The following is a 56,157-nucleotide window of genomic DNA, read 5'->3' as shown; positions in this document are numbered from 1 at the left end:
CCACCCAGGTTGAACACGTGGCCCGCAACCTCGGCCCGGTCAGCCTGCTCGGCCGCCATCAGGAAGGCGCGGGTCACGTCATCCACGAAGGCGAGATCGCGCAGCTGCTCCCCACCCCAGACCTCGAAGGGATCCGCTTCCAGCAGGCGGCGGATCCAGATGCCGAGGAAGGTCTGCCGTGCATCGGCGATGCGCAGGCGCGGGCCGTAGCAATTGGTCAGCCGCAACGAGACGACGGGGCGGTGCAGGACGCGGTTTTCCAGCATCCAGTATTGCTCGCCCGCCCATTTAGAGACGCCATTGGCGTCGGGCGGGTTCACCGGATGCAATTCATTCACCGGCAGGCTGATGGGGCGGCCGTAGAACTGGCGGGTGGAGGCATGGATCACGCTGGCCTTGGGGGCGGCCAGGCGCATCACCTGGATCAGCCGCACCTGCGCCACGGCATTGATGGCGATATCGGCCACCGGGTCCCGCTGGCCGCCCATATGGCTGGTTTGCGCTGCCATGTTGAACAGCACATCCACACCCTGGCACAGCGAGGCGAGTTCCGTATCGCGCAGATCCCCGCGGACCAGCATCACGCCGGCCCCTTCCAGATTGGCGGGGTTGGCGCCGCCATCGGGCAGCATGGCATCGAGCGCCGTGACGCGTGCGCCAAGCCCTGCCAGGGCGTGGCAAAGATTGCTGCCCAGGAAGCCCGCCCCACCCGTCACCAGAACCCGCTTCCGGCGCCAAAAGCCCGGATCACCCAGCATCGCACTCACGTTGGTCACCTGTTTTCTACCTCCCGCACCATGGCCCGCATTGCGGCGGAATCACGCCGGAGAGATGGTTTCATTTATCCGTCTCACGCGTGCCGCCGCCATGGCTGCGCATGATCTCGGCGAAGCCGAACAGCAGCAGAAGCTGCCCCATGATCATCTGGATGGCGGCCAGCAGCCGGATTCCGTCATCTGCCGGCTGGATATCCCCGTAGCCGACCGTGGAAAGCGTGACGATGCTGAAATGCAGCGCATCCGAAAAGGAGAGCCGGCCCGGCTCGCCCATCAGCAGGAAGATCGGGCTGCGCGAAAGCCCGTCGGCGATGCGGTAGAAACAGGCGAACCCCACAGAAAGCAGCGCAAAGAGGCTGATATAGGTCGCCACCGGCACCGCCAGATGCCGCAGCCGCATCCCCACCCGCCGCAGGATGGCCGAGACATCCACCAGCAGCCGTACGATATGCCCCACCGCCGTCACGCCGATCACGGCGATGCCGGCCATGGCCAGGATGAGCGCCAGCGTCTGCCATTCAGCCGATGCGCGGTTGATCGGCGTGGAGAGGGAGATGATGCCGATCAGCCCGGTCGGCAGCAGCCAGCGCACGAAGCGCGGGAAATGCCGCAGGTCGGCGCCGCCCTCGGCCGAGGCAGGCCCGGCAAGCTCGTCTCGCCGTGCCCAGCAGGCCAGCACGAAGGCCAGGACCGGCAGCAGGAAGGCGACCGAGCGCGACCAATCCGCGGCATCGGGGAAGGAAGCCCGGCCGATCACCACAAAGAGGCTGACGTAGATCGCAAGGCCGTTGGCCGCCCCCAGCGCAAAGAGCAGCCCATGCGGAAAGATCAGATGCAGCCCGCCCAGCGCCAGGCTCGCGATCAGCAGGGCCAGAGCGGCAAAGGTCCAGCCCTGATCCGCCACCCCCATCGCCACCAGCAGCATGAAGCCGAGCGTCAGCCCTGTGGAGAGCAGCGCCTGGCGGCGGCGCGCGGGCATGAGCATCAGGGCAACGCCGCGATCCCGGTGATCTCCACCCGCCAGAGCGGATCCACCAGCGGCGCCTGGATGGTCATGCGCGCGGGCTTGTTGGCCGGGTCCAGCCAGGCGTCCCAGGCGCGGTTCATGGCCGGTGCGTCGGCGATATCGCGCAGGATGATCTGCACACTCAGCAGATGCGCCTTGCTGGTGCCCGCCTCCGCCAGCAGCGCGTCGATTTGCGCCAGGATGTCCGCCGTCTGGCCCTCGGTGTCGAGGGAAGCATCATCGGCCACTTGCCCGGCCAGATAGACCAGCCCCCCATGCACCACGGCGCCCGAAAGCCGCCCTTCCTCCGCCAGACGCCTGATCATCAACTCACCCCTTTTCCTGTGCCCCGGTTTGCCCCACATGGGCCGCCATGGACAAGCTTCTCGACCGCATGATGATCGCCAGCCGCTATATCCTGGCGGTGTTCTACCTGGGCCTTGCCGCGGCGCTTGCCGCCTATGCGGTGAAATTCGGCTTCAAGGTGTGGAAATTCGCCTCCACCATCCTGATCGAGCAGGATGACAACCAGATCCTGCTGGGCATGCTGTATCTCGTGGACAGCGCGCTGGTGGCCTCCCTCGTGGCGATGGTGGCGATCTCCTCCTATGACAGCTTGGTGTCCAAGCTGACGGATGAGACCAGCAGCAAGGAAATCTCCTGGGTCACCAATCTCGATCCTGGCAACCTGAAGCTGAAGGTGGCGCTGGCCATCATCGCCATCAGCTCCATTCATCTGCTGCAGAAATTCATGAATGTGGACAGCCTGGATGACCGCACGCTGATGTGGGGCGTCATCATCCACATGTGCTTCGTCGTGGGCGCATTGGTGCTGGGCTACCTGGACCGGATGCAGGCGCAGACCAAGCTCATCGCGAAGGGCGGCAAGGCCGGCTAAACCTCCTCCACGCTGGCGACACCCGCCACCAGCTTCATCGCCTGCATCATCCGCGGCGAGACATTCCAGCCGCCGGGCAGCGTCAATTCCACCTCCTGCCCGGGGGCAAGTCGCGGTACCAGACTGACGCGGCCTTTGCCGCGCCCGTCGCGCTCCAGGATGTTGCGGATGTCGGGCACCGCGCTCGCGGCCTCGATGAAGATGCGCATCCCCTGCCCCACGCCGGCGGCCGCCTTGTCCAGCCGCTCGACATCCTGCGCGGTGAGGCGCAGCGCCTCGCCTTCCAGCTTCGCATCCGTGGTGATCAGCAGCGCCGTGCCCTCCTCCAGCATGTCGCGGGAGCGGTTCAGCACTTCGCTGAAGAAGGTCACCTCGAAGCTGCCGGCCTGGTCGGTCAGGCTGATCCAGGCCATGCGGCTGCCGGTGCGGGTGTTGCGCTCCTTTTTGGCGGTGACCGTGCCCGCCAGTTTCAGCCGGGTGGAACCGGCCCGCACCCGATCCGCGATCACGGCGGAAGGCGTGGCACCCAGGCGCCGCAGCGCGCCCTTGTATTCATCCAGCGGGTGGGCCGAGAGATGGAAACCCACGGCCTCCGCCTCGAAGCCCAGCTTGTCGAGCTGCGGCCAGTCGGGGATGTCGGGCAGGCGCAGCAAGGGCGGCCCCTGCTCCACCTCGCCAAACAGGCCGATCTGGTTGCTCGCGCGGTCCTCGGCCGTGGCTTGCGCGCGGCGCAGGACCGTCTCCGCACCGGCGACCAGGCGGGCGCGGTTGCCCTCCAGGCTGTCAAAGGCACCCGCCTTGGCGAGGTTTTCCAGCTGCATCTTGTTCAGCAGCTTGGGGTCCACCCGCGCCGCGAAATCAGCGAGGCTGGCAAAGGGCGCATCGCGCGCCGCGACCAGTTCACGCATCGCCTGCAGGCCGACGCGCTTCACGGCGGCCAGGGCAAAGCGGATGGCGGGGCCCGCCGCGGCGCGATCCTCGCGGGCCGCCTCGCCGGGGGCGTTCATTGCCGGCGCAGGTGGCAGCTCCTCGATCGTGAATTCCGCGCCGCTGCGATTGATATCCGGCGGCAGCACCTTGATGCCGACACGCGACGCCTCCTGCATGTGGGAGGCGAGCTTCTCCGTCTTGTCGAGATCGAGCGACATGGAGGCCGCCAGGAAGGCCACGGGATGGTTCGCCTTCAGCCAGGCCGTGTGATAGGCGACCAGCGCATAGGCTGCCGCGTGCGACTTGTTGAAGCCGTAATTGGCGAATTTCTCCATGAGGTCAAAGACTTCGCCCGCCTTCTCGGCCGGTACGCCGTTCTTCTCGGCACCTTCGCAGAAGATGGCGCGCTGCTTGGCCATGGCGGCTGCGTCCTTCTTGCCCATGGCGCGGCGCAGCAGGTCGGCACCGCCGAGCGAATAGCCCGCCATGACCTGCGCGATCTGCATCACCTGCTCCTGATAGACCATGATGCCATAGGTCTCGCCCAGGATGTCCTGGATGGAGGGGTGCGGCGCCGCCCAGGGCTCGCCATGCTTGCGGGCGCAATAGGCCGGGATGTTTTCCATCGGGCCCGGCCGGTAGAGCGAGACGGCGGCGATCAGATCCTCGAAGCGGTCGGGGCGCATGGAGCGCAGGCAGTCCCGCATGCCCTGGCCTTCGAACTGGAAGACGCCGGCCGCATCGCCCTTGGCCAGCATGGCATAGGTGCGTTCGTCATCCAGCGGCAGTTTGTCGAGGTCCACCTCGATGCCGCGCGCCTTCAGGAGTTGCACCGCGCGTTGCAGCACCGTCAGCGTCTTGAGGCCCAGGAAGTCGAACTTCACCAGGCTCGCCTGCTCGACATACTTCATCGAGTATTGCGTAATGAGTGAGGGCGAGCGCGGATCGCGATAGATCGGCGTGATTTCCACCAGCGGCTTGCGGCCGATGACCACGCCGGCCGCATGGGTGGAGGCGTTGCGGTACAGCCCTTCCACCTGGAGCGCCGTGTCCAGCAGCTTGGCCACGGCCTCGTCGTTTTCCTGCATGTCCTGGAGCTTCGGCTCGCCCTTGATGGCATCGCCCAGGCTGACGGGATTGGCGGGATTGTTCGGGATCAGGCTGGCGATCTTGTCCACCTGGCCATAGGGCATGCCCAGCACGCGTCCCACATCGCGCACCGCCGCTTTCGCCTGCAATTTGCCGAAGGTGATGATCTGCGCCACGCGATCCGCGCCATATTCCCGGCGGACATAGTCGATCACCTCATCCCGCCGGTCCTGGCAGAAATCAATGTCGAAGTCGGGCATGGAAACGCGTTCGGGGTTGAGGAAACGCTCGAACAGCAGCCCGAAGCGCAGCGGATCGAGATCGGTGATGGAGAGCGCCCAGGCGGCGACGGAACCCGCCCCCGAGCCACGTCCGGGCCCGACCGGAATGCCCTGTTCCTTCGCCCATTGGATGAAGTCGGCCACGATCAGGAAATAGCCGGAGAAGCCCATCTGCTCGATCACGCCGAGCTCATATTCCAGCCGCTCCGCGTGGACAGGCGGAACCCCCTCGGGGAAGCGGCGCGCCAGGCCCGCACGCGCCATATTGGCGACGGTCTCGGCCTCCGTCTTGCCGGGCAGCACCTTGGGGCAGATCGGCAGCTCGGGCTTTTTCGATTCCGCCATGACGGCGCACATGCGCGCGATGGCCAGCGTGTTATCGCAGGCCTCGGGCAGGTCGGCGAAGAGGGCGCGCATCTCGCTGGCCGGCTTGAACCAGTGATGCGGCGTGACGCGGCGGCGGTTCTGCTCGGCCACCAGGCGCCCCTCGGCGATGCAGAGCAGCGCGTCATGCGCGATATGGGTTTTCGCTTCGGCGAAATAGACATCATTGGTGGCGACGATGGGCAGGCCCGCCTCATCGGCCAGGCGCAGCAGGCCAGGCTCGATCGCCTGCTGGCGCTCCGTATGGTGGCGCATGAGTTCCACGACGAGGCGGCCATCGAAGGCCTCGCCCAGCGCGCGGAGCAGGCGCTCCGCCGCATCCCGCCGGCCCTCCGCCAGCAGGCGTGACAGCGGGCCATGATCCCCACCGGTCAGCAGCATCAGTCCGGGCGCGTGGGTCAGCAGCTGATCCAGGGCCAGGGCCGGCTTGCCCGAAGCATCCTCACCCAGCCAGCCGAGCGAGGAGAGGCGCTGGAGATTGTCCAGCCCGGTCGCGTTCATCGCCAGCGCGACGATCACATCCGCACCCGCGCGCAGCGCCTCGGGCCGCTCCTCACCCGTGGCGGCGCGCGAGAGCCAGAGCTGGCAGCCCATGATGGGCTGAATGCCCTTGCCCGAGGCGTATTGCGCGAATTCCAGCGCGCCAAAGAGATTCGCCGTATCGGTCAGCGCCACGGCGGGCATATTGGCGGCGAGCGCCAGGCCCGGCAGCTTCTCCACCTTGATGGCGCCTTCGCTCAGCGAATAGGCGGAATGGGTGTGCAGGTGGATGAAGGAATCGGACATGGCCCAAGCTTAGCAGGCCAGGCCTGCGACCGTAGCCTTCAGAAATTGCAAACCTGATGGCGCACATGGCGCTCGCGGATGCGGCCCCATGCGTCGCGGTAGCGCACGCGCCGGGTTTCCCACCAGCAGCGGCGGCGGCGGCCATGGCCGCGGCCCTGCACCTCCTCTACCGGCGACGCATCGGGCACTGTAAGCCTGGGCGGTGCGGCCAGCGCGCCCCCCGTCGCGGCCAGGGTGAAAATCCCGGCGAGGATGCCCCGTCTCGTCATGCAGTGTTCCTCCGTTCGATCCGGACAGCACAACGCGCGAAAGCGGCGAGGGTTAGGCGCCCATGGCAAGACATTGCGGCAGTCAGCGCCGCGCCCGCACCATGTCGAGCACGGCGATGAAAAACGCCCCGGTGGCCAGTTGCAGCCCCAGCAGCATGGTCGTCACCGAGGCGATGGCAAGCCGCATGGTGCCCGAACCGCCCAGATCGCCAAACCGCCCGGCCCCCCAGATGACGAGGCTGGCCACGCCCAGCAACAGCCCCAGCAGGAACAGCCCCAGGGCCGTCAGCAGCGCGGGCTCCAGCCCGAAGCGCGCGAGCATGCGGGTCAGCATGGGTTGCTCCGGCACCAGCCCCTCCCGCGCGCCATGCACCCGCGCGAACACCCAGAACATGATGAGCTGGAAGCCCATCGTGGTGGCGGCGGAGGCATAAAGCAGCGTGTGCACATCGAAGGTGACGCCGCCCAGCCGCCGCGCGCCCGGCAGCAGCGCCGCCATGGCACCCAGCCCGCCGATGAAGAGCAGCAGCCCCGGGTAGAAGAACAGCCAGCGCGGGCAGAACACCAGCAGGAATCGCAAATGCCGCCAGCCATCGCGCCAGGAGCGCAGATGCGGCGGGCGGGAGCGGCCATCGGGCGAGAGCGTCGTCGGCACCTCGGTGATGCGCAGCTTTTGCAGCGTTGCCTTCACCACCATCTCGCTGGCGAATTCCATGCCGGGGGCGCGCAGATCGAGCTTGAGGATGGCGTCCCGGTCAAAACCGCGCAGGCCGCAATGGAAATCGCCGCAGGGGCTGCCGAAAAACACCCGCCCGATCGTCGTCAGCACCGGATTGCCGAGGTAGCGGTGCAAGGGTGGCATGGCGCCAGGCTTGATGCCGCCCTGGAAGCGGTTGCCCATGACCAGGGCATAGCCCTCACGCAGCTTGGCCACGAAAGGGTCGAGGTTTTCGAAATCATAGCTGTCATCGCTATCGGCCATGATGACGTAGCGGCCACGCGCGCCGGTGATGCCGGCAATGAGCGCCGCGCCATAGCCGCGCTCGGCCACCGGCAGGACCCGCGCGCCCAGGCTGGTCGCGATCTGCTGGCTGCCATCGGTGCTGCCATTATCGGCGATCAGCACCTCGCCCCGCACGCCGCTGCGCTCGAGGTAGCCCATGGCCTTGCGGATGCAGGTGGCCAGCGTCTCCGCCTCATTGAGGCAGGGCATCAGGATGGTCAGTTCCAGGGGAGGCGCGGCCCTGCCCGGCGGGGCGGCCTCGGCCAACATCACCGAATCATGCTCCATGGCGACCAGCTTCTCCAGAAAACGCGCCATGCAGTCGGGCGCGCGCAGGAGGGGTTGAAGCCGCCCAAGCCGGCCATTTCAAGGCGGCATGCGCGCGCCCTGGCCATAATCGGCCAGGGCGCGCCCTTCATCAGAGGCCGGCCTGGCTCACGAACTTCGTGTTCAGATAGGCCTCGATCGCTTCCGAGCCACCTTCCGTGCCGTAGCCGCTATCCTTGACGCCGCCGAAGGGCACCTCAGGCAGGGCGAGGCCCAGATGGTTGATCGTCATCATGCCGACCTCGACGCCCGCGGCCAGGGCCTGCGCCGTCTTGGCGCTGCTGGTGAAGGCATAGCTGGCCAGGCCGAAGGGCAGGCGATTGGCCTCGGTCACGACATCGTCGAAGCTCTTGAAGGGGCGCATCAGCGCCACTGGGCCGAAGGGCTCCTCATTCATCGCGCGCATGTCGAGCGTCGCGCCCGCCACGACGGTCGGTTCGAAGAAATAGCCCTTGTTGCCGATGCGGCTGCCGCCCGTGGTGATTTCGGCCCCCTTGGCGCGGGCATCGGCGATCAGGACCTCCATCTGGGGCACACGACGCTCATTGGCCATGGGGCCCATATTGGTGGCGGCATCAAGCCCGTTGCCCACCTTCAGCGCCTTGGCGTGGCTGGTGAAGCTGGCGACGAACTGGTCATAGACGCGCTCCTGCACCAGGAAGCGCGTCGGCGAGACGCAGACTTGGCCGGCATTGCGGAACTTGGCGAAAGCGAGCGTCTTGGCCGCGTGCTCCACATCGGCATCGTCGAACACCATGGCCGGCGCGTGGCCGCCCAGCTCCATCGTCACGCGCTTCATGTGCTGGCCGGCCATGCCTGCCAGCATCTTGCCGACCGGGGTGGAGCCGGTGAAGGTCACCTTGCGGATGATGGGGCTGGCGATGAGGTAGGAGCTGATCTCGCTCGGCACGCCGTAGACGAGGCCAATCACATCGCCCGGCACGCCGGCATCGAGGAAGCACTTGATCAGCGCGGCCGGGCTGGCCGGCGTTTCCTCCGGCGCCTTGACGATGATGGAGCAGCCAGTGGCCAGCGCCGCCGAAAGCTTGCGCACGATCTGGTTGATCGGGAAATTCCATGGCGTGAAGGCGGCGACGGGGCCGACCGGCTCCTTGATGGTCAACTGATAGACGCCCGCGGCGCGCGCCGGGATCACATGGCCGTAGCTGCGGCGGGCTTCCTCGGCGAACCAGTCGATCGTGTCCGCACCGCCCATGATCTCGACCTTGGCCTCGGCCAGCGGCTTGCCCTGCTCCAGCGTCATCAGCTCGGCGATCTCATCGGCGCGGCTGCGCAGCAGATCGGCGGCCTTGCGCATGGTCTTGGAGCGCTCGAAGGCCCCCACCTTGCGCCAGAGCGCGAAGCCGCGCTCGGCGGCGGCCAGGGCGGCATCGAGGTCGCTGATGGAGGCGTGGGCGACAGTGCCGATCACCTCCTCATTGGCGGGGTTGAGCACTTCGATGCGTCGGCCATTTTCGCCGTCGCGCCAGGTGCCTGCGATGTGGAGCTGGGTGTTGGGGTAGGCGGCCATGCGGGTCTCTCCGGTTGCTTTGGTGGGAAGGTGGGGCGGCTTTGGTCCGCGCACAACCCATTACAGCTTCAGATCAGCCGCCACCTGCACCACATGCCCCTCGGGCTCCAGCAACGCGGCCAGCGCCTTGAGGCCCGCGACGCCGCAGGCGATATCCTGCTCGCCATTGCCGCCCGAGAGGCCGATGCCACCCACCACTTGGCCATCCAGGATGATCGGGAAGCCGCCGACAAAGACGGCAAAGCGCCCCTCGAAGCTCCATTGGATGCCGAAGGCCTCGTTACCCGGCAGCGCCGGCCCATTCGGCGGCGTGTTGAACAGATGCGTCGAGCGCTTGTGCCCGGCGGCCGTGAATGCCTTGTTCCAGGCGATTTGCGGGCCGGTGATGCGGGCACCGTCCATCCGCTCCAGCAGGATGGGATAACCGCCATCATCCACGATGCAGACGCTTTGCCGCACGCCCATCGCCTCGGCCTGGGCCGTTGCGGCAGCGATCATCACGCGGGCTTCGCGGGTTTCGAGCTTGAGGGTGGCCTTCATGCCGCGGTCACCGGTGCGGGTGCGGGCTTGGGCGGCGGGGGCGGCCAGGAGATGCTGGCATCGCCATTCACGAAGGTCTGGCAGGCCATGCGCCAGCCGGCGGCGAATTGATCTTCCGTCAAATGCTTGCGCTCCTTGGCGGTGATGGCGGAGGCGTGTTCCCGCCCGGCCTCGAAGCGGCACTTGCAGGTGCCGCACAACCCGCCGCCGCATTTGAAGGGAATGCCGCCCTTCTCGCGGATGGAGATGCGCAGCAGGCTGCCGCCCGCATCCGCCTCGACCTGCTTGCCTTCATTGCTCACGAAGGTCACGCGGATGCGTGGCACCGCCGCTTCGCTCATTGCCGGATCAGGCTGGACTGGACGCCGCGAAACCGCGTCAGATGCTCAAGCTCCGCCCGTGCGGCTTCCACATTGGCGAAGCGCGGCAGGAATTTGCTGGGCACCAGGTTCAGGATGGGGGCCGCCGCCACATCCACGACGCGCAGCCGCGTCTCATGCTGCAATTCCGCGATGACGAATTGCGCGCGCAGCTTGCCCTGCGAGACGTAGTCATAGGCCTCGACCGGAACCAGCCCCGGCGACAATTCCGTGCGGAACTGGCCGGGCTTGCTGGTGAGGATCACGTAGTCGGACATCAGGCGGGCACCTCTTCATCCTGCGCCAGGGTAATGTCGTGATGCAGCCAATGCTGGCACATCAGGCGATAGCCCTGGCTGATCCGCTCGCCCAATTGCTTGGTTTCCTTCCAATTGGGCTCGGGCAGATGCTCGGCCCCGGCCAGGACGCGGCACGCGCATTTCCCGCATTTTCCCATGCCGCAGCCGTAGCGCAGATGCGGCCAGGGGTACTTCCTGATGCCGGCGCGGACGACGAGATTGCCGTTATCCGGCACCTCATCCTCATGCACCTGCCCGGCCTTGTGGAAGGTGACCTTTGGCATCAGCGGGGCGACATCAGGCCGCGACGTCGAGGCGCCGCTCGACATAGTCGTGATACAGCGCGGTCGTGTAGAGCAGCCGCATCTGCGCGCCGATGCCGCAGATCTTCAGGCAGGCCTGCTGGAGCTCGACCGTATTCGCGTGTTCCAGGACGATCTGGTAGCCGCGCTCGCCATGGATTTCATCGGAGACGATGTGCAGGTCGAAGAACTCGACCTCCTCATCCGTGAAGCCATACTTCTCGCGCAGGGTTGGCGTCTGCTTGCGGTAGATGCTGGGCACCTGGGATTCGAGGCCGACCACCAGGGCGGCCACGGCCACCACCGGGTCCTCGCGCATCGCGACCGCATAGCACCAGCTTTGCAGGCCGCGCGTGGTGGGGGACATGTTGTCGGGGTTCTTCACCCGCTCGGCCGTCGTGCCGCAGGCTTCGGCGAAGCGGATCAGCAGGTCGGTGTGGCGATCCCCGCCGATTTCCTCCTCATACATGTTGGCCAGGAGGAAATCCTTGGCTTCCGTCATATGGGCCGGCATGCGGGCATAGAGGTAGCCGAGGTAATCCGCGAAGGGGCCGACATAGTGGTAGTGATTCTCCGCCCAGCGGCAGAGATGCTCACGCGTCAGCGTGCCATTCGCCCAGGCGATGCTGAAGGGCGAGGCGTTGGCGCTCTTGCCCTTGATGGCGTTTTCGAGGGCGGTGCGGAATTCGTCATGGGTCATCAGGGCGGTCACGGGAAACTCCTCGGGCGGGGGGCGGGGTTGCGTTTCGGGAAGGCCGGTCAGGTCACGGCAAAGGGACGGCGAGGCTGGCCTTGTGCGATGTGCGGCATGCGCTCTCCAGCCCTGGCTGATATGGTGTGGCGGGTCCTAATCTGACCAGATGTTCGTATACGGAGATACGTGAGTCAATCAAAATCGATATGCGAAACTGCCATTCAGGCCGTTTTATCGGACCGATAGCCATCAAATCAGCAGGCAATCAGCACTTCGCAACACAACACGATCGTTATCGTATACAGTCAGTCACCTGCCCTTCCACGCGCGAGCCCCATGACCAGCACCTCAGCCACCCCCCAGCATGCCGCCCCGCGCCGCGAACCACTCAGCCGCCAGGCCCTGACGCGGCTGCGCGGCGCGATCCTGTCCGGCGAACTCAAGCCGGGTGAAAGACTGGTGGAGGAGCGTCTCTCGGCCGAACTCGGCATGTCACGCGTGCCCATCCGCGAGGCGATCAAGCAATTGATCGCCGAGGGCCTGGCCGTGCCGGCCGAGGCCGCGCCCGGCGGCCGCGGCGCCCAGGTGGCCGAGATGACCGAGGGCTTCGCGCGTGACCTGATCGAAGTGCGGGCCGTGCTGGAGGGGCTGACCGCCCGCCTCGCCGCGCGGCATTGCAAGGCCGCAATCCGCGTCGAAATCCTGGAATTGCTGGAACGCGGCACCAGGCTCGCCGCCCTGCTGCGAGACGAGGCGGGCGGTGAAGCCACGGCGAGCGACCTTGCCGCGCTGAACATCGCCTTTCACGACCTGCTCGCCCTGGCCGGCACCAACCAGGCCCTGCGCGAAGTGATGCGGCCGCTGCGGGAGCGGACGGAGCTCGTCTTTCGCCGCAACAGCACCGAACGTGCCGTGCGGGACTGGCAGGAGCACGCGATGATCCTGGAGGCCGTCTCGGAAGGCGATGAGGAGCTGGCGGCCCTGCTCGCCGCGCGCCATGTGCGCCGCGCGGCCCGCCTCCAGGAAGGCTAGTCCCGCCCCAGGACCTCCCGGTTATGCTGACCGAGCCGGGGCGAATCGCTGCGCGCGCGCGGCCGCCGGCGGTTGAAGGAGAGCGGCAGCCCAACGACGCTCGGCCCGCCATCCGGCAAGGGCCGGATCAGGTCCACCGCGGCCATTTGCGGGCTGGCGGTGACCTCGGCGATGTCATTCACCGGCCCGCTCGGCACGCCGACGGCATCCAGCTCCGCCAGCCATGCATCGCGTGGCCGGGTGCGCAGCACGTCAACAATGAGCGGGATCAGCGCCGCCTTGTTGCGCACGCGCTGGCTCCCCGTCGCGAAGCGCGGATCAGCCGCCCATTCGGCATGCCCCATCACTTTCGCCGCGCGGGCGAAAAGCCGGTCATTGCCGGCGGCGAGGCAGAGCGGCCGGTCGGCCGTCTCAAACACCTGGTAGGGCACGATCACCGCCGCACCCGTGCCGTGCCGTTGCGGGATATCGCCGGTGGCCAGGTGGTTGTTGATCTGCCCTTCCACCCAGAAGGCCGCCGTCTCGAAGAGCGAGCCATCCACCAGGCAGCCCTTCCCCGTCCGGTCCCGCCAGCGCAGCGCGGCCAGCGCGCCGATGGTGATGAACAATCCCGTCGCCTTGTCATTGATCGAGGCGCCGCAAAAGGTGGGCGGGCCATCGGGCTGGCCGGTGATGCTCATCATGCCGCCATAGGCCTGGAGCAGCGGGTCAAAGCCCGGCTTCATCTTCATCGGCCCCTCGAAACCAAAGGCCCAGATCGAGCAGTAGATGAGCCGCGGATGCCGCGCCAGCATCGCCTCCGGCCCGATGCCGATCTCCTCCACCACGCCGGGGCGCAGGTTCTGGATCAGGATATCGGCGGTTTCGCAAAGCCGGTGCAGGGCGGCCACATCCTCGGGCTTTTTCAGGTCCAGCGTGATGGACCGCTTGGAGCGGTTCTGCCCGTGGAAATACAGCGAGGTGACGCCATCCGGCCCGAAGGGAGGGCCCCAAAGCCGGGCATCATCACCGCCATCGGGCTTTTCCACCTTGATCACATCGGCGCCCATATCGGCGAGCACGACGCCAGCCAGCGGCCCGGCCAGCGCCTGGCCCACCTCGATCACTGTGACGCCGTCGAGTGGCAGATCCATTCGTATTCCTCCCGTTTCGCTGAGCATAGGCGCAGGCGGCGCATGCTTGACAGGGGCAGCCGCATGCCGGCCCGATGGGACATGAAGCGATGGATCCCTGCCTTGCTGCTGCTGGCCGCCTGCGAGCAGCCCAACGAATACGCCTACGACCCGATCGGCCCACGCCAGGTTTTGACGGGCGAGCAGGCCCAGGCCGTATGCGAGCGGCGCGGCCTGGAGGCGCAGGCCGCCTGGAACGCCGCACCCGCGGGCAACAGGCTGCCGGGCTACAATGCCGTCTATGATCCCTGCATGGCGGAGATGGGTTGGCGCCGGCGGCTCCTTCGCAGCTACAGACCCCACTGAGGCGCTGGCCGGGGAGCGGAGGGACGCCACGCGGGGCGATGATTGTCATAGCCCCATTCGCGCACGCTCTCCGCAGGCCGCGCCCGTCGAAAACATCGCCCAGCCTCTCGGCGTGGAATCTCGTGGCCGGACAGGCCGCTGACAAAAGCCAGGCGGCGAGAGGGCTTTGCCACCAAGACACGCAACCCTCGGGCCTTAGAAGCGACAACCGCACCACATCCCCGGATGAAGGTGCAGGAAACTGTGAAAACCACGCAGGTTTTCACCCTGCCGGGGAGCTCGAGGGGCTGGCCCCTCGACCCCACCGCGGGAAGATTTCATCAGCCCGTCAGGCCGGCACGATCAGCCCATCCCGCAGCGTCACCACCCGGTCCATCCGGGCCGCCAGTGCCGGGTTATGGGTGGCGATCAGGCAGGCGAGTCCCCTGCCCCGGGCCTCGCGCAGCAATTCTTCAAACACCAGGTTGGCTGTCGCGGTATCGAGGTTTCCCGTGGGCTCATCGGCCAGGACCACACGCGGCGCATTGGCCAGGGCACGCGCGATGGCGACGCGCTGCTGCTCGCCGCCCGAGAGCTTGCCCGGCCGGTGCTGGAGGCGCGCCGCAAGCCCGAATTGCCCGAGCAGCTCGGCCGCCCGCGCCTTGGCCGCGGCACGGGGGATGCCGGCCGCGAGCTGCGGCAGCATCACATTCTCCTCGGCGGTGAATTCCGAGAGCAGGTGATGGAATTGATAGACGAAGCCGATGGTGTTGCGCCGGATCGCCGTCCGCGCATCATCGGAGAGCGTGCCGGCCGCCGCCCCCTCCACAAACACCTCTCCGCCATCGGGCCGCTCCAGCAGGCCGGTGACGTGCAGCAACGTGGATTTTCCGGTTCCCGAAGGGGCCACCAACGCCACGATCTCACCCTCATGCAAGGTGAGGTCGGTGCCGCGCAGCACATCCAGCGTGCCGGCCTCGGTCTTGTAGCGCCGCTCGACCGCGCGCAGCTCCAGAGGCTTGTTCATGGCGTGCGGCCGACGCCACGGGGCAGGGCCGCTTGATCAGCATCATTCATTGCGCAGCATTTCCACAGGGTCGGTCTTCGCCGCGCGCCAGCTCGGGTAGATCGTGGCCAGCAAAGCGAGGGACAGGGCCAGCGCCACCACCTGGCCAACTTCGGTCCAGTTCAGCACGGCGGGCAATTGCGTCAGGAAGTAGATTTCGGCGCTGAACAACTCCGTGCCGGAGAGCATCTGGATGAATTGCCGGATGCTTTCGATGTTCAGGCAGAACACCACGCCGACCAGGAATCCGGCCATGGTTCCCACCACACCGATCCAGGCGCCGCACATCAGAAAAATCCGCAGGATGGCGCCGCGCGTGGCCCCCATGGTGCGCAGCACCGCGATGTCCCGCCCCTTGTCCTTCACCAGCATGATGAGGCTGGAGATGATGTTGAAGGCCGCCACGATGATGATGAGCGTGAGGATCAGGAACATGACATTGCGTTCCACCTGCACGGCGGCGAAGAAGCTGGAATTCGCGTCCTGCCAATCCAGAATGCGCACCGGCTGGCTCAGTGCGGCGCGGATGTCGCGGTTGACCGCCCGCACCCGGGTCGGGTCCGCCACGAAGACCTCGACCTGGGAGGCAGCCTCGGGCCCGGTCTGGAAATAGATCTGCGCGGCCGGCAGCGGCATGAAGACATAGGTGCTGTCATACTCGTTCATGCCGACTTCGAAGATGGCGGCGATGGTGTAGGCGCGCAGCCGGGGGATGGTGCCGATCACGGTGGCGCGACCCTGCGGGCTGACCAGCGTGATCTTGTCTCCCACGCTCAGGCCCAGCCGGAACGCGAGACGCGTGCCGATGGCCACCGCATCCTCGCCCTCGAAGGCGGCCAGCGAACCGGCGCGGATATTGCCCGCGATGATCGGCCGCGCGCGCAGATCCTCGGGCCGGATGCCGCGGGCGAGGCCCCCCGTCGCGGTGCTGCCAGCGCCGGTCAGCAGCACCTGGCCCTCCACGATGGGGGTGGCGGAAACCACGCCCGGCACGCGGCGGATGCTGGCGGCGATGGCGTCGAAATCCCGCAGATTGCCGCGATCCGCGGCATAGACGCCCAGATGCCCGTTCAGCCCGAGGATGCGACCCAGCAATTCCTGCCGGAACCCGCCCATCACGGACATGACGATGATGAGCGTCGCCACCCCCAGCATGATCCCGACCAGGGAAAAACCGGCAATGACCGAGGTGAAGCGGTCGCTCTTGCGTGACATCAGGTAGCGCGCGGCGACGGCGCGCTCAAAGGCGTTGAACATCAGGCGCGCAAACGCGCCAGAGCGTCTTCGAAGGAGAGTTCCTCGCGCTCGCCCGTCATGCGGCGCTTCAGTTCCACCCGGCCATTGGCGGCGCCGCGCGGGCCGATGATGGCCTGCCAGGGGAAGCCCATGAGATCGGCATCATTGAACTTCACCCCCGCGCGCTCGGGCCGGTCATCATAGACGGCCTGGTCGGGCAGGGCCGCGTAGAGCTGCTCGCAAAGCGCATCACAGCCGGCATCGCCGGGCTTGAGGTTCAGGATGGCGCACTTCCAGGGGGCCACCGCATCGGGCCACTTGATGCCGGCTTCGTCGTGATTGGCCTCGATCAACGCGGCCACCAGGCGCGAGACACCGATGCCGTAGCTGCCCATCTCGGGCACCACGGTCGTGCCATCGGGGGCGGCGACGGCCAGCCCCATGGTCGCCGAGTATTTCTTGCCGAAATAGAAGATGTGGCCGACCTCGATGCCCTTGCCCTCGCGGCGGCGCGCTTCGGGCACGGATTCCCAGGCCTTGGGGTCGTGCATCTCCTCGGTCGCCGCGTACATGGCGGTCACCTGGTCAAAGAAGCCGGACAGCGCCGCCTGATCGTCATAGCCGACCGGGGCATCCGCCCAGTCGCGCTGTTCGAATTCGCTGTCGTAGAAGACGGTGCTCTCGCCGGTCTCGGCCAGGATGATGAATTCATGGCTCAGATCACCGCCGATCGGCCCGGTATCGGCGCGCATCGGCACGGCCTTGAGGCCCATGCGCTGGAATGTGCGCAGATAGGCGAGCAGCATCTGGCGATAGGAATGCCGGGCTCCCTCGGCCGTCAGGTCGAAGGAATAGGCGTCCTTCATCAGGAATTCGCGGCCGCGCATCACGCCGAAGCGCGGGCGCACCTCGTCGCGGAATTTCCACTGGATGTGATAGAGGTTGCGCGGCAAATCCCGGTAGCTCGTGGCATAGCCCCGGAAGATGTCGGTGATCATCTCCTCATTGGTGGGGCCAAAGAGCATCTCGCGGTCATGCCGGTCACGGATGCGCAGCATTTCCTTGCCGTAATCCTCATAGCGCCCCGAGCGCTGCCACAGCTCCGCCGATTGGATCGTCGGCATGAGAACCTCCTGTGCGCCGGCGCGGTCCTGTTCCTCCCGAACGATCTGCTCGACGCGGCGCAGGACGCGCAAACCCGCCGGCAGCCAGGCATAGATGCCGGCCGAAGTCTGGCGGATCAGCCCCGCGCGCAGCATCAACCGATGCGAAACGATCTGCGCGTCGGCAGGAGTTTCCTTGAGGGTGGGCAGAAAGGCGCGGGTGAGACGCAAGGCGGAGATTCCTTACCGGGCTGGGATGCGGCGGAACCTAACCGAGATCGGGGTGGGCCGAAACAGCCTGACCGTCCGCGCAATATTGCTGCGCCGCACCATACGATCATGCGTCGAAAATGTCTTGATATCGATGAACGAAATGGCTTAAACAAAAGAAAGGGCCGCCCCCGCAAGGGAGCGGCCCAAGTTTAGGGAGGAAACGCCAGTCACACGGCAGAAAGAGGAAAGCCCTCTCTCTGAAGTGAAGATTGCCGCAAAGGACCGGGATGGCTCAACGTCAATCGGTTCCGTAGACGGCGAAAAAGCGAGCGTCCGGCCAACGGGTGCTCAAAATCGAGGCGGCTGTTCGGGGAACCCCAGACAGTCGCCTTTTCTTTGTGCAGATCACCTGTCTGGAATGGCCAGCCAAGGGTCGCGAAAGCTGATCCAGTCGCTTTCGATCAACGCATAGACGCCGAGCCAGAGAATCGCGGCCAGGATGGTGGTCCCGAGCAGCTTGCGCCCCAGATGCAGTTGCGAGGGCGTGCCGCGCCAGCCACCCGCCTCCAGGTCACCCTTTGCATCGGGCCGCACGCCGATGGGCAGCACGGCAAAGAGCGCCGTCCACCAGATCAGCGCATAGACAACGAAACCCAGAAACCAGCCCATTTCGAATCCCTCACCCTCTAGAGCTTGTTCCGTTCGCAAGAGCTCACCAAACAAACTCTAGCCCATTGATTTTCGAGCATCTTTATCCGTGAAAACGCTCCCGTTTGCACCCTTGATGCTCCAAAGGCCGTGCCCCTCGGCAAGGCGCTCCGGAACACCCGTGAAAACAGCAGGCCGGCGCGGTTCGCTCGAATCCAGCGGACATGGCGATCCAGATCATGCATCCATGCGGCCCGGGCCATCGCGCGGCAACGGCGCTGGCTCCTTCGGCGGATCGGCCGGGCTGGCGTCTTTTGCCAGACATACCGGCAGCGCCCGGCCGACAGGGCAAGCCTGATCCGCAACGGCCCAACCCACCATCAAAACGCCGCGCTGTCCCGGGCGGCCTGAGCTGCCCGGGGTTTACGTTCGGGCCGTCAAACCCGAAGGAGGTGCACTTCGACATTGGGGCGCTTCTTCAACCGCCGCCCAACGGCCTTGCGCAGCACCGCGCGGGCGGCTTCGGTCAAGGCATCATCCTCGCGCCGCAGCCCTTTCGGCAATTCGCCCACGCCGCGCGCCAATTCATCCTCGAGCTGCGCGGATTCCGGGCCCTCGGTGTCGAACAGCCCAGGTGCCGAGACGCGCGGCCGGCCGATGACCCGCCCTGCTTCATCCACCGCCAGGCTCGCCACGACGACGCCGTTGAACAGCATGCGCTTGCGCGCGCCGATCACGGTGCCCTCCATGGGCAGCAGGCGATTGCCATCCACCACCAGGCGGCCGACGGGCACGCTCTCGGCCAGCTTGGGCTTGCCGGGGCCGAGGCGCACGACGTCCCCATCCTCGATCAGGATGGGCTCGGCGCCGCATTCGCGCGCCAGCTCCGCGTGGTGCGAAAGGTGGCGCCACTCGCCATGGACGGGGATGGAAATCCGCGGCTTCACCAGCGCGTAGAGCTTCTTCAGCTCATCGCGCGCCGGGTGGCCGGAGACATGCACCGCATGGTCATCCGCCGTCATCACCCGGCAGCCGGCCCGCGTCAGTTCATCCTGCACATGCAGGATGCCGCGCTCATTGCCCGGGATCATGCGCGAGGAGAAAATCACCGTATCCCCCTCACCCATCGAGATATTCGGGTGGGTATCGGCCGCGATCTTGGCGAGGGCGCTGCGCTCCTCGCCCTGGCTGCCGGTGCAGATGATCAGCAGGTCATCATCCGGCAGGCGGTCCGCCTCCTCCTCGCTGATGAAATCCCGGACGCTGTTGAGGTAGCCGCATTCGCGTGCCGAATTCACCGCATTGCGCAGGGAACGGCCGAACAGCGCCACATCCCGCCCCGCCGCCTGGCCGGCGAGGGCGATGGATTCGATCCGCGCCAGATTGGTGGAAAAGCAGGTGACAGCCACGCGGCCACGCAAGCCCGCGATCAACGCCTTCAGGTTGCGCCGCACCTCGGCCTCGCTGCCCGAATGGCCCTCCACCATGGCGTTCGTGCTGTCGCACACCATGGCCAGAACGCCCTCGGCACCCAGGCGCGCGAAGGCCGCCTCATCCGTGGGCGGGCCGATCAGGGGCGAAGGGTCGAGCTTCCAATCGCCGGTATGGAGCACGAGGCCGTGCCGCGTGCGGATGGCCAGCGCGCTGGCCTCCGGCACGGAATGCGTGACCTGGATGAATTCCAGCCCGAAAGGGCCGATCTCATGCGTACCCGGCAGGCTGTTGGTGATGATCTTTACATCATGCGCCAGCCCGGCCTCGGCCAGCTTTCGGCGCAGCACGGAGCTGGCAAAGGGCCCCGCGATCACCGGGCAGCGCAGGCTGGGCCAGAGATGCGCCACGGCGCCGATATGGTCCTCATGCGCATGGGTGATCACTAGCGCCAGCAGATCCGCGCGCCGTTCAGACAGCCAGCCGGGATCGGGCACCATGATCTCGACCGCCGGGTTCTCCGAGCCGCCAAAGCCAATGCCGCAATCCACCGCGAGGTATTTGCCATCGCAGCGATACACGTTGAGGTTCATGCCAATCTCGCCGGTACCACCGAGCGGGATGAAGGCGAAGTCGTCCATGGGTTCTTTTGATTTCACAACAGGTCTTTTTGAGAGATGGGGCTGGCATTGCGTTCCGCCAACAGGCGGAGGCCTTCCAGCGTGATATCGGGGTCAATGCGTTCGATCAGGGTGGTGCCTTCGGCCAGCAGCGGTGCCAGGCCGCCGGTCGCGATCACCTTCATGCGGGGGAAATCCGCCTCGTTGCGGATGCGGGCGACGATGCCCTCGATCATGCCGACATAGCCCCAGAAGATGCCCGATTGCATCGCCGAGACGGTGTTGCGGCCAATCGCCGATTGCGGCCGGCCAATGCCGATGCGCGGCAGCCGGGCGGCGGCGCGGTGCAGCGCCTCGACGGAGAGGTTGATGCCGGGCGCGATCACGCCGCCCAGATAGGAGCCTGCGTCATCCACCACATCGAAGGTGGTGGCGGTGCCGAAATCAATGACGATCAGCGGCCCGCGGTAATGGTGATGCGCGGCCAGGGCGTTCAGCAGGCGGTCCGCGCCCACCTCCTGCGGCTGATCCACCTTGATCTCGAAGCCCCAGTCGAGGATGGAGCGGGCGATCAGCGGCTCATTGCCGAACCAGTCGCGGCACAGCCGGCGCAGATTATAGAGCGCCACGGGCACCACCGTGCCGATCACGCAGCGATTCACATCGCTCGGCCGCAGCCCGGCGAATTGCATCAGGGCCAGCAGCCAGACGGCATATTCATCGCTGGTGCGGTTGGAATCCGTCGCGATTCGCCAACGCCCGCGCCATTCCGCCCCGTCATGGACGGCGAAGACGACATTGGTGTTGCCGGCGTCAATCGCGAGAAGCATCGTATCTTTCCATCACTTCGCCCGCATGGAACGCATGCAGGCGACCAGCGGTGGCAAGCAGCAGCCCGCCATCTTCCGCCAGGCCTTCGTAGCGGCCCGAGACGGGATTGTCGCCCTGCCGCAGGGTCATGAGCGACCCTCGCTCAGGGCCGCGCTCCATCCAGGCGGCGCGGATCGGCGCGAAACCCTCGGTCAGGCGCAGCTTGTGCCAATCCGCGAGCCGGCTGAGCAGGGTGGCCGCGAAGATCTCGGGCGCGATGGGCCCGAGTGCGGCCACGGCGCGCCCCTCCACCGCCGGCGCATGGGCCAGGTTCACGCCGATCCCGCAGACCAGATGGGCGATGCCGCCATGCGCATCCAGCGCCGCCTCGGAGAGAATGCCGGCGATCTTGGCGCTGCCCTCCATCAGGTCATTGGGCCATTTCAGGACGAGCGGCCGGCCGGGCGCGTGGTGCAGCGCCGCCTCATGCAGGGCCACAGCGGCCATGAGGGCATAGCCCGCAATGTCACGCGCCGCGCCGCCGGGCCGCAACAGAAGCGAGAGATGGAGGTTGCCGGCCACGGACTGCCAGGCGCGCCCGGCCCGCCCGCGGCCCTCGGTCTGGCGCCGCGCGAGGATGGCGAGGCCCGCCGGCTCACCCCGTTCGGCCAGTTCGGTGGCAAGGCTTTGCGTGCTGGGCAGGGATTCATGAACGCGAAGGCGGAACTCGCCCGTCACCCGATCAGCGCCGCCACGGCCTGCCGCGCCGCCGCCAGGAGGGGCGCGGGAAACAGGAAGAAGAACAGCGTGAAGCCGCCCGTGCCGGCCAGGACCACGGAAATCCCTGTGGGCCGCATGTCGAAGGCGGGTTTCGCGGCATCGAAATACATCACCTTCACGATGCGAAGATAATAATAGGCCGAGATGACGGAGGAGAGCACGGCAACCACGGCCAGCAGCCAGAAGCCCTGCTCGATGGCGGGCAGCAGCACATAGAGCTTGGCGAAGAAGCCAGCCATCGGCGGAATGCCCGCCATCGAGAACATGAAGATCGCCATGGCAAGCGCCATGGCTGGATCGCTGCGCCCGAGCCCGGCCAGATCATCCACGCCCTCCACCGCGCGGCCATCGCGCCGCATGGCGATGAGGACCGCGAAGGCGCCGATATTCATGGCGATGTAGATGGCCATATAGACCAGGACGCCGCGCAACCCGCCCTCGCCGCCGACGGCCAAGCCCATCAGGGTGAAGCCCACATGGCCGATGGAGGAATAGGCCATCAGCCGCTTGATGTTGCTCTGCCCGATGGCGGCGAAGGCGCCCAGCACCATCGAACCCAGCGAGGCCAGCACGATGACCTGCTGCCATTGGCCGACAACATCACTGAAGGGCCCGGCCAGCAGGCGCACCAGCAATGCCACGGCGGCCACCTTGGGCGCCGAGGCAAAGAACGCCGTCACGGGCGTTGGCGCGCCCTCATAGACATCGGGCGTCCACATGTGGAAGGGCACCGCCGCGATCTTGAAGGCCATGGCGGCGATGATGAAGATGATGCCGACGACAACGCCCGTCGAGACATCCTGCGGCGAGGAGAGCGCATCCGCCAGGCGATCGAAATTCGTGGTGCCGGCAAAGCCATAGACCAGCGAGGCACCATAGAGCAGCAGCCCCGAGGCCAGCGCCCCCAGCACGAAATATTTGAGGCCGGCTTCGGCCGAACGCGGATTGTCACGGTCAAACGCGGCGAGGACATAGAGCGGCAGCGAAAGCAGCTCGAGCCCGAGATAGAGGCTCATCAGGTCATTCGCCGAGATCATCACCATCATGCCCAGGGTGGCGAACAGGACGAGGACCGGGAATTCGAAGCGCGAAAGCCCCTCCCGCGCATTCCAGTCGAGGGCCAGCAACAGGCCGAGTGCCGCGGCCCCCAGGGCCAGCAGCTTCATGAAGCAGGAAAAGGCATCGGCCACGTATTGGCCACCAAAGCCCGTGCCCTCGCCCTGGGCGATGACCAGAACGCCAGTCAGCAGGAAGGCGCCGAGGGTGAGCATGGTGCAAGGGAAGGTCGTGTCGCGCTTGGGGATGACGCCGAAGACGAGGATCGCCAGGCCGCACAGGGCCAGCACCAGTTCAGGGAGGGCAAGGATCCAGTTCATCAGAGGCCTGCCAGATTCGAGGCGGCGCGGATCGCGTCCTGATGCTCCTGCACCATTTGCGACACTGTCACCGAAAAGAAGGAGAGAAAGGATTGCGGATAGATGCCCATCCACAAGGTCAGCGCGATGAGCGGCGCGAAGATCGCGATCTCGCGCGGGCTGAGATCGAGCAGGGCGCGCAGATCATCCCGCGTGATCTTGCCGAAGGCGACGCGCCGGTAGAGCGAGAGCATGTAGGCGGCACCTAGGATCATGCCGAGTGTTGCACCAAAGGCCACCCAGGGGTTCACCGCCCAGGCGCCGATGATCACCAGGAACTCGCCGGGGAAACCCGCCGTCCCGGGAAGCGCGACCGAGGCCATGGTGAAGAGCATGAAGATCAGCGCATAGGCGGGCATGATCTTGGCCACCCCGCCATAGCGCGCGATCTCGCGGGTGTGCACGCGGTCATACAGGACGCCCACGCACAGAAACAGCGCGCCTGAAACGACGCCGTGGCTGAGCATGGTGAACAGCGCGCCTTCGATCCCCTGCTGGTTGAAGGTGAAGATGCCCAGGGTGACGATGCCCATATGCGCCACCGATGAATAGGCGATGAGCTTCTTCATATCCGTCTGCGCCAGTGCCACGAGGCTCGTATAGACCACCGCGACAATGCTCAGCACATAGATGAAGGGCGCGAAGAATTGCGACGCCTCGGGCAGCAGCGGCACGCTGAAGCGCAGGAAGCCATAGGCGCCCATCTTGAGCAGCACGCCGGCCAGGATGACGGAGCCCGCCGTCGGCGCCTCCACATGCGCATCGGGCAGCCAGGTATGGACGGGCCACATCGGCACCTTCACCGCGAAGCTCGCGAAGAAGGCCAGGAAGAGCCAGATCTGCAGGTTGAAGGGGATGTCGAACTCGGACAGTTCGGGGATGTTCGTCGTTCCCGCCTGATACCAGAGCGCGATGATGGCCAGCAACATCAGCACCGAGCCGAGCAGCGTATATAGAAAGAACTTATAGGAGGCGTAGACCCGCCTGGCCCCGCCCCAGATGCCGATGATCAGGAACATCGGGATCAGCACGGCTTCGAAGAAGATGTAGAAGAGGATGAAGTCCAGCGCGCAGAACATGCCGACCATCATCGTCTCAAGGATCAGGAAGGCGACCATGTATTCCCGCACGCGGGATTGCACACTCTCCCAGGAGGCGAGGATGCAGATCGGCGTCAGCAGCGTCGAGAGCAGGATGAAGAGGATGGAGATGCCATCCACCCCCATGATGTAGGCGACGCCGAACTCCGGCAGCCAGGAGACCTGCTCGACGAATTGGTAATCCACATTCGCCTTGTCGAACTGCGCCCAGATGACCAGCGAAAGCCCGAAGGTGATCAAGCTGGTCCAGAGCGCCGTCCAGCGCGCATTGCTGGCGACCACCGCCGCATCGCCACGCACCATCATGATGATGAGCGCACCGAGCAGCGGCAGGAAGGTGACCAGCGAAAGAAGGGGGAAGCCCGCGGCGTTCATCGCTCAGCGCCCCATCAGGTAAAGGGAGACGAACAGGACAAGCCCGATGATCATGGCGAAGGCGTAGTTCGCCACTCGGCCCGTCTGCAATCGCACCACGCCGCGCGCCGTGCTGGCCGCCATGCTGGCCGCGCCGTTGGGCATGCCGTCGATGATCCGCACATCGCCCACCTGCCAGAATTGCAGGGCGATGCGCCGGGCGGGCTGCACGAAGATGCGGTCATACAGCTCGTCGAAATACCACTTGTTCAGCAGGAACTGATAGGCGCGCGGCGCCATGGCCGTGATGCGCCCGGGCAGCTGCGGCATGAAGCCATAGATGGCGATGGCCAGGAGGATGCCACTGATCGCCACCGTCTTGGCCATGGTCGGCACCCAATGGGGCGCATGGTGCAGCGCCTCCATCATGTGCTTGGCCGGCAGGTTGAAGACGGCGCCATTCCAGAACGCCGCGGCATGCTCGCCGATGAAATAGGGCGCGAAGACGAAGCCCGTCGTCACCGCGCCGCCCGCCAGGACGATGAGCGGGATGAGCATCACCCACGGACTCTCATGCACATGCGCCATGGTGTGATGATCCGCGCGCGGCTTGCCATGGAACGTCAGGATCAGCAGCCGCCAGGAGTAGAAGGCGGTCAGGAAGGCGGCCAGGATGCCGCAGATGAAAGCGTAGCCGCCAACGATGGAGCCCGCGGCCACCGCCCCCTCCAGAATCGCATCCTTGGAGTAATAGCCGGCGAACAAGGGGATGCCGGCCAGCGCGAGCGAGCCGATCCACATGACGACATAGGTGACCGGAATCTTCTTCCAGATGCCGCCCATCTTGCGGATATCCTGCTCATCCGACATCGCATGAATGACCGAGCCGGCCCCCAGGAACAGCAGCGCCTTGAAGAAGGCGTGGGTGAAGAGGTGAAACATCGCCGCCTGATACAGGCCCACGCCAGCCGCGAAGAACATGTAGCCGAGCTGCGAACAGGTGCTGTAGGCGATGATGCGCTTGATGTCGTTCTGCACGCAGCCGATGGTCGCCGCGAAGATCGCGGTCGAAGCGCCCACCACGGTCACGATGGCGAGTGCCACCGGCGCATATTCCATGACGGGCGACATGCGGCAGATCAGGAAGACGCCGGCCGTCACCATCGTCGCCGCATGGATCAGCGCGGAAACCGGGGTTGGCCCCTCCATCGCATCCGGCAGCCAGGTGTGCAGCCCCAGTTGGGCCGATTTGCCGCAGGCGCCGAGGAAGAGCAGCACGCCGATCAGTTCCAGCGCCGGCACGCCCAGGAAGGTTTCATCCACCTTGGAGGCGGCGGCCGCGAAGATCGTGTTGAACTCCAGGCTGCCGAAGATCAGGAAGGTCAGCGCCATGCCGAGCATGAAGAAGACATCGCCCACGCGATTCACGATGAAGGCCTTCATCGCCGCCGCGTTCGCGGATTCCTTCTCATACCAGTAGCCAATCAGCAGATAGCTCGCGAGGCCCACCCCTTCCCAGCCGAAGAAGAGCTGCACGAGATTATCCGCCGTCACCAGCATCAACATCATGAAGGTGAAGAGGCTGAGATAGGCGAAGAAGCGCGAAGGCGTCGCGTCATGCGACATGTAGCCGATGCTGTAGAGATGGATCAGCGTGGAGATCAGCGTGACCATGCCCACCATGATCGCGCTCAACGTGTCGTAGCGCAGCGCCCAGGCGAATTCGAGCTCACCCACATCCATCCAGGTGAACAGCGTGAGGGTGACGGGCTGCCCGCCCAGCGCCACCTGCCAGAAGCCGATGCTGCCGCAGATGGCGGCCAGCGCCATGCAGATCACGGTGGACCACATCGCCGCGCGGTCGCCGATCCAGCGCCCGAAGAAACCGCTGATACAGGCGCCCAGCAGGGGAAAGAAAATCGCGCCGACAAACATAGCGCTAACCTTTCAGCGCCGAGACATCATCAACCTCGATGCTGCCGCGGTTCCGGTAATAGATGACGACGATGGCAAGGCCGATGGCGGCCTCGGCGGCGGCGACGGTGAGGATGAACATGGCGAAGACCTGGCCGGTCAGATCATCCAGCTGGGCCGAGAAGGCGACGAAGTTGAGGTTCACCGCGAGCAGGATGAGCTCTACGCTCATCAGGATGACGATGACGTTCTTGCGGTTCATGAAGATGCCAAAGACGCCGAGCACGAAGAGGATGGCGCCCACCGTGAGGTAGTGGCCGAGGCCGATGGTCAGCATCAATGGTGCCCTCCATGCTCGACCTGCCTGGGCGCCGGCTTCTCCGGCGGCGGCAGCGGGCGGAGGATATCCTCGCGCCGGATGCCCGCACCGATGGCCGGCTGGGCCATCATCACCTCGGAGGAACGCGCCACCTGCTCGGCGATGTTCTGGCGCTTCGCGGTCGGCTTATCGCGCAGGGTGAGCACGATGGCGCCGATCATCGCCACCAGCAGGATCAGGCCCGAGGCCTGGAAGAGGTAGATGTAGTCCGTGTAGATGATCCGCCCCAGCGCCTCGGTATTGGACACACCCGCCGGCGTTGGTGACAGGCGCAGATCCCCGACATCCGAGGCAAAGCGCCAGGCACCCAGCACCAGCAGCAATTCCAGGAAGAGAATGCCGCCGATGATGGCGCCCACCGGCGCGTAGCGTTGGAACCCTTCGCGCAGCTGCACGAAATCCACATCGAGCATCATTACGACAAAGAGGAACAGCACCGCGACCGCGCCGACATAGACGATGACCAGGATCATCGCGAGGAACTCGGCGCCGGCGATCAGGAACAGCGCCGCCGCGTTGAAGAAGGCGAGGATGAGGTACAGCACCGAATAGACGGGGTTGCGTGACGTCACCACCATCGCCGCAGCGGCGATGAGGATGAAGGCGAAGAAGTAGAAGGCGAGGCCGGCGATCATCTGTAGGGTGCATCCAGCTCGAGACGTTTCGCGAGAAGGCTCTCCCACCTGTCGCCATTCGCGAGCAGGCGGTCCTTGTCGTACATCAACTCCTCGCGCGTTTCGGTCGCGAATTCGGCGTTGGGGCCTTCGACAATGGCATCCACCGGGCAGGCTTCCTCACAGAGGCCGCAATAGATGCACTTCGTCATGTCTATGTCGTAGCGGGTGGTGCGGCGCGAGCCATCCTCGCGTGGCTCGGCCTCGATGGTGATGGCCTGGGCCGGGCACACCGCCTCGCACAGCTTGCAGGCGATGCAGCGTTCCTCGCCATTCGGATAGCGGCGCAACGCGTGCTCACCCTTGAAGCGGGCGGAGAGCGGTGTCTTTTCATAGGGGTAGTTCAGCGTCACCTTCGGGCGGAAGAAGTAGCCCAGCGTCAGCTTCATGCCGCCGACAATCTCGGCCAGCAGGAAGGAGCGCGCGAAACGGTCCAGAGAGGTCATGCGGGCAGCAACCCTGTCAGCTTGAGGAAGGCCGCGGTCAGCACCAGCCAGAGCAGGCTGAAGGGCAGGAACACCTTCCAGCCCAGCCGCATCAGCTGGTCATAGCGGTAGCGCGGGAAGGTCGCGCGCACCCAGATGAAGGTGAAGAGGAGAGCAGCGACCTTGAGCGCGAACCAGGCAGGCCCCGGAATCCAGTTCAGCGGCGCGATGTCGAGCGGCGGATACCATCCCCCCAGGAACAGGATCGTCGTCAGCGAGGACATGAGGATCATGTTCGCGTATTCGCCCAGGAAGAACAGCGCGAAGGACATGGAGCTGTATTCGACGAAGAAGCCCGCCACCAGCTCGCTCTCGCCCTCGGGAAGGTCGAAGGGGGCGCGGTTGGTTTCGGCCAGCGTGCTGATGAAGAAGATCACGAACATCGGAAAAAGCGGGATGGCGAACCAGAGATTCTCCTGCGCCCGCACGATCTCCGTCAGGTTCAGCGAGCCCACGCAGAGCAGCACGGTCACGATGACGAAGCCCATGCTGACTTCGTAGCTCACCATCTGGGCGGCGGAGCGCAGCGCGCCGAGGAAGGCATATTTCGAATTGGACGCCCAGCCCGCGATGATGATGCCGTAGACGCCGAGCGAGGAGATCGCGAAGAGGTAGAGGATGCCGACATTGATATCGGCAATCGCCCAACCATCATTCACCGGGATCACCGCCCAGGCCAGCATGGCCAGCACGAAGGTCAGCATGGGTGCCAGGATGAACAGCCCACGCGAGGCGCCGGAAGGAATGATGGTCTCCTTCATCAGCATCTTGATGGCGTCGGCAAAGGGTTGGCCCATGCCAAAAGGGCCGACCACATTCGGGCCGCGCCGCATCTGCATAGCACCCAGAACCTTGCGCTCAGCCCAGGTGAGGTAGGCGACGGCGATCAGCACCGGCACCAGCAGCGCCAGCGTCTGCGCCACGGTGAGCGCCAGGATGCCGATGGGCGAGGCGAGGAAATCCGTCATGCTCTCACTCCGCCGCGAGTGCCGGGCGCTGATAGGTCGCGGCACATTCCGCCATGGTGGCGCTGGCGCGCGTGATGGGGTCCACCTGCCAGTAATTCCGGATCGGCAGGGTGAAGGCCGTGCTGCTCACTGCACCCGTGGCGTCCGGCCCGGCATCATCCGTGCAGCCGGGCAGCGGCGCCAGATCCAGGCGTGCAAACACCGGATGTGCCGCCGCCATCTCGGCCCGCAGCGCTTCCAGCGTATCAAACGGCAGGGTCACACCCAGGAATTGCGAGGCGGCGCGGATGATGCGCCAATCCTCGCGCGCCTCGCCGGGCGGCGGCACGGCCATGCGGCCGCGCTGCACGCGGCCCTCGGTATTGGCGTAGGTGCCGTCTTTTTCGGTATAGGCCGCACCGGGCAGGATCACATCGGCGCGCGCGGCCGCGGCTTCGCCATGATGGCCCTGGTAGATCACGAAGGTGCCGGGCTTGATGCGCGACACGTCGAAGCCATCGGCGCCCAGCAGCCAAAGCGCTTCCACGCCGCCGGCCAGCATCGCTTCCATATCCAGACCGCCCTCACCCGGCACGAAGCCGAGATCGAGCGCCGCCACCTGGCCGCCGAACTGATGCAGGATGTTGAAGCCGTGCCAATCTTCGCGCAGCGCCTCGGCGCCCCGCGCCAATTCCCAGGCAGCAGCCAGCACGGCCGCGCCATCCGCCCGAGCCAGTGCGCCGCGACCCAGGATGACCATGGGCTTGCTGGCACCCGCCAGGAATTCCGCGCCCGCCGCGAAATCCGCCGGGCCATGCCCCAGATGCGTCGCCGGATAGGTGAGGTCCACCGCCTCGCCGATCACGCCCACGCGCATCCCGCCCAACGTCCAGCGCTTGCGGATGCGCGCATTGATCACGGGCGCTTCCACCCGCGGATTGCTGCCGATGATGAGGATGGCATCCGCCTCCTCGATCCCGGCGATGCTGGAATTGAACAGGTAGTAATCGGGGCGCGAGGCATCGAGCTTCGCGCCATCCTGGCGCGCATCCAGGTTCGTGCTGCCCAGCGCGGCCAGCATCGCCTTCAGCGCGAACAGGCTCTCGGCATCCATCGTATCGCCGGCGATGGCGCCGATGCTGCGGCCGCGGATATTCTGCACGATGGCGCCAAAAGCCTCGGCCCAGCTGGCGGGCTTGAGCTGGCCGTCACGCCGCACCCAGGGCCGGTCCAGCCGCTTGCGCTTCAAGCCGTCGAAGGAGAAGCGCGAGCGGTCACCCAGCCATTCCTCATTCACGTCCTCGTTCACGCGCGGCAGCATGCGCAGGACTTCACCGCCGCGCACGTCAATGCGAATGGCGGCTCCCGTCGCGTCCAGCACATCCACGCTGTCGGTCTTGGCCAATTCCCACGGGCGCGAGACGAAGGCATAGGGGCGGCTGGTGAGCGCGCCGACGGGGCAGAGATCAATCAGATTCCCGGAAAGCTCGCTGGACAGCGCCTTCTCGACATAGGTGCCGACTTCCATGTTCTCGCCACGGCCCGTCGCGCCCATTTCCGGCACGCCAGCGACTTCGGCGGCGAAGCGGATGCAGCGCGTGCAGTGGATGCAGCGGTTCATCACCGTCTTGATCAGCGGCCCGACATTCTTGTCCTTCACGGAGCGCTTCTGCTCGTGATAGCGGCTGCCATCCTTGCCGTAGGAGACCGCCTGGTCCTGCAAATCACACTCGCCGCCCTGGTCGCAGATCGGGCAATCCAGCGGGTGGTTGATCAGCAGGAATTCCATGACACCGCGCCGTGCATTGCGCACCACGGGCGTGTCGGTGAAGACCTTCATGCCGTCCATGACGGGATAGGCGCAGGAGGCGACGGGCTTGGGCGCCTTCTCCACTTCCACCAGGCACATGCGGCAATTGCCAGCCACCGAGAGGCGCTCGTGATAGCAGAAGCGCGGGATTTCCTTGCCGGCGGCTTCGCAGGCCTGGAGCACGGAGGCGCCGTTGGGGACTTCGACCTCGATGCCGTCGATCGTGACCTTGGCCATCAGTTCTGTTCCCGATTGGCGGCGTGCCAGGCGGCCAGCAACTCACTGACCAGGATATCGTTGATGCGCATGCCCGCCGTATTGCTCTCGGTGATATGGACGCCAAACAGATTGGCGTTGTGGATCGTGGTTCCCGCAAGGTTCACATTGTCGAAGCCGGCACCGGACAGATTGGCGTTGATGAAGGTGGTTCCAGGCATGGTCCCATCCTCGAATTGCGCGCGGCTCAGGTTGAAATGCTCAAAGCGCGTGCCGACCATGTGCACATCCTCGAAGCGTGACGCATCGTGGATGGCAGAACGCACATTGAGAGGGGCACTCGTCATGCCCGTCACTCCGCCGCCATCGGGAGGTTCCGCGCCTTATAGGCCGCGATCCGCTCCTCCATCATCGGCCGGAAATGCCGGATCAGCCCCTGTACCGGCCATACGCCGCCATCGGCCAGGGCGCAGATGGTGTGGCCTTCGATCTGACGCGTCACCTGCTCCAGCACGTCAATTTCCTCGATCTCGGCGCGGCCTTCGACCATGCGGAGCATGACGCGGTTCACCCAGCCCATGCCCTCGCGGCACGGCGTGCATTGGCCGCAGCTCTCATGCTTGTAGAAGGCCGAGAGACGCTGGATCGCCTTGATCAGGTCGGTGGACTTGTCCATCACGATCACGCCCGCGGTGCCCAGGCCCGTGCGATGCTCGCGCAGCGCGTCGAAATCCATCAGCACATCGTCGCATACTGCCTTGGGGATCATCGGCGTGGAGGACCCACCCGGGATCACCGCCAACAGATTATCCCAGCCGCCGCGCACGCCGCCCGCATAGCGGTCGATCAGCTCGCGCAGCGGGATGCTCATCTCGGCTTCCACATTGCACGGCTTGTTCACATGGCCTTGCAGGCAGAAAATCTTCGTGCCCGAATTCTTCGGCCGGCCAAAGCTGGAGAACCAGGAGGCGCCACGCCGCAGGATGGTCGGCACCACGGCGATGGTCTCGACATTGTTCACCGTGGTCGGGCAGCCATAGAGCCCTACCGCCGCCGGGAAGGGTGGCTTCAGCCGCGGCATGCCCTTCTTGCCTTCGAGGCTCTCGATCAGCGCCGTCTCTTCGCCGCAGATATAGGCGCCAGCGCCGCGATGCACATAAAGCTCGAAATCATAGCCCGAGCCGCAGGCATTCTTGCCCAGCAAGCCAGCCTCGTAAGCCTCGTCAATCGCGGCCTGGAGGATCTGGATCTCGTTGTAGTATTCGCCGCGCACATAGATGTAGCCGGCCACCGCCCCCATCGCGAAACCGGCGATCAGGCAGCCTTCCACCAGCTTGTGCGGATCATGGCGAATGATGTCGCGATCCTTGCAGGTGCCGGGCTCGCTCTCATCACCATTCACGACCAGGTACGAGGGCCGGCCCTCGATCGGCGCCTTGGGCATGAAGGACCACTTCATGCCGGTCGGGAAGCCGGCGCCGCCGCGGCCGCGCAGGCCGGAATTCTTGACCTCCTCGACCAGCGCGTCGCGCCCCTTGGAAAGCAATTCCTTCGTGCCGTCCCAATCGCCCCGCATGCGCGCGGCGGCCAGGTTCCAGGGCTGCGCGCCGTAGAGATTGGTGAAGATGCGGTCCTTGTCGGAGAGCGCCATGTCTCAGTCCTCCGCCCCGTTCAGCACTTGCGGCCCACCGACCGGCGCGGAGGTCTGCCGCCCGATGACAGAGCCCGGCTTCGGCCGCTCGCCACGCTTCAGCGCTTCCAGCAGCTTCACCGTGCTGTCGTAGTCCATGTCCTCATAATAGTCGTCATCCACCTGCAGGATCGGCGCGTTCACGCAGCCGCCCAGGCACTCGACTTCCGTCAGCGTGAAATTGCCGTCGGCGCTGGTATCGCCATAGCCCTTGAGGTGCCCCGCATCCTTGCAGGCGCGCAGCACATCATCCGAGCCGCGCAGCCAGCAGGGCGTCGTGCCGCAGACCTGCAGATGGAAGCGGCCAATCGGCTTGGTGTTGTACATGAAGTAGAAGGTCGCGACTTCATAGACGCGCATCGGCGCCATGCCGAGCCGTTCGGCGATCACATCCATCGCCACGCGCGGCACCCAGGCCGAGCCGGTCTCCCGCCCCATCTGTTTCTGCGCGATGTAAAGCAGCGGCATCACCGCACTGGCCTGCCGGCCAGCCGGATAGCGCGCAATCACGGTCTCGATCTGCGCGAGGCTCGATGCGTCGAAGGCGAAATGCGTGGGCTCGGTCATGAGGCTAGATTATCCGCAGGAAGGAAAGGGCCACGGTCACGATCACGGCGATCCAGAGTGGCGTCCAACCCCAGGCCGGGCGGACGAGACGCAGGAGAAGGCCGACCAGCAAGGCCGGAACATAAAGGCTGGCAAAGCTGAGGATGACATCCCCGTTCACCGATCAATCTCGCCGAAGACGATGTCGAGACTGCCGATGATCGCCACCGCATCAGCCAGCATATGGCCCTTGGAGAGCACCTCCATCGCCTGGAGATGCGCATAGCCGGGTGCCCGGATCTTGCAGCGGTAGGGCTTGTTCGTGCCATCGGCCACCAGATAGACGCCGAACTCGCCCTTTGGCGCCTCGGTGACGGTGTAGGTGCTGCCGGCGGGCACGTGATAGCCCTCGGTGTAGAGCTTGAAGTGATGGATCAGCGCCTCCATCGAGCGCTTCATCTGCCCGCGCGTGGGCGGGACGATCTTGTTGTCCAGCACCTTGATGGGGCCAGGCTTCATCTGGTCCAGGCATTGGCGAATGATGCGCAGCGATTGCCGCATCTCCTGCATGCGGAGCAGATAGCGGTCATAGCAATCGCCATTGCGGCCGACCGGCACGTCGAACTCCATCCGGTCATAGACGTCGTATGGCTGCGACTTGCGTAAATCCCACGCGACACCCGAGGCGCGCAGGCATGGCCCCGAGAAACCCCACTCCATCGCCTGTTCGGCCGTCATCACGCCGATATCCACGGTGCGCTGCTTGAAGATGCGGTTGTTGGTCAGCAGCCCTTCCAGCTCATCCAGGAAGCCCGGGAATTGCTTCATCCAGGTTTCCAGCTTGGGCACCAGCGCCGCAGGAATGTCCTTCGCCACGCCGCCGGGCCGGAAATAATTGGCGTGGTAATGACTGCCCGAGGTCATCTCGTACATCTCAAGCAGATGCTCGCGCTGCTCGAAGCCCCAGAGGGCCGGCGTAATGGCGCCGCAATCCAGCGCATAGGTCGTCACGTTCAGCAGATGGTTCAGGATGCGCGTGATCTCGGCGAACATCACGCGGATATATTGCGCGCGCTCCGGCACATCCTTCTCGATGCCCAGCAGCCGCTCGGTGGCGATGGCGAAGCTGTGCTCCATGCACATCGGACTGACGTAATCCAGCCGGTCGAAATAGGGCAGCGCCTGGATATAGGTCTTGTACTCGATCAGCTTCTCGGTGCCGCGATGCAGCAGGCCGATATGCGGATCGGCACGCTCCACCACCTCGCCCTTCATCTCCAGGATGAGGCGCAGCACGCCGTGCGCTGCCGGGTGCTGCGGGCCGAAATTGATGGTGTGGCTGTCCATCTCGACGATGCGGCGCGCCGTCTCGCTTTGCGGCACTTCGCCAATGGGGCTGAGGTCGCTCACGGCTTATCGCCCCCCTTCTCTTCCACGCTGATGCGGTTCAGGTGGATCTTCTCGTCGCCCGGCAGCGTCGTCATGGCTTCCCAAGGGCTCATGAAGTCGAAATTGCGGAAATCCTGCACGAGTTGAACGGGCTCCTGCACCACGCGGCCAGCTTCGGCGTCGTAGCGCATTTCCACGAAGCCGGTCAGCGGGAAGTCCTTGCGCAGCGGGTGGCCTTCGAAGCCGTAATCCGTCAGCAGCCGGCGCAAATCCGCGAGACCCGCGAAGACGACGCCATACATGTCCCAGGTTTCCCGCTCGAACCAAGTGGCGGTGGGCCAGATGGCGGCGACACTCGGCACCGGGGCTACGGCGTCCGTCATCGTGATCACACGCACCCGCTCATTCCGCGTGAGCGAGAGCAGATTATACACGACGTCAAAGCGCTCCGGCCGCTCAGGCCAATCCACGCCACAGACATCCATCAGCTGTGCGAAATCGAGCGAAGGCGTGTCCCGCAGCAGCGCCATCAGCGGCAGCAGGGCATCGCGCGCCACATGCAGCACAAGCTCGGCGCCGGCACGCTCCCGCGTGAATTCAACCGGCAGGCGATCCGCAACCAGGCTGCGCAGTTCGGTTTCGAGCGCATCAACCACGGAGGATGGTCCCCGTACGGCGAATCTTCTTCTGCAATTGCAGGATCCCATACACCAGCGCCTCGGCCGTGGGCGGGCAGCCGGGGACGTAGATATCAACCGGTACGATGCGGTCGCATCCGCGGACCACGCTGTAGCTGTAGTGGTAATAGCCGCCGCCATTGGCGCAGGAGCCCATGGAGATGACCCAGCGCGGCTCGCTCATCTGGTCGTAGACCTTGCGCAGGGCGGGGGCCATCTTGTTGGTCAGCGTGCCGGCGACGATCATCACATCCGACTGGCGCGGCGAACCGCGCGGGATGATGCCGAAACGGTCCAGGTCATAGCGCGCCATATAGGCGTGGATCATCGGCACGGCGCAGCAGGCCAGGCCAAAGGTCATCGGCCAGAGCGAGCCTGTGCGCGCCCAGTTCACAACCTTGTCGAGATTGGCGACGACGAAGCCCTTCTCCTCGATCTCGCCGGTGACGGCGCGGATCACGGCGTCCTGCGGGGCGCCCTCTGGGTTCCAGGCGATCTCGTTCATGGTGGCTATTCCCAATCCAGGGCGCCTTTGCGCCACTCATAGATGAAGCCCACCGTCAGCACGCCGAGAAAGCCCATCATCGAGAAGAAGCCGACCCAGCCGATCTCACCCAGCGTCACAGCCCAGGGAAACAGGAACGCCACCTCCAGGTCGAAGATGATGAAGAGGATGGCGACCAGGTAGAAGCGCACATCAAAGCGCCGGCGCGTATCATCGAAGGGCGCGAAGCCGCACTCATAGGCCGAGAGCTTTTCCGCATTGGGCTTTTGCCGCGCCAGCAGAAGACTGCCACCCACCATCGCCACGGCGATGCCACCGGCGATCCCCAGGAAAACGAGGATGGGGAAATACTGGGCGAGCAGCGGCTGCGTCATCTTTGCCTCGGCGAATCTCGTTCCGCGCCCACTCCTTGCCGCGCTGCCGCGACCGATGGGCGTTGGGCCAGCGGGGCGGGAATGCCTCTCTGACGCAGCGCACCATACAGCAACCCAGGGGCGGACCGCCATAGGGGCGCGCGGTTAAACCCACGTCAGCGCAGGGCTTTCCCAAGCGCTTCGATGCAGGAATGAAATGGGAAGAGGAACCTGGCGAGACCAGGAAAACGTCTGGCGCGAGTGACGGGGCTCGAACCCGCGACCTCCGGCGTGACAGGCCGGCGCTCTAACCGACTGAGCTACACCCGCGTAAGACGAAGGGGCGTTTAGGCCCCGCTCCCCTGGCTGTCAACCAACCGCCGGAGGAAAAGAATGGTGGGCGCTGACGGGGTCGAACCGCCGACATCCTGCGTGTAAAGCAGGCGCTCTACCTCTGAGCTAAGCGCCCCCAGGAGGTGCATCCTGGAATGGGCACCACGCACGCAAGAAGGGCCAGCCCCTTGCCAGGGCTGGCCCTCCACGCAACCTCTGATGCCAGCTTAGTTCACGGCTTCCTTGAGGTTCTTGCCGGCCTTGAACCGGACGGTCGTCGAAGCGGGGATCTTGATTTCCTCGCCCGTGCGCGGGTTGCGGCCCTTGCCGGCCTTACGCTTGCTGGTGCTGAAGGTGCCGAAGCCGACGAGGCGGACTTCCTGCTTCTTCTTCAGCGCCTTCATGATCGCCTCGAACACCGAGTCGAGCACATCTCCGGCCTTCGCCTTCGACAATTCGCCCGTCTCGGCGACAACGGCAACGAGATCCTGCTTGTTCATGGGAAGACCCCCCTTTTGAACGGCCTGCTGACGTGAAGACCGATTCTTCCCGCTGGCCCGCGACGACACTAAACGGCGGTTTTCCGCCGCGTCAATGATGAGGGTACGCGATTCGTGGCGGATTGCCTCGCTTTTTTGGGGATAGCTTGCGCAAACCCTTGATGGACGTGGTGAAAATGAAAAAGGGCGCCACCGAAGTGACGCCCTTCCCGCTTCCCGCAAGCACGCCCGATCAGTGCGGGCGAACCGCCGTACCCGATTCGACGGGCGGCACTGGCGTCTCCTCTGGTTCCACCCAGGTGATGGGCTCCGGCGGGCGCACCAAGGCTTGGCTGATCACCTGGTCCACGTGACTGACCGCAATGATCTTCAGCGCCTTCTTCACGCTCTCCGGGATGTCCGCCAGGTCCTTCTCATTGTCCTTGGGGATGAAGACCGTGGTGATCCCCGCACGCAGGGCCGCCAGCAGCTTCTCCTTCAGGCCACCGATGGGCAGCACGCGGCCACGCAGCGTGATCTCGCCCGTCATCGCCACCTCGCGCCGCACGGGGATACCCGTGAGGACGGAGATGATGGATGTCGCCATCGCCACACCGGCACTCGGCCCATCCTTCGGCGTGGCCCCTTCGGGCACATGCACATGGATGTCACGCTTCTCGAACAAGGTCGGCTTGATGCCGAAGGTGATCGAACGCGAGCGCACATAGGAGAGCGCGGCACTCACCGATTCCTTCATCACATCGCCCAGCTGGCCCGTCGGCTTGATGTTGCCCTTGCCGGGCACCACCACGCTTTCAATGGAGAGGATCTCGCCCCCCACCTCGGTCCAGGCGAGGCCGGTGACGACGCCCACCATGTCCTCGCTCTCGGCCTCGCCATAGCGGAACTTCTTGATGCCCGCGTATTTCTCGAGGTTCTTGCGATTGATGGCGACCTTCTTGGCCTTGGCCGAGACGATTTCCTTCACCGCCTTGCGCGCCAGGCCACCCAGCTCGCGCTCCAGGTTCCGCACGCCCGCCTCACGCGTGTAGTAGCGCACGAGGTCCAGCAGCGCCTCATCCGTCAGCGACCATTCGCTGGGCTTCAGACCATTCGCCTCGGTCACCTTGGGCATGAGGTGGCGCTTCGCGATCTGCACCTTCTCATCTTCGGTGTAGCCGGGGATGCGGATGATCTCCATGCGGTCCAGCAGCGGCTGTGGCATGCGCAGCGAATTGGCGGTCGTGATGAACATCACGTCGCTCAGGTCGTAATCCACCTCCAGATAGTGATCGGCGAAGGTGCCGTTCTGCTCCGGGTCCAGCACCTCCAGCAGGGCGCTAGAGGGGTCGCCGCGCCAATCGGCGCCGAGCTTGTCGATCTCGTCCAGCAGGAAGAGCGGATTGCTGGTCTTCGCCTTCTTCATGCCCTGGATCACCTTGCCCGGCATGGAGCCGATATAGGTGCGCCGGTGGCCGCGAATCTCCGCCTCATCCCGCACGCCGCCCAGCGACATGCGCACGAAGGCGCGGCCCGTCGCCTTGGCGATGGACTTGCCGAGTGACGTCTTGCCCACGCCGGGCGGCCCCACCAGGCAGAGGATCGGCCCACGGATCTTCTTGCTGCGCGATTGCACGGCCAGATACTCGATGATCCGTTCCTTGACCTTCTCCAGGCCATAATGGTCGGCGTCGAGCACCTTCTCGGCCGCCACGATGTCGCGGCGGACCACGCTGCGCTTCTTCCAGGGGATGCTGAGGATCCAGTCGAGGTAGTTGCGCACCACCGTCGCCTCGGCCGACATGGGCGACATGGTGCGCAGCTTCTTCAGCTCCGCCATCGCCTTGTCATGCGCTTCCTTGGTGAGCTTGGTGGCCTTGATCTTGGCCTCGATTTCGGCGGTCTCATCCTTGCCGTCCTCGCCCTCGCCCAGCTCCTTCTGGATCGCCTTCATCTGCTCATTCAGGTAGTATTCGCGCTGGGTCTTTTCCATCTGCCGCTTCACGCGGCTGCGGATGCGCTTTTCCACCTGCAGGACGCTCATCTCGCCTTCCATATGCGAGAAGACACGCTCCAGCCGGGCCGAAACCGAGGCGATTTCCAGCAATTCCTGCTTCTCGGGGATCTTGATGGAAAGATGGCTCGCCACCGTATCCGCAAGCTTGCCCGCATCCTCGATCTGGTTGATCGAGACCAGCACCTCGGGCGCGATCTTCTTGTTGAGCTTGATGTAGCTCTCGAATTGCGAGATCACGGTGCGCATCAGCGCCTCGACCTCGCGCTTCTCCGAGGCCGCCTCGGGGACGGTTTCGGTGAAGGCTTCGAAGTAGTTCTCGGTCTCCTTGAAGCCCACGATCTTCGCACGGCGCCCGCCCTCGACCAGCACCTTCACGGTGCCATCCGGCAGCTTCAGCAATTGCAGCACGGTGGAGACGGTGCCCGTCTCGAAGAGGTCGGCGGCGCCAGGATCATCCTGCAGCGCGTTCTTCTGCGCGACGAGGAGGATCTGCTTGTCGTCCCGCATCACGGCTTCCAGCGCGCGCACGGATTTCTCGCGGCCGACAAAGAGCGGCACGATCATGTGCGGGAAGACAACAATATCCCGCAGCGGCAGGACGGGAAGGAGTTCGCCGCGAATGGTTTCCGTCATAAGGACCTCACTAGGACAGTCGGCTGGGCGGACGCCCGAATTCGGCACGCCCACCCGAAGCCACGGGTTGATCTTGTCATTTGGTCATGAAGGGCCGGCAAACAAGCCGCCCCTTCAGGCAGCTCCGGTCTCAGGCGGAACTCTGCTCGGCGGCCTTCTCGCCGTAGATGAAGAGCGGCTGGGCGCGCACCTCGGCCACTTCGCGGTTCACCACCACCTCCTCGACGTCGCTCAGGCCGGGCAGCTCGAACATGGTGGTCAGCAGGATCTGCTCCATGATAGAGCGCAGCCCGCGGGCGCCCGTCTTGCGCTGGATGGCGCGGGTGGCGACGGATTTCAGCGCGTCCTCGGTGAAGGTGAGCTTTGCTCCCTCCATCTCGAACAGGCGCTGATACTGCTTGAGCAGCGCGTTCTTCGGCCGCGTCAGGATCTCGATGAGGGCCTTCTCATCCAGATCCTCCAGCGTGGCGACAACCGGCAGGCGGCCGATGAATTCCGGGATCAGGCCGAATTTCAGCAGATCCTCGGGCTCCACCTCGCGCAGCACGGCACCCATGCGGCGATCCTCGGGGCTGCGGACCTCGGCGCCATAGCCGATGCCCGAGCCCTTGCCGCGCGCGCCGATGATCCGCTCCAGCCCGGCGAAGGCGCCGCCGCAGATGAAGAGGATGTTGGTCGTGTCCACCTGCAGGAATTCCTGCTGCGGATGCTTGCGCCCGCCCTGCGGCGGCACGGAGGCGACGGTGCCCTCCATGATCTTCAGCAGCGCCTGCTGCACGCCCTCGCCCGAGACGTCCCGCGTGATGGACGGGTTGTCCGACTTGCGGGAAATCTTGTCCACTTCGTCAATATAGACGATGCCGCGCTGCGCCCGCTCCACGTTGTAATCGGCCGCCTGCAAAAGCTTGAGGATGATGTTCTCGACATCCTCGCCCACATAGCCGGCCTCGGTCAGCGTCGTCGCATCGGCCATGGTGAAGGGCACGTCGAGGATGCGGGCCAGCGTCTGCGCGAGCAGCGTCTTGCCCGAGCCCGTCGGCCCGATCAGCATGATGTTGGACTTGGCGATCTCGACGTCGTTGTTCTTCGCCACGGCGGCCAGACGCTTGTAGTGGTTGTGCACCGCGACCGAGAGCACCTTCTTCGCGTGCTCCTGCCCGATCACATAATCATCGAGGACCTTGCAGATTTCCTTCGGCGTGGGGACGCCATCGCGCGTCTTCACCATATGCGTCTTGTGCTCTTCACGGATGATATCCATGCAGAGTTCGACGCATTCATCGCAGATGAAGACGGTGGGGCCCGCGATGAGCTTGCGCACCTCATGCTGCGACTTCCCGCAGAAGGAGCAGTAAAGGGTATTCTTGCTATCGCCAGACTTGCTCATGCGCACTCCTCACGGCTGGAAGGGACCCGGCTGTCCGCTCTCGAGCCGCGTTTCAATATCGTGACCCGGGAATCTAGCCTCCCAGGGGCCCCCAAGGGAAGCACTGCTCCCTCGGAAGGCTCGTCCTGTGCTCTTTATCCCTGAATTCCACTCAACAGATCAGGGCTTTGCCGCTTCCGGCGTGGCGGGGCGCTTATCCACCACCTGGTCAATCAGGCCCCAGTCACGCGCTTCCTCGGCCGACATGTAGCTGTCGCGCTCGAGCTTGGATTCGATGGCCTCGACCGGCTGGCCCGTGTGGGTGACGTAGATCTGGTTGAGCCGCTTGCGCAATTCCAGGATCTCGCGCGCCTGGATTTCGATATCCGTGGCCTGGCCCTGCGCGCCGCCCGAGGGCTGGTGGACCATCACGCGCGCATTCGGCAGCGCGAAGCGCTTGCCCTTGGCGCCGGCGGTCAGCAGCAGCGAGCCCATCGAGGCGGCCATGCCCATGCACAGCGTGCTGACCGGGCTGCGAACGAACTGCATGGTGTCATAGATGGCAAGGCCAGCGCTGACCACACCGCCTGGGCTATTGATATAGAACGAGATTTCCTTGTTGGGATTCTCGCTCTCCAGGAAGAGCAGCTGGGCGCAGATCAGGCTTGAGACGCCATCATAGACCGGCCCGGTCAGGAAAATGATCCGCTCCTTCAGGAGGCGGGAATAGATGTCATAGGCGCGCTCACCGCGGCTGGATTGCTCCACCACCATGGGAACGAGAGAATTATTATAGATTTCAACAGGATCACGGTCCTGCGTCCCAACATATCGCACGTCTCGAATTCCCATCGGCTGAGGTCCGCCCCAGGATGGGCACGGCCTGGTTAAGGCCGGGCGAATCGTGCCCCGGCCCCTCGGTCAGAAACAGCATGTGGGCAGAGACGGCCCCAGGGAAAGAGGGGGGCGAAAATCACCCCCTCCCCGTGGGTTCAAATCTGCTGGGCAGCCTCGGCCAAGGCCTCAGGCGTCACAGTTTCTTCCTCGACCTTGGCCAATTCCAGCATGAAGTCCACGACCTTCTCCTCGAAGATCGGGCTGCGCAGGTTTTCCAGCGCCTGCGGGTTCTTCTGGAAGAAGTCGAAGACCTGCTTTTCCTGGCCCGGATAGCGCTGCACCTCGGCGCGCATGGCGTTGCCGAGTTCCTCACGCGTTACCGTGATGTTGTTGGTGGTGCCGATCTCGGAGAGCAGCAGGCCCAGGCGGATCCGGCGCTCGGCGATGGCTCGATATTCGGCCTTCAGCGTGTCCTCGTCCTTGCCCGCATCGTCGCCATCCAGCTTGCCGGCCTTCATATCGGCCTCGACACGCTGCCAGATCTGGCTGAACTCGTTCTCCACCATGCCGCCGGGCACTTCGAAGCTGGCGCGTTCGGCCAAGGCGTCCAGCAGCTTGCGCTTCAGCGCCATGCGGCTCTGGCCGTCATATTCGCGCTGGAGGCTTTCCAGGATCACTTCGCGCAGCTTCTCGAAGCTCTCCAGCCCGAGCGTCTTGGCCAGTTCGTCATCCAGCGCGGGCTTGGAATAGATCTTCAGCGCCTTGGCGGTGACAGTGAATTCCGCATCCTTGCCAGCCAGGTCGGCCGAGCCGTAATCGGCCGGGAAGCTGGTCTTGACGATGCGCTCCTCGCCCGGGGCCATGCCTTCCATCTGCTCGGTAAAGCCCGGGATGAAGCCGGGGCCGGCCACCTCGATGGGCATGTCCGTCGCCGAGCCGCCCGGGAACTCCTCACCGCCGATGCGGCCCACAAAGTCGCAGACCAGCACTTCGCCCTTGGCGGCGGGGCGGGCTTCCGTCTCTTCCAGGCTGGCCTGGCGGCGCGTGATGCTGTCCAGCGCCTTGGTGACCTCATCCTCACCCGGAGCGGCCTTGAGGCGCGTCAGGCTGATGCCGGCGAAGTCGGGCATCGGGATCACCGGCAGGACTTCGACATCCATGCGGAATTCGAGATCCCCGCCATCCGCGAAATTCACCAGTTCGATCTTGGGCTGCAGCGCGGGGCGCAGGTTGTTCTCGGTGACGACCTTGCCGGTGGCTTCCTGGACGGAGGCTTCCAGCACTTCACCCATCACGGCCTGGCCGTAGCGCGCCAGCACCACCTTCTGCGGCACCTTGCCGGGGCGGAAGCCGGGCAGCTTCATGTCCTTGGCCAGTTCCGCCAGGCGCTTGTCCTTCTGGGCGGCGATGCTCGTCGCGGGAACCACCACCGTATAGGCCCGCTTGAGCCCTTCGTTCGCGACCTCAGTGACCTGCATAATAAGTGATTCCGTTCGTGCGTTGCGGGACCCGGCCAAGTGGTGCGGGCGGAGGGATTTGAACCCCCACGGCTTGCGCCACTGGAACCTAAATCCAGCGTGTCTGCCAATTCCACCACGCCCGCGTGACCGCGTGGCCATAGGGAGAGCCGCGCGTGTAGCCGAAAGCGCGGGGTCCGCCAATACTCGCCCCATGGTGGATTCGCATGACCCCGGCGGCAAGGTCCGCCTGAAGCTGGCCTCCGACATCGTCTCGGCGGCGGCTTTCTCGGAATGCCGGCGCTGGCGCTGGTGGCTGGAACGGCGCTGGGACGGCCAACCCATCGGCACGCCGGGCTTTGCCGTGGTGATCGGAATGAACCCCTCCACCGCCGATCTGGACGCGGATGACCCGACCGTGGCCGGCTGTGTGTTCCGCGCACGGTATCGCTGGGGCCTGCCCGGCCTCGTCATGCTCAACGCCTTCGCCTACCGCGCGACCGACAAGAAGCGGCTGCTGGGGGTTGCGGACCCGGTGGGCGCGGAAAATGACGCGACGATCCTGCATTACGCCCGGAGTGCCGCGCTGGTCGTGGTGGCCTGGGGGCAGCCGCCCAAGGCACTGATGGAGCGCGGTGCGGCGGTGGCGGCGCTGCTGCGCGGCGCCGGAGTGACGCCGGTGTGCTTTGGCGTGAATGGCGATGGCAGCCCCAAGCATCCGCTCTATCAGAAGCGCGACGCGGTGTTGGTCCCCTGGGGCGCCCCATGCTGACCATCTGGGGACGGCGCACCTCCTCCAATGTCCAGGCGCTGATGTGGTGCGTGGGCGAATTGGGCCTCGATTATCAACGGCATGATGCAGGCCATCGCTTCGGCGGCACCGATACGCCGGAATTCCTCGCCATGAACCCGAACGGGACCGTGCCGGTGCTGCGCGATGGCGCGAGGGAACCCATTTGGGAGACCGGCGCCATCCTGCGCTACCTCGCGGCGCGGCACGGCCCGGAGGCCTTCTGGCCGGCCGATCCCGCGGCTCGGGCGGTGGTGGATCAATGGGCGGAGTGGGCGAAGATCAATGTGGCGCTGGCTTTCACCGCGCCGATCTTCTGGCGCGTGGTTCGGACCTCGGCCTTGGCCCGCGATCCGGCGGCTATCGCGGCGGGGATCGCAAAGCTTGACCCGTTTCTTGACATTGCCGAGTCGGCGCTGCGTAACACCGCGTTCCTGGCAGGCCCGAATTTTACCCTGGGCGATATCCAGCTCGGCCACGTGCTCTACCGATATTTCGACATCGCCATTGACCGGAAGCCCAGGCCTGCTCTGCGAGCCTACTACGAGGCGCTCACCACGCGCCCCGCCTATCGCGCGCATGTGATGATCTCTTATGAGGAGCTTCGCGCGCTGAATTAGCCCAGCAGCAATTCCGCGCAGGCGTCCAGCACCGCCGCCTCATCCAGCCCATATTCGGCATAGAGGGCCGGGATATCGCCCCCCTGCCCAAAGCGATCCACGCCCAGCGCCGCGATCCGGTGCCCGCGCACGCCGCCCATCCAGTCCAGTGCCGCAGGATGCCCGTCCAGCAGCGTCACGATCCCGGCCCCGGGAGCCAGCGGCGCGAGGAGCTTTTCGATCTGCGAAGCCTCTCCCCCCGGCCCGCCACGCGCCCGCTTGCGCGAGGCGAGCCACCCCTGGTGCAGCCGGTCGGGCGAAGTGACGGCCAGCAGCCCGGCCCCCGGTTCCTCAGCCCGCAGCGCCTCGAAGGCGGCCATCGCCTCGGGTGCCACCGGCCCCTGATAGGCGATCGCGATCCGCGCGCCGGCCGCTGGCGGCACCATCCAGTAGCCCCCCGCGATCACCTGCGCCGGGTCCAGCACGCGGTCCGGCTGGGCCAGCCCGCGGGTTGAAAGCCGCAGCCAGACCGAAGATCCCTCCGGTTCCTGCATATGCGCGAAGGCATGCCGCATGAGAATGGCGAGTTCATCGGCAAAGGCCGGCTCAAACGCCGCAAGCCGGTCCTGCGCCATGCCGATCAGCGGCGTGTTCACCGATTGATGCTGCCCGCCCTCCGCCGCCAGCGTAATGCCGGAGGGCGTGCTGACCAGCAGAAAGCGCGCATCCATGTAGCAACCATAGATCAGCGCATCGAGGCCGCGATTGACGAAGGGATCATACACGGTCCCGATCGGCAGCAGCCGGGCGCCGTAAAGCCGGTCCGAAAGCCCCAGCGCCGCCAGCACCAGGAACAAATTCTGCTCGGCGATGCCAAGCTCCACATGCTGCCCCTCGGGCGACATGCCCCAGCGCTGCGCCGAGGCGAGCTTGGCGTCACGGAACACGTCATTCTTCAGGTGCCGGTCGAAAATGCCGCGCCGGTTGACCCAGGGGCCAAGATTGGTGGAGACGGTCACATCCGGGCTGGTGGTGACGATGCGCGCCGCCATGGGCGCGAATTCGCCCTCGCCACGGCCGATTCCGGCCAGGATTTCGCCAAAGGCCGCCTGGGTGGAGAGCTTGCGCCCCGCCGGCACGCGCGGCACGGGCAAGACCGCCGGGATGGGGATCTTCGGCGAGGTCAGGCTGCGGCCCTCGGGCGTCAGCTTCTGCGCAAAGGGGATGCTGGCGATGAAGCCGCGCATTTCCTCGGCGGAGATCTCCAGCCCCTCGAACTCGTCCCATTCATGGCCGGGGCGGATGTTCATGGCGCGACGGAACACCTCCATCTGCTCCTTCGTCATCAGCCCGGCATGGTTGTCCTTGTGGCCGGCAAAGGGCAGGCCCATGCCCTTCACCGTATAGGCGATGAAGCAGCTGGGCTGGTCGCCCGCCGCATCCTGGGCGCGGAAGGCCTCCATCAGTGTCTCGATGTCATGGCCGCCGAGGTTGTTCATCAGCGCGGCCAATTCGTCATCGCTCAGCGGATCAATGATGCTGCGCAGCCCCTCCTCACGCCCGAGTTCGGCCAGCAGGGCCGCGCGCCAGGCAGCCCCGCCCTGGAAGGTCAGCGCGGCGTAGAGGCTGTTGGGGCAGTCATCAATCCAGCGGCGCAGGCTCTCGCCCCCTGGCCGCGCAAAGGCCGCCTGCAGCTTGCGGCCATATTTGAGGGTGACGACATTCCAGCCCATGTCGCGGAACAGGCCTTCGATGCGGCCAAACAGGCGGTCCTGCACCACGGAATCCAGGCTCTGGCGGTTGTAATCAATCACCCACCAGACATTGCGAATATCGTGCTTCCAGCCCTCCAGCAGGGCCTCGTAGATGTTGCCCTCATCCAGTTCCGCATCGCCCACGATGGCAACGTGCCGCCCAGCGGGCAGCCCCTCCGGCGCCAGCTTCTTCAGCCGCACATAATCCTGCACCAGGCTGCCGAAGCTGGTCAGCGCCACGCCAAGCCCGACCGAGCCCGTGGAAAAATCCACCTCGCCGCCATCCTTCATGCGCGAGGGATAGGGCTGGATGCCGCCGAATTGCCTGAGCGTGGCCAGCCGCTCCGGCGCCTGCCGGCCCAGCAGCAGGTTCATCGCGTGGAAGACCGGCCCGGCATGCGGCTTCACCGCGATGCGATCGGCCGGCTTGAGGATGTCGAAATACAGCGCCGTCAGGATCGAAATGACGGAGGCGCAGGAGGCCTGGTGTCCGCCCACCTTCAACCCGTCCCGATTGGGGCGGATATGGTTGGCGTGGTGAATCATCCAGGCCGAAATCCAGAGCAGCTTGCGCTCGACGGCGTTCAGCAAAGCCACCCGCCGCGCATCATCCGGGGCATTGGCGCGGAAGAGGGGCAATTGCTGGTTCATGGCGGATCGTTCCTGGCGTTTGTCCCAGCTTAGCGCGAACCCGCCCTGACGTGGCTACCCCTTCACCAGCTTGCGCACGGCGCTGGCCATGGCGCGCTTGCCCTCACCCGCATAGGCCTCGTGGTTATCTTCAATATATTCCGGATCGTAGAGGTAGTTCACCATCAGGCCCGCACTTTCCCGCATGCCCTTGACCGATGTATCCGCGCGCCAGTTGATCCGCTCCACCCGGGCGCCGTTTGAAAGATGGAAATGCGCCACGGGGTCAGCCGCCCGCTTCGGGTTGCGGCCGGTCTCCAGCGCGACGAAACGGGCGCAGAGGCGCACCAGCACAGGCTCCAGCACCTTCGTCACCGCGGGCGACCATTCCTTGCGGACCAACAGCAGATGCAGCGCAGCGCCGGGCGAGGTCTCGGCCGGCGCGCCGGCCGCGGTGCGGATGGCGGTCACTTCATCGGGCAGCAGGAGGCCTGGATCACCGGCATCATCACGCGCGGAAAGCCAGCGGCAGAAGCCCGGCACGGGCGAAAGTGTGGCGAATTGCTTCAGGCCACGGAATTCCTGGCCCAGCACCTCGACCACGCGCTTGATGAGGAAATTGCCGAACGCAATGCCATCCAGCCCGCGCTGGCAGTTGTTGATGGAATAGAAAATGGCGGTATCCGCCAGATTCGGGTCCATCACCTCGGCCTTGGGGTCGAGCAGCGCCTGCACCGAGCCGGCCAGACCCTTCATCAGCGCGATCTCGACGAAGATCAGCGGCTCCTCGGGCATGCGCGGGTGAAAAAAGGCGTAGCAGCGGCGGTCCGAATCCAGACGGTTCTTGAGGTCGTCCCAGCTTTCGATCCGGTGCACCGCCTCGTAGCGGATCAGCTTTTCCAGCAGGGCCGCCGGGCTGTTCCAGTCAATCCGGCGCAACTCCAGGAAGCCGAGGTCAAACCAGGAGGTGAGCAGCGTCTTGAGATCAGCCTCCAGGGCTTCCAGCAACGGATCGGTCTCGGCGGCGCGCAGCACATCGGCGCGCAAATCCACCAGGAGCTTCATGCCGTCGGGGATGGCGGTGAACTGCGTCAGCAGCCGGATGCGGGGACTTTCAAGCGCCCGGCGCAGCCGCACCTTGGCGGCAGCCTTGCCCGGCCCGTCACTGGCTTTGGTCCATTCCCCAATCGCGCGCTCGACGGCCTTGGGGTCGGCATCGAAGCCGGCCAGGATGCGCAGGAACAGCACGCGCTCCACCTCGGAGAAGCCGCGATAGGCGGCGGCAAGCTTCGCGGCACGCGCGCGGGCCGAGACCTCGCCACCACGCGCCGCAAGGCAGGCCTGCATCTGGGCGGCCACATCCTCGACCTCGTCGCGCCCGCCCACCCGGTCGGCCATGTCACGCCAGAGGCCGGTAACGCGGCGGAGCGCGCGGTCCACCAGGGAGTCGGGCGGCGACAAAACCGTATCGGGCATCAGGCAACTCCCATTCTCAGGCTTGAGTCTAGCGCGGAAACATTCGGAAATAAAGCGAGAAAACACGCAATCCCGATGGACAGGGTGAAGCCTCGATTGCTTAACTTGATATTAAAATAAGGTGAGCGAACGAACATGGCCTCCTTCACCATACACGGCACCACTGGTGCGCCACTGATCCAATTCGGCACCGCCAGCGCCGATGTGTTCAGCACGGCGGGGATCCAGGGCCTGCTGGCGCCTGGCCTGGCGCAGAACGCCCTGGGGGGCTTCGACACGCTCAATCTGCGCGGCCTCGGCCCGCTCGTGGTCACCGATGCGGCCTTCGCGGGCCTGCTGAATTTCGAACGGCTCGACCTCGCCTCTCTCAGTGCCACCAGCATCACGCTCTCGGCCAATGCCGCGCTCGCCTTTGGCGGCATGATGGAGTTGCGGGCCTTCCGCGGGACGCTGACGCTGGACGGGACGGCACTTTCCGCCACGACGCAGCTCCTCGTCCGGGGAGGGCAAGCCGGGGACTCGCTGACCGGCGGCGCGGGCGATGACAGGCTGCTGGGGCGCGTCGGCGACGATACCATCGAGGGCGGCGGCGGGCATGACACGCTGTTCGGCGGCACAGGCGAGGATGCGCTCTCGGGCGGTGATGGCAATGACCAGCTCTTCGGTGAAGCCGGCCAGGACAGCCTCTCGGGCGGCGAGGGCCAGGACCGGCTGGGCGGTGGCGAAGGCGATGATGTCCTGGAGGGCGGGGCGGGCCAGGATACGCTGCTGGGCAATGCCGGCGATGACATCCTGCGCGGCGATGCGGGCGCCGATGTGTTGCGCGGCGGCGAGGGGCTGGACCTGATCGATGGTGGCACCGGGGATGATGTGCTGGAAGGTGGCGCGGAGGCAGATGTCTTCAGGCTCTCGGCCGGCACGGATTTCATCAGCGATTTCAACCTGGCAGAGGGGGACCGCCTGGATGTCAGCGGGCTCGAGATCCGCAATCTGGCGCAGTTCCAGGCCATCGCCACGCAGGTCGGGACCACCTTGCGCATCAACACCGCGCCTGGGGAGGTTACCCGGCTGCGCAATGTGACGCTGGCCGATCTCGGGGCCGATGACCTGATCCTCGCGGCCGGCCGCGCGCCCACCGACATCGCCTTTGCTGCCGGGCCCCTCATCGTTACCGGCGCGGCCAATGGCGGCACGGGCCTCTCCGGCGTGGGCATCCTGACCGCCACCGACCCCGATGCCGGCGACAGCATCACCTTCACCGTGGATGACCCGCGCTTCACCATCGCCTTCGGCGCCTTTCTCTGGGTGGCCGGCACGCCCTTCGACTTCGCCGACCAGGCGAGCGTCACCCTGAACATCACCGCGACCGACAGCTACGGGCTATCCTATTCGGAGGCTTTCACCATCGCGGTCAGCGCGCCTGGCCTCGGCACCAACAACCTGACCGTCAGTGAAAATCTCTCGGCGGGGGCCGTGGTGGGCACCTGGCAGGCGCTGGATTTCATCCCCGTGGGCGAGGTCAGCTTCGAGGTTGTGACCGTCGGCTCTGCCTTCACCTTCGATGGTGACCGCCTGGTCACGACGCAGACGCTGGATTTCGAAACCCTGGCCAGCCACGACATCATCGTGCGGCTGCGCGACTCAGGGGCCGATCCCGATGATGCGAGCGATGACCGCGTCTTGGTGCGCAGCGTCACCATCACCGTGGAGGATCGCGATGATGTGGGCATCGTTCTGGCGGTCACGCGCGATCTCCCCGATCCGGTGCTGCCCGGCACCTCCTCGGATCTGACGCTGTTCGATGCCGCGGATTCCGTGACCGGAAGCTTCATGCCGGACCGGTTCAGCCTGGTGGGCAGCGTGACAGGCGGCAATGGGATGGCCGGCCTGAATGGCAGCCCGGGCGCCGCGGGCGCTGAAACCTTCATCTTTGGCCCGGTGATCAACACGCGCGTCGTGCAGGATGGCGCCGATGGCGCGGCGGGCGGCGCGGGCACGGCAGGCGGTGCGGCGACGGCGCGGGCAGGCTCCCTCACCGCGCGCCTGGGCAATGACCCGGCGGCACTGGCGGATGACATGTTCCTGCTGGAAATCACGGCGAGGGCGGGCTCTGGCGGCCAAGGCGCGGTTGGCGGCGCAGGCGGGAACAGCGCCCTTGAGGCCGATCACACGGACGTCAACGCCAACACAGGCGCCGTGATCGCCGGCGTCAACGACACCACCGGGCAAGGCGGCATGGGTGGCGCTGGCGGTGCGGGCGGCGCAGGCGGCGAGGCCGAGGCGCTCCTTATCGGCTTCGATGCGAGTTTCACCAATCGCGCGGCACTGACATTGAACAGCACGGCCCTGGGTGGCGCAGGTGGCGATGGCAGCCAGGGCGGCGCGGGCGGCATCGGGCGCTTCGATGCCGATCTGAGCCTGGCCGGCGATGGTGGCGAAGGCGGGGTGGGCGGTGCCGGTGGGCGCGGTGGCGACGCCATCTCCCTTGTTGCGGCGGCGGGGGGTGGTTTTGGCGGAGGGGACCTCTCCTTCACCATCTTCTCCATCGCCCGGGGTGGCCAGGGTGGACAGGGCGGCGCGGGCGGCGCGCCCGGCATCAACCAGAGCACCGTCTCGGAAACCCAGTTCGGCGAGGAAATCATCTCCATCACCGACATCACGACGGGCCGCGATATCGGCGGGGCGGGCGGCCGGGGCGGCGATGGCGGCGATGCGGCCGCCATCATCAACGACCTGCGCATCGGCGGCTATGTCGCGAACCCGGCCAGCACCCTGGTCCGACTGCAGGCGGAAGCGACCGCCGGCATGGGTGGCGCGGGGGGCCTGGGCAGCACCGATATCGGCGAAGACGGCGTGGCGGGCGACGGCTTCATGACCGAGACCAGCTTCGCCGGCATCGCGGGTGCCGATGGCGCGGCGGGCGCCCAGGGCACGGCCAGCATCACCATGGGGATCAACCACATCTATCTGGAGGGCGGCGATGACGTCCTGCAGATCGCAGCCTTCTTCAGCGGCGCCACGCATGAGCTGACCTTTGTCGGCAATGTCTTCGATGGCGGCGCCGGGGATGACCATCTCGATCTCTCGGCCTTCTATGGCTTCGCCGTGACGCTCGACGTCGCGCAGAACCGCATGATGTTCGGCACCAGCCCGTGGAACAGCGTGAGCGGCTTCGAGAGCTTCCACGGCACCGAAGGCGATGACGTCTTCCTCGATGGCGCGGATGCGCAGGTCTATGAGGGCGGCAGCGGGCGGGATCGCTTCGCCTTCGCCGCAGGCCACGGCAATGACAGCATCCGCGACTTCACGCAGGGCGAGGATGAGATTGACTTTTCCGCCTTTGCCGGCGTGGGCTTCGCGGATCTGCAAATCACCTATGGCGGTGACGGAACGCCGTCGGACCCGGCCTATGTGGTGGTTTCGGCCAATGCGGGGAGCGACAGCATCAGCATCTCCCTCGGCGCACCCACCACGCTGGCCGCGTCCGACTTCATCTTCGCCTGAAGCGGCCAGGCGGCATCAGGCTTCGGGAGCGCCGCCGGCCGCCACGAACGCCTGCGGCAGCGCCATGGGCAAGTCCTCGGCGAGCAGCCCCGGGCCGATGCGCCGCGCCGCCTCGCCCTGCAGCCAGGCGGCAGCGCAGGCCGCTTCATAGGCGGGCAGGCCCTGGGCCAGCAGCGCCGCCGCCAACCCCGCCAGTACATCGCCCGTCCCCCCCGTCGCGAGCCAGGGCGGGGCATTGTGATTGATCGCCACACGCCCATCCGGGGCGGCGATGATACTGTCCGAGCCCTTCAGCAGCACGACGGCGCCGGTCTGCGCCGCGGCTGCACGCACGGCAGTCAGGCGATCCTCCCCGGGGGCGCCGAAGCCGCGCGCGAATTCGCCCGCATGCGGCGTCAGGATGGCAGCGCCGCGCAGCAATTCGGGCCGGCCCGCGCAGGCGGTCAGCGCCCCCGCATCGGCCACCACGCGCCGGCCCGCCCCGAGCAACGCCGCCAAGGCACCGCGCGTCGTCGCATCGGGCGGCAGGCCAGGGCCCAGCAGGACCACCGCGCGCCGCACATCCGCCAGGATCTGGCCGAGCAGCGCGCCCATGCCCCGCACCTCCAGCACCAGGGCGCCAGGCTCCGCCAGGCGGTGCGATGCGGCGCTGGCCGCATCGGCGCAGGCGAGCGTCACCAGCCCGGCCCCCGCCCGCCGCGCCGCCCGCGCGGCGAGCAGGGCAGCGCCGCTCATTCCCGCGCCAGAGAGAACGGTGACATGGCCGCGACTGTGCTTGTGGGTCGTCGCATCCGGGCGCGGCAGGGACCAGAGTGCCGGCCCATTGGCGAAGGCCCGCGGGCGGATGCTGTCCAGGACGGCCGCCGGCAGGCCGATATCGGCGAGGAGCAAGTCGCCACAGAGATCACGCCCCGGCAGCAGCAGATGGCCCGGCTTGCGGCGGAAAAACGTGACCGTCAGGGCCGCCTGGGCCGCAAAGCCGCGCAGCGCGCCGGTGGCGCCGCAGACACCGGAGGGGATATCCACGGCAATGATAGGCGCCCTTGCCGCCGCCAGAACCTCGGCCACCAGGCCAACCACCGGCCGCGCCAGCCCGGCACCGAACACCGCATCCACGATGAGGCCGGCGCGCCGCACCTCGGCCACGGAGAAATCCCGCATCGGCCCTCGCCAAGCGGCGGCTGCCACCAGCGCATCGCCACGGGGCGGAGCCAGGGCAGCGACCGCCACATCCCAGCCCGCGCGCTCCAGCCGCCGGGCGATCACATAGCCATCGCCGCCATTATGCCCCGGCCCGGCCAGCACCAGCACCCGAGCGGGGCGAAACCGTGATAGAATGGCCAGCGCCACGGCCCGCCCGGCGGCCTCCATCAGCGCCGGTCCGGCGCCGGCCAGACGATCAGCCTGCGCCATCTCGGTGGGCGTCAGAAGCTCCGGGGGGATTGCCGTGGCTGGTCTCATGACCGACATAATGCGCGGGTTAAGGGAGAACTCACATGGCCAAGAAGATCGAACGATCGGTCCAGGAACTCTACCGCAATGACCCCGAGAGGGCCGATGCCCTGGTCTGGGGCCGACGCGGGGCACTCAAGGCTGCCGCGCTGGCCTCGATGGGTGCTGCGGTGGGCGGTGCCATCCCCTTCGCCAGCCATATGCCGGGCGGCCTGCTCCCGGCGCTGTTCAGCCGGCCGGCCGCGGCCCAGACAGCGCCCGCCGTGTTCCGCATGGATGGCAAGGCCGAACTCATCTTGCTGGGCGACCGCCCGCTGGTCGGCGAAACACCCGAACATATGCTCGATGAGCCGGTCACCAGCTTCCGGCATTTCTTCGTCCGCAATAATGGCCAAATCCCCGAGCCGCTGACCACCGACCCCAATGCCTGGCGCCTGACGATTGATGGCGAGGTGAACACGCCGCTCTCACTCACGGTTGGCGAGTTGCGGACGCGCTTCCCCAACGTGACCCGCCAGTTGCAGATGGAATGCGGCGGCAATGGCCGCAGCTTCTTCACCCCGCAAACGCGCGGCAACCAATGGGGCAATGGCGCGATCAGCAATGGCGAATGGACCGGCGTGCGCCTGCGCGACGTGCTGACGGCAGCCGGGCTGAAGCCCTCGGCCGTCTTCACCGCGCATTTCGGGGCGGACCCGCATCTCTCGGGCGCAACCGACCGCCAGGCGATCAGCCGCGGCATGCCGCTGGCCAAGGCGATGGATGAGGATACGATCATCGCCTTCGCGCTGAATGGCGCGCCCATCCCGCATATCCATGGCGCGCCGCTGCGGATGGTGACGCCGGGCTGGCCGGGCAGCCTCAGCCAGAAATGGCTCACCCGCATCTGGCTGCGCGACAAGCCGCATGACGGCGCCGGCATGGGCGGCACCAGCTATCGCGTGCCGGTGCGGCCCATCGTTCCGGGCAGCAACAACAACGGTGCGGATTTCACGGACATGCACAGCATGCCGGTGCGCTCCATCCTCTCCTCGCATGCGCATGGCTCACGGCTGCCGGCCGGCACGCGCAGCCTGGACCTGCGCGGCGCCGCCTGGGCCGGGGATCTGACGGTGCGCGCTGTGGATGTCAGCGTGGATTTCGGCGCGAGCTGGACGGCCATGCAGGTGGCAGCGCCCGCCAATCGCCATGCCTGGCAACGCTGGCAGGGCCGCGTGACTTTGCCATCCGACGGGTATTTCGAAATCTGGTACCGCGCGACGGACAGCCAGGGCCTGATGCAGCCACTGGCTGCGGCCAACTGGAACCCGCAGGGCTATTCGGCCAATCCCATCAGCCGCGCCGCGGTGCTGGTCGGCTGATGCGGCGCCTCATTCTGCTCGGCGTGTGCCTGGCCGGGGCCGCCCTGGCCCAGGCGCCCGCCAACCCCGACGCCCCGGGCGGCGAGGACCCCTCGGTCCTGCCGGCCGGAAATGGCCAGGAGGAGGTGTTCTACACCTGCACGGCCTGCCACAGCAGCGCGATCATCCGGCGCAGCGGCTTTCGCCGGGACCAATGGGACGGGCTGATGGACTGGATGACGGAAAAGCACGGGATGAACCCGCTGGAGGGCGCCGAGCGCACCCTGATCGTGGACTACCTGGCGCAGCATTTCGGCGCCCGCTCCGCCCCGGCGCGGGGGCGAAATCCCTTCCTCAACTGATGCGGCTTGCGGGTGCGGGAAGCCAGGCTTCACGCCCCCCGAGACAGGCCTCGGCCAGGTGGCCAGCGGCCTGACCGGCCATCAGGCCACGCGGCCCAGGCCGTAGCCACGCCCGATCACATAGGCCTGCAGCGACTCCACATCGCTCTGCTGGCTGTTGATGCGGTAGCGCACCAGGTCACGGATCGAGACAATGCCGCAGAGCCGCCGATCGGAGTCGACCACGGGCAGATGGCGGAAATAGCCGGCATCCATCACCTCCATCGCCTCATGCACCGAGGTGGCGGCGGTGACGACCTGCACCTCATGCGTCATCAGCGCCGAGACGCGCAGATCAAGCAGGCCGGCGCCGTGCTGTGTCAGGCCACGCACCACATCGCGCTCACTGAGGATACCGACCAGGGCGCCCTCGGCATCACAGACGACCACGGCGCCGATGCGCTGGCGCGAGATGATCTCGGCCGCCTCCATCACCATGGATTCGGGCAACACCGAAATGACGGAAGAACCCTTTTGGCTGAGCACGGCACCGACGGTCATGGCTGCATCCTTGCGCAAGGAAATGGACAGGGATCGCCTATAGCCGACAAGCTTGCTCGGAGATGAGGGTTTCCGCGCGGATGTCCAAGAGTTCATCCGGCCATCATGCACCGCGCGGCTTCGCACCTGGAGCATGGCCGCGCACAAGCCCCCAAGCCCCGGGCTCCAGCTGGAGAGTGTTCAGGCATCCTGATCCGCCCGCGCGTTTCCGTTTGCACGGCGGATGCCCTAACAGGACACATGCCCCTGACCATCGCCTGCCTG

At 65.9% G+C, this 56,157-nt stretch carries 54 protein-coding genes and 3 tRNA genes (2 of these 57 running past the window's edge); 9 read left to right on the top strand and 48 right to left on the bottom strand.

The genetic code is table 11. The annotated features are described in order from the left end of the window. The 3 genes from LHU95_RS06915 to LHU95_RS06905 all read right to left on the bottom strand — a co-directional run. Positions 1-776: the 5' portion of an NAD-dependent epimerase/dehydratase family protein gene (locus LHU95_RS06915; protein ID WP_349292674.1), read on the bottom strand. Its footprint begins 256 nt before the window's first position; the window shows 776 of its 1,032 coding nt (coding positions 1-776); its start codon is at positions 774-776; its stop codon lies off the left edge, out of view. A gap of 61 nt (positions 777-837) precedes the next feature. Continuing rightward, complete coding sequence (locus tag LHU95_RS06910; RefSeq protein ID WP_248710632.1) at positions 838-1,761, bottom strand: potassium channel family protein; 924 nt, start codon at positions 1,759-1,761, stop codon at positions 838-840. Next, positions 1,761-2,111 (bottom strand): RidA family protein, encoded by a 351-nt coding sequence (locus LHU95_RS06905; RefSeq protein ID WP_248710631.1) that lies wholly within the window; start codon positions 2,109-2,111, stop codon positions 1,761-1,763. The genes LHU95_RS06910 and LHU95_RS06905 overlap by 1 nt, the downstream gene beginning before the upstream one ends. A 44-nt stretch (positions 2,112-2,155) precedes the next feature. Between LHU95_RS06905 and LHU95_RS06900 the strand changes: the two genes are divergently transcribed. Next, the gene (locus tag LHU95_RS06900; RefSeq protein ID WP_248710630.1) at positions 2,156-2,680 is read left to right on the top strand and encodes a TIGR00645 family protein; all 525 of its coding nucleotides are present in this window, start codon (positions 2,156-2,158) and stop codon (positions 2,678-2,680) included. Here the strand turns inward: LHU95_RS06900 and dnaE are convergent. The 9 genes from dnaE to LHU95_RS06855 form a co-directional block, all read right to left on the bottom strand. Next, positions 2,677-6,150, bottom strand: a complete 3,474-nt coding sequence (gene dnaE, locus LHU95_RS06895) for a DNA polymerase III subunit alpha (RefSeq protein WP_248710629.1) — start codon at positions 6,148-6,150, stop codon at positions 2,677-2,679. The genes LHU95_RS06900 and dnaE overlap by 4 nt on opposite strands. Before the next feature lie 38 nt (positions 6,151-6,188). Then, positions 6,189-6,419 (bottom strand): hypothetical protein, encoded by a 231-nt coding sequence (locus tag LHU95_RS06890; RefSeq protein ID WP_248710628.1) that lies wholly within the window; start codon positions 6,417-6,419, stop codon positions 6,189-6,191. An 82-nt stretch (positions 6,420-6,501) separates the two neighbouring features. Continuing rightward, complete coding sequence (locus LHU95_RS06885; RefSeq protein ID WP_248710627.1) at positions 6,502-7,740, bottom strand: glycosyltransferase family 2 protein; 1,239 nt, start codon at positions 7,738-7,740, stop codon at positions 6,502-6,504. Positions 7,741-7,840: 100 nt separating this feature from the next. Further along, entirely contained in the window at positions 7,841-9,280 is a 1,440-nt protein-coding gene (locus tag LHU95_RS06880) for an NAD-dependent succinate-semialdehyde dehydrogenase (RefSeq protein ID WP_248710626.1), read from the bottom strand. A 60-nt stretch (positions 9,281-9,340) separates the two neighbouring features. Next, positions 9,341-9,820 carry a heme-binding protein gene (locus tag LHU95_RS06875; RefSeq protein ID WP_248710625.1) on the bottom strand — a complete coding sequence of 160 codons (480 nt, stop codon included), beginning with the start codon at positions 9,818-9,820 and terminating at the stop codon, positions 9,341-9,343. After that, complete coding sequence (locus LHU95_RS06870; protein WP_248710624.1) at positions 9,817-10,161, bottom strand: 2Fe-2S iron-sulfur cluster binding domain-containing protein; 345 nt, start codon at positions 10,159-10,161, stop codon at positions 9,817-9,819. Before LHU95_RS06870 ends, LHU95_RS06875 begins: the two co-directional genes overlap by 4 nt. Continuing rightward, complete coding sequence (locus tag LHU95_RS06865; RefSeq protein WP_248710623.1) at positions 10,158-10,457, bottom strand: ferredoxin; 300 nt, start codon at positions 10,455-10,457, stop codon at positions 10,158-10,160. The genes LHU95_RS06870 and LHU95_RS06865 overlap by 4 nt, the downstream gene beginning before the upstream one ends. Then, positions 10,457-10,762, bottom strand: a complete 306-nt coding sequence (locus LHU95_RS06860) for a 2Fe-2S iron-sulfur cluster-binding protein (RefSeq protein WP_248710622.1) — start codon at positions 10,760-10,762, stop codon at positions 10,457-10,459. The genes LHU95_RS06865 and LHU95_RS06860 overlap by 1 nt, the downstream gene beginning before the upstream one ends. 13 nt (positions 10,763-10,775) lie before the next feature. Beyond that, positions 10,776-11,492 (bottom strand): iron-containing redox enzyme family protein, encoded by a 717-nt coding sequence (locus LHU95_RS06855; protein WP_248710621.1) that lies wholly within the window; start codon positions 11,490-11,492, stop codon positions 10,776-10,778. Positions 11,493-11,810: 318 nt separating this feature from the next. On the opposite strand from LHU95_RS06855, the gene LHU95_RS06850 reads away from it, so the two are divergent. Next, positions 11,811-12,506, top strand: coding sequence for a GntR family transcriptional regulator (locus LHU95_RS06850; RefSeq protein WP_248710620.1), 696 nt, complete (start codon positions 11,811-11,813; stop codon positions 12,504-12,506). Here the strand turns inward: LHU95_RS06850 and LHU95_RS06845 are convergent. Beyond that, the gene (locus LHU95_RS06845; protein WP_248710619.1) at positions 12,503-13,639 is read right to left on the bottom strand and encodes a CoA transferase; all 1,137 of its coding nucleotides are present in this window, start codon (positions 13,637-13,639) and stop codon (positions 12,503-12,505) included. The two genes, LHU95_RS06850 and LHU95_RS06845, sit on opposite strands and share 4 nt — an antisense overlap. An 81-nt stretch (positions 13,640-13,720) precedes the next feature. On the opposite strand from LHU95_RS06845, the gene LHU95_RS06840 reads away from it, so the two are divergent. Further along, positions 13,721-13,984: a hypothetical protein gene (locus tag LHU95_RS06840; protein WP_248710618.1), complete on the top strand. Its 264-nt coding sequence runs from the start codon at positions 13,721-13,723 to the stop codon at positions 13,982-13,984. Between the two features lie 328 nt (positions 13,985-14,312). On the opposite strand, the gene LHU95_RS06835 is transcribed toward LHU95_RS06840, so the two are convergent. The 31 genes from LHU95_RS06835 to LHU95_RS06685 form a co-directional block, all read right to left on the bottom strand. Next, on the bottom strand, positions 14,313-14,990 hold the full coding sequence (locus tag LHU95_RS06835) for an ABC transporter ATP-binding protein (RefSeq protein ID WP_248710617.1): 678 nt from the start codon (positions 14,988-14,990) through the stop codon (positions 14,313-14,315). A gap of 42 nt (positions 14,991-15,032) precedes the next feature. After that, complete coding sequence (locus tag LHU95_RS06830; protein ID WP_248710616.1) at positions 15,033-16,286, bottom strand: lipoprotein-releasing ABC transporter permease subunit; 1,254 nt, start codon at positions 16,284-16,286, stop codon at positions 15,033-15,035. Then, positions 16,286-17,599, bottom strand: coding sequence for a proline--tRNA ligase (gene proS / locus LHU95_RS06825; RefSeq protein WP_248710615.1), 1,314 nt, complete (start codon positions 17,597-17,599; stop codon positions 16,286-16,288). The genes LHU95_RS06830 and proS overlap by 1 nt, the downstream gene beginning before the upstream one ends. Positions 17,600-17,986: 387 nt before the next feature. Next, positions 17,987-18,250, bottom strand: a complete 264-nt coding sequence (locus tag LHU95_RS06820) for a DUF1467 family protein (RefSeq protein ID WP_248710614.1) — start codon at positions 18,248-18,250, stop codon at positions 17,987-17,989. A gap of 416 nt (positions 18,251-18,666) precedes the next feature. After that, positions 18,667-20,301, bottom strand: a complete 1,635-nt coding sequence (locus LHU95_RS06815) for a ribonuclease J (protein WP_248710613.1) — start codon at positions 20,299-20,301, stop codon at positions 18,667-18,669. Positions 20,302-20,315: 14 nt separating this feature from the next. Next, positions 20,316-21,110, bottom strand: coding sequence for a type III pantothenate kinase (locus LHU95_RS06810; protein ID WP_248710612.1), 795 nt, complete (start codon positions 21,108-21,110; stop codon positions 20,316-20,318). Continuing rightward, entirely contained in the window at positions 21,094-21,828 is a 735-nt protein-coding gene (locus LHU95_RS06805; protein ID WP_248710611.1) for a biotin--[acetyl-CoA-carboxylase] ligase, read from the bottom strand. Before LHU95_RS06805 ends, LHU95_RS06810 begins: the two co-directional genes overlap by 17 nt. After that, positions 21,825-23,246 carry an NADH-quinone oxidoreductase subunit NuoN gene (gene nuoN / locus LHU95_RS06800; protein WP_248710610.1) on the bottom strand — a complete coding sequence of 474 codons (1,422 nt, stop codon included), beginning with the start codon at positions 23,244-23,246 and terminating at the stop codon, positions 21,825-21,827. The genes LHU95_RS06805 and nuoN overlap by 4 nt, the downstream gene beginning before the upstream one ends. Further along, positions 23,246-24,760, bottom strand: coding sequence for an NADH-quinone oxidoreductase subunit M (locus LHU95_RS06795; RefSeq protein ID WP_248710609.1), 1,515 nt, complete (start codon positions 24,758-24,760; stop codon positions 23,246-23,248). Before LHU95_RS06795 ends, nuoN begins: the two co-directional genes overlap by 1 nt. A gap of 3 nt (positions 24,761-24,763) precedes the next feature. Beyond that, positions 24,764-26,674: an NADH-quinone oxidoreductase subunit L gene (gene nuoL / locus LHU95_RS06790; protein WP_248710608.1), complete on the bottom strand. Its 1,911-nt coding sequence runs from the start codon at positions 26,672-26,674 to the stop codon at positions 24,764-24,766. A 4-nt stretch (positions 26,675-26,678) separates the two neighbouring features. Then, on the bottom strand, positions 26,679-26,990 hold the full coding sequence (gene nuoK, locus LHU95_RS06785) for an NADH-quinone oxidoreductase subunit NuoK (RefSeq protein WP_248710607.1): 312 nt from the start codon (positions 26,988-26,990) through the stop codon (positions 26,679-26,681). Next, positions 26,990-27,667 carry an NADH-quinone oxidoreductase subunit J gene (locus tag LHU95_RS06780; RefSeq protein ID WP_248710606.1) on the bottom strand — a complete coding sequence of 226 codons (678 nt, stop codon included), beginning with the start codon at positions 27,665-27,667 and terminating at the stop codon, positions 26,990-26,992. The genes nuoK and LHU95_RS06780 overlap by 1 nt, the downstream gene beginning before the upstream one ends. Continuing rightward, complete coding sequence (gene nuoI, locus LHU95_RS06775) at positions 27,664-28,152, bottom strand: NADH-quinone oxidoreductase subunit NuoI (RefSeq protein ID WP_248710605.1); 489 nt, start codon at positions 28,150-28,152, stop codon at positions 27,664-27,666. Before nuoI ends, LHU95_RS06780 begins: the two co-directional genes overlap by 4 nt. Beyond that, positions 28,149-29,159, bottom strand: a complete 1,011-nt coding sequence (gene nuoH, locus LHU95_RS06770) for an NADH-quinone oxidoreductase subunit NuoH (protein ID WP_248710604.1) — start codon at positions 29,157-29,159, stop codon at positions 28,149-28,151. The genes nuoI and nuoH overlap by 4 nt, the downstream gene beginning before the upstream one ends. A 4-nt stretch (positions 29,160-29,163) precedes the next feature. After that, entirely contained in the window at positions 29,164-31,185 is a 2,022-nt protein-coding gene (gene nuoG / locus LHU95_RS06765) for an NADH-quinone oxidoreductase subunit NuoG (RefSeq protein WP_248710603.1), read from the bottom strand. After that, positions 31,185-31,511, bottom strand: coding sequence for a pentapeptide repeat-containing protein (locus LHU95_RS06760; RefSeq protein ID WP_248710602.1), 327 nt, complete (start codon positions 31,509-31,511; stop codon positions 31,185-31,187). The genes nuoG and LHU95_RS06760 overlap by 1 nt, the downstream gene beginning before the upstream one ends. A gap of 5 nt (positions 31,512-31,516) precedes the next feature. Continuing rightward, the gene (gene nuoF, locus LHU95_RS06755; protein WP_248710601.1) at positions 31,517-32,815 is read right to left on the bottom strand and encodes an NADH-quinone oxidoreductase subunit NuoF; all 1,299 of its coding nucleotides are present in this window, start codon (positions 32,813-32,815) and stop codon (positions 31,517-31,519) included. Between the two features lie 3 nt (positions 32,816-32,818). After that, positions 32,819-33,421 (bottom strand): NAD(P)H-dependent oxidoreductase subunit E, encoded by a 603-nt coding sequence (locus tag LHU95_RS06750; protein ID WP_248710600.1) that lies wholly within the window; start codon positions 33,419-33,421, stop codon positions 32,819-32,821. Between the two features lie 4 nt (positions 33,422-33,425). Continuing rightward, positions 33,426-33,581: a hypothetical protein gene (locus LHU95_RS06745; protein WP_248710599.1), complete on the bottom strand. Its 156-nt coding sequence runs from the start codon at positions 33,579-33,581 to the stop codon at positions 33,426-33,428. Then, positions 33,578-34,747: an NADH-quinone oxidoreductase subunit D gene (locus tag LHU95_RS06740; RefSeq protein WP_248711516.1), complete on the bottom strand. Its 1,170-nt coding sequence runs from the start codon at positions 34,745-34,747 to the stop codon at positions 33,578-33,580. Before LHU95_RS06740 ends, LHU95_RS06745 begins: the two co-directional genes overlap by 4 nt. 59 nt (positions 34,748-34,806) lie before the next feature. Next, complete coding sequence (locus tag LHU95_RS06735; protein ID WP_248711515.1) at positions 34,807-35,397, bottom strand: NADH-quinone oxidoreductase subunit C; 591 nt, start codon at positions 35,395-35,397, stop codon at positions 34,807-34,809. Positions 35,398-35,437: 40 nt separating this feature from the next. Then, positions 35,438-35,971 carry an NADH-quinone oxidoreductase subunit B gene (locus LHU95_RS06730; RefSeq protein WP_248710598.1) on the bottom strand — a complete coding sequence of 178 codons (534 nt, stop codon included), beginning with the start codon at positions 35,969-35,971 and terminating at the stop codon, positions 35,438-35,440. A 5-nt stretch (positions 35,972-35,976) separates the two neighbouring features. Further along, a complete protein-coding gene (locus LHU95_RS06725) occupies positions 35,977-36,345 on the bottom strand; it encodes an NADH-quinone oxidoreductase subunit A (RefSeq protein WP_248710597.1) in 369 nt (122 codons plus the stop codon). Positions 36,346-36,577: 232 nt separating this feature from the next. Continuing rightward, a tRNA-Asp gene (locus tag LHU95_RS06720) sits at positions 36,578-36,654 on the bottom strand. Between the two features lie 64 nt (positions 36,655-36,718). After that, positions 36,719-36,793, bottom strand: a tRNA-Val gene (locus tag LHU95_RS06715). 91 nt (positions 36,794-36,884) lie between these two features. Then, the gene (locus tag LHU95_RS06710; RefSeq protein ID WP_248710596.1) at positions 36,885-37,157 is read right to left on the bottom strand and encodes an HU family DNA-binding protein; all 273 of its coding nucleotides are present in this window, start codon (positions 37,155-37,157) and stop codon (positions 36,885-36,887) included. A 232-nt stretch (positions 37,158-37,389) separates the two neighbouring features. After that, positions 37,390-39,786, bottom strand: coding sequence for an endopeptidase La (gene lon / locus LHU95_RS06705; protein WP_248710595.1), 2,397 nt, complete (start codon positions 39,784-39,786; stop codon positions 37,390-37,392). Between the two features lie 130 nt (positions 39,787-39,916). Further along, positions 39,917-41,173 (bottom strand): ATP-dependent Clp protease ATP-binding subunit ClpX, encoded by a 1,257-nt coding sequence (clpX, locus tag LHU95_RS06700; RefSeq protein ID WP_248710594.1) that lies wholly within the window; start codon positions 41,171-41,173, stop codon positions 39,917-39,919. Positions 41,174-41,332: 159 nt separating this feature from the next. Further along, on the bottom strand, positions 41,333-41,926 hold the full coding sequence (locus tag LHU95_RS06695; protein WP_248711514.1) for an ATP-dependent Clp protease proteolytic subunit: 594 nt from the start codon (positions 41,924-41,926) through the stop codon (positions 41,333-41,335). A 218-nt stretch (positions 41,927-42,144) separates the two neighbouring features. Further along, positions 42,145-43,467 (bottom strand): trigger factor, encoded by a 1,323-nt coding sequence (gene tig / locus LHU95_RS06690; protein ID WP_248710593.1) that lies wholly within the window; start codon positions 43,465-43,467, stop codon positions 42,145-42,147. Positions 43,468-43,507: 40 nt separating this feature from the next. Then, a tRNA-Leu gene (locus tag LHU95_RS06685) sits at positions 43,508-43,592 on the bottom strand. Between the two features lie 68 nt (positions 43,593-43,660). Here LHU95_RS06685 and LHU95_RS06680 point away from each other — a divergent pair. Continuing rightward, positions 43,661-44,218 (top strand): DUF1643 domain-containing protein, encoded by a 558-nt coding sequence (locus tag LHU95_RS06680; RefSeq protein ID WP_248710592.1) that lies wholly within the window; start codon positions 43,661-43,663, stop codon positions 44,216-44,218. Beyond that, a complete protein-coding gene (locus LHU95_RS06675) occupies positions 44,212-44,856 on the top strand; it encodes a glutathione S-transferase N-terminal domain-containing protein (RefSeq protein ID WP_248710591.1) in 645 nt (214 codons plus the stop codon). The genes LHU95_RS06680 and LHU95_RS06675 overlap by 7 nt, the downstream gene beginning before the upstream one ends. Here the strand turns inward: LHU95_RS06675 and LHU95_RS06670 are convergent. Together LHU95_RS06670 and LHU95_RS06665 are read right to left on the bottom strand one after the other, a co-directional pair. Beyond that, positions 44,853-47,240 (bottom strand): 1-deoxy-D-xylulose-5-phosphate synthase N-terminal domain-containing protein, encoded by a 2,388-nt coding sequence (locus LHU95_RS06670; RefSeq protein WP_248710590.1) that lies wholly within the window; start codon positions 47,238-47,240, stop codon positions 44,853-44,855. The two genes, LHU95_RS06675 and LHU95_RS06670, sit on opposite strands and share 4 nt — an antisense overlap. Before the next feature lie 54 nt (positions 47,241-47,294). Next, a complete protein-coding gene (locus LHU95_RS06665) occupies positions 47,295-48,695 on the bottom strand; it encodes a malonyl-CoA decarboxylase (protein ID WP_248710589.1) in 1,401 nt (466 codons plus the stop codon). A gap of 135 nt (positions 48,696-48,830) precedes the next feature. Between LHU95_RS06665 and LHU95_RS23340 the strand changes: the two genes are divergently transcribed. Beyond that, complete coding sequence (locus tag LHU95_RS23340) at positions 48,831-52,199, top strand: hypothetical protein (RefSeq protein WP_283094293.1); 3,369 nt, start codon at positions 48,831-48,833, stop codon at positions 52,197-52,199. 15 nt (positions 52,200-52,214) lie between these two features. Here the strand turns inward: LHU95_RS23340 and LHU95_RS06650 are convergent, their stop codons facing one another. Next, a complete protein-coding gene (locus LHU95_RS06650) occupies positions 52,215-53,660 on the bottom strand; it encodes an NAD(P)H-hydrate dehydratase (RefSeq protein WP_248710588.1) in 1,446 nt (481 codons plus the stop codon). 35 nt (positions 53,661-53,695) lie between these two features. On the opposite strand from LHU95_RS06650, the gene LHU95_RS06645 reads away from it, so the two are divergent. Together LHU95_RS06645 and LHU95_RS06640 are read left to right on the top strand one after the other, a co-directional pair. Next, positions 53,696-55,012 carry a sulfite oxidase gene (locus LHU95_RS06645; protein WP_248710587.1) on the top strand — a complete coding sequence of 439 codons (1,317 nt, stop codon included), beginning with the start codon at positions 53,696-53,698 and terminating at the stop codon, positions 55,010-55,012. Continuing rightward, positions 55,012-55,353, top strand: coding sequence for a cytochrome C-552 (locus LHU95_RS06640; RefSeq protein WP_248710586.1), 342 nt, complete (start codon positions 55,012-55,014; stop codon positions 55,351-55,353). The genes LHU95_RS06645 and LHU95_RS06640 overlap by 1 nt, the downstream gene beginning before the upstream one ends. An 81-nt stretch (positions 55,354-55,434) precedes the next feature. On the opposite strand, the gene LHU95_RS06635 is transcribed toward LHU95_RS06640, so the two are convergent. Beyond that, complete coding sequence (locus tag LHU95_RS06635; RefSeq protein WP_248710585.1) at positions 55,435-55,893, bottom strand: CBS domain-containing protein; 459 nt, start codon at positions 55,891-55,893, stop codon at positions 55,435-55,437. A gap of 240 nt (positions 55,894-56,133) precedes the next feature. Here LHU95_RS06635 and LHU95_RS06630 point away from each other — a divergent pair, with 240 nt between their 5' ends. After that, a protein-coding gene (locus tag LHU95_RS06630) for a hypothetical protein (protein ID WP_248710584.1) crosses the window boundary here: on the top strand, positions 56,134-56,157 show its 5' end (the start). The gene runs 606 nt beyond the window's last position; only the first 24 of its 630 coding nucleotides appear in the window; it begins with the start codon at positions 56,134-56,136; the stop codon falls past the right edge of the window.

This window comes from Sediminicoccus sp. KRV36 (assembly GCF_023243115.1).
Lineage (GTDB): Bacteria > Pseudomonadota > Alphaproteobacteria > Acetobacterales > Acetobacteraceae > Roseococcus.
Note: the sequence above shows the minus strand (reverse complement) of the source record. Positions and strands in the feature narration are given on the sequence as shown.

Excerpts from the sequence above, each read along its gene's own strand:
- LHU95_RS06860 (WP_248710622.1), bottom strand. The coding sequence starts at position 10,762 with ATGCCAAAGGTCACCTTCCACAAGGCCGGGCAGGTGCATGAGGATGAG.
- LHU95_RS06670 (WP_248710590.1), bottom strand. The coding sequence starts at position 47,240 with ATGAACCAGCAATTGCCCCTCTTCCGCGCCAATGCCCCGGATGATGCG.
- LHU95_RS06845 (WP_248710619.1), bottom strand. The coding sequence starts at position 13,639 with ATGGATCTGCCACTCGACGGCGTCACAGTGATCGAGGTGGGCCAGGCG.
- LHU95_RS06650 (WP_248710588.1), bottom strand. The coding sequence starts at position 53,660 with ATGAGACCAGCCACGGCAATCCCCCCGGAGCTTCTGACGCCCACCGAG.
- LHU95_RS06875 (WP_248710625.1), bottom strand. The coding sequence starts at position 9,820 with ATGAAGGCCACCCTCAAGCTCGAAACCCGCGAAGCCCGCGTGATGATC.
- LHU95_RS06640 (WP_248710586.1), top strand. The coding sequence starts at position 55,012 with ATGCGGCGCCTCATTCTGCTCGGCGTGTGCCTGGCCGGGGCCGCCCTG.
- LHU95_RS06840 (WP_248710618.1), top strand. The coding sequence starts at position 13,721 with ATGAAGCGATGGATCCCTGCCTTGCTGCTGCTGGCCGCCTGCGAGCAG.
- nuoI (WP_248710605.1), bottom strand. The coding sequence starts at position 28,152 with ATGACCTCTCTGGACCGTTTCGCGCGCTCCTTCCTGCTGGCCGAGATT.
- LHU95_RS06795 (WP_248710609.1), bottom strand. The coding sequence starts at position 24,760 with ATGAACGCCGCGGGCTTCCCCCTTCTTTCGCTGGTCACCTTCCTGCCG.
- LHU95_RS06835 (WP_248710617.1), bottom strand. The coding sequence starts at position 14,990 with ATGAACAAGCCTCTGGAGCTGCGCGCGGTCGAGCGGCGCTACAAGACC.
- LHU95_RS06695 (WP_248711514.1), bottom strand. The coding sequence starts at position 41,926 with ATGGTGGTGGAGCAATCCAGCCGCGGTGAGCGCGCCTATGACATCTAT.
- nuoK (WP_248710607.1), bottom strand. The coding sequence starts at position 26,990 with ATGCTGACCATCGGCCTCGGCCACTACCTCACGGTGGGCGCCATCCTC.
- clpX (WP_248710594.1), bottom strand. The coding sequence starts at position 41,173 with ATGAGCAAGTCTGGCGATAGCAAGAATACCCTTTACTGCTCCTTCTGC.
- tig (WP_248710593.1), bottom strand. The coding sequence starts at position 43,467 with ATGCAGGTCACTGAGGTCGCGAACGAAGGGCTCAAGCGGGCCTATACG.
- LHU95_RS06865 (WP_248710623.1), bottom strand. The coding sequence starts at position 10,457 with ATGTCCGACTACGTGATCCTCACCAGCAAGCCCGGCCAGTTCCGCACG.
- dnaE (WP_248710629.1), bottom strand. The coding sequence starts at position 6,150 with ATGTCCGATTCCTTCATCCACCTGCACACCCATTCCGCCTATTCGCTG.
- nuoG (WP_248710603.1), bottom strand. The coding sequence starts at position 31,185 with ATGGCCAAGGTCACGATCGACGGCATCGAGGTCGAAGTCCCCAACGGC.
- LHU95_RS06710 (WP_248710596.1), bottom strand. The coding sequence starts at position 37,157 with ATGAACAAGCAGGATCTCGTTGCCGTTGTCGCCGAGACGGGCGAATTG.
- LHU95_RS06815 (WP_248710613.1), bottom strand. The coding sequence starts at position 20,301 with ATGGACGACTTCGCCTTCATCCCGCTCGGTGGTACCGGCGAGATTGGC.
- nuoF (WP_248710601.1), bottom strand. The coding sequence starts at position 32,815 with ATGGCGCTCTCCGACAAGGACCGCATCTTCACCAATCTCTACGGCGCG.
- LHU95_RS06675 (WP_248710591.1), top strand. The coding sequence starts at position 44,212 with ATGCTGACCATCTGGGGACGGCGCACCTCCTCCAATGTCCAGGCGCTG.
- nuoL (WP_248710608.1), bottom strand. The coding sequence starts at position 26,674 with ATGTTTGTCGGCGCGATTTTCTTTCCCCTGCTGGGCGCCTGTATCAGC.
- LHU95_RS06680 (WP_248710592.1), top strand. The coding sequence starts at position 43,661 with ATGGTGGATTCGCATGACCCCGGCGGCAAGGTCCGCCTGAAGCTGGCC.
- LHU95_RS06885 (WP_248710627.1), bottom strand. The coding sequence starts at position 7,740 with ATGGCGCGTTTTCTGGAGAAGCTGGTCGCCATGGAGCATGATTCGGTG.
- LHU95_RS06910 (WP_248710632.1), bottom strand. The coding sequence starts at position 1,761 with ATGCTCATGCCCGCGCGCCGCCGCCAGGCGCTGCTCTCCACAGGGCTG.
- LHU95_RS06820 (WP_248710614.1), bottom strand. The coding sequence starts at position 18,250 with ATGGGCTGGTTTCTGGGTTTCGTTGTCTATGCGCTGATCTGGTGGACG.
- LHU95_RS06665 (WP_248710589.1), bottom strand. The coding sequence starts at position 48,695 with ATGCCCGATACGGTTTTGTCGCCGCCCGACTCCCTGGTGGACCGCGCG.
- LHU95_RS06850 (WP_248710620.1), top strand. The coding sequence starts at position 11,811 with ATGACCAGCACCTCAGCCACCCCCCAGCATGCCGCCCCGCGCCGCGAA.
- LHU95_RS06725 (WP_248710597.1), bottom strand. The coding sequence starts at position 36,345 with ATGACGCAGCCGCTGCTCGCCCAGTATTTCCCCATCCTCGTTTTCCTG.
- LHU95_RS06870 (WP_248710624.1), bottom strand. The coding sequence starts at position 10,161 with ATGAGCGAAGCGGCGGTGCCACGCATCCGCGTGACCTTCGTGAGCAAT.
- LHU95_RS06760 (WP_248710602.1), bottom strand. The coding sequence starts at position 31,511 with ATGACGAGTGCCCCTCTCAATGTGCGTTCTGCCATCCACGATGCGTCA.
- nuoH (WP_248710604.1), bottom strand. The coding sequence starts at position 29,159 with ATGACGGATTTCCTCGCCTCGCCCATCGGCATCCTGGCGCTCACCGTG.
- LHU95_RS06780 (WP_248710606.1), bottom strand. The coding sequence starts at position 27,667 with ATGATCGCCGGCCTCGCCTTCTACTTCTTCGCCTTCATCCTCATCGCC.
- LHU95_RS23340 (WP_283094293.1), top strand. The coding sequence starts at position 48,831 with ATGGCCTCCTTCACCATACACGGCACCACTGGTGCGCCACTGATCCAA.
- LHU95_RS06750 (WP_248710600.1), bottom strand. The coding sequence starts at position 33,421 with ATGACCGAGCCCACGCATTTCGCCTTCGACGCATCGAGCCTCGCGCAG.
- LHU95_RS06810 (WP_248710612.1), bottom strand. The coding sequence starts at position 21,110 with ATGCTTCTCGCGATTGACGCCGGCAACACCAATGTCGTCTTCGCCGTC.
- lon (WP_248710595.1), bottom strand. The coding sequence starts at position 39,786 with ATGACGGAAACCATTCGCGGCGAACTCCTTCCCGTCCTGCCGCTGCGG.
- nuoN (WP_248710610.1), bottom strand. The coding sequence starts at position 23,246 with ATGAACTGGATCCTTGCCCTCCCTGAACTGGTGCTGGCCCTGTGCGGC.
- LHU95_RS06900 (WP_248710630.1), top strand. The coding sequence starts at position 2,156 with ATGGACAAGCTTCTCGACCGCATGATGATCGCCAGCCGCTATATCCTG.
- LHU95_RS06645 (WP_248710587.1), top strand. The coding sequence starts at position 53,696 with ATGGCCAAGAAGATCGAACGATCGGTCCAGGAACTCTACCGCAATGAC.
- LHU95_RS06740 (WP_248711516.1), bottom strand. The coding sequence starts at position 34,747 with ATGGACAGCCACACCATCAATTTCGGCCCGCAGCACCCGGCAGCGCAC.
- LHU95_RS06880 (WP_248710626.1), bottom strand. The coding sequence starts at position 9,280 with ATGGCCGCCTACCCCAACACCCAGCTCCACATCGCAGGCACCTGGCGC.
- LHU95_RS06635 (WP_248710585.1), bottom strand. The coding sequence starts at position 55,893 with ATGACCGTCGGTGCCGTGCTCAGCCAAAAGGGTTCTTCCGTCATTTCG.
- LHU95_RS06830 (WP_248710616.1), bottom strand. The coding sequence starts at position 16,286 with ATGTTCAACGCCTTTGAGCGCGCCGTCGCCGCGCGCTACCTGATGTCA.
- LHU95_RS06730 (WP_248710598.1), bottom strand. The coding sequence starts at position 35,971 with ATGAACGAGATCGCCTGGAACCCAGAGGGCGCCCCGCAGGACGCCGTG.
- LHU95_RS06890 (WP_248710628.1), bottom strand. The coding sequence starts at position 6,419 with ATGACGAGACGGGGCATCCTCGCCGGGATTTTCACCCTGGCCGCGACG.